This window comes from Peribacillus sp. NPDC056705 (genome assembly GCF_043656335.1).
In genome coordinates this window covers 1-57,671 of record NZ_JBHTYI010000005.1, presented here as the reverse complement: position 1 = coordinate 57,671, position 57,671 = coordinate 1, and the positions used below count along the sequence as shown (strand labels likewise).

The 57,671-nt window shown below is 40.4% G+C and carries 57 protein-coding genes, 1 pseudogene and 2 riboswitches (1 of these 60 running past the window's edge); of the genes and pseudogenes, 51 read left to right on the top strand and 7 right to left on the bottom strand.

Annotated features, from left to right (window positions below):
* The 7 genes from ACFRAK_RS08765 to ACFRAK_RS08735 all read left to right on the top strand — a co-directional run.
* Nucleotides 1-649: the 3' portion of a DegV family protein gene (locus ACFRAK_RS08765; RefSeq protein ID WP_260288169.1), read on the top strand. 197 nt of this gene lie to the left of the window's left edge; only the last 649 of its 846 coding nucleotides appear in the window; the start codon falls outside the window, past its left edge; its stop codon occupies nt 647-649.
* A gap of 54 nt (nt 650-703) precedes the next feature.
* Nucleotides 704-1,348, top strand: coding sequence for an HD domain-containing protein (locus ACFRAK_RS08760; RefSeq protein ID WP_387597250.1), 645 nt, complete (start codon nt 704-706; stop codon nt 1,346-1,348).
* A complete protein-coding gene (locus tag ACFRAK_RS08755; RefSeq protein ID WP_387597247.1) occupies nt 1,345-3,222 on the top strand; it encodes an ABC-F family ATP-binding cassette domain-containing protein in 1,878 nt (625 codons plus the stop codon). The genes ACFRAK_RS08760 and ACFRAK_RS08755 overlap by 4 nt, the downstream gene beginning before the upstream one ends.
* Before the next feature lie 130 nt (nt 3,223-3,352).
* Entirely contained in the window at nt 3,353-4,489 is a 1,137-nt protein-coding gene (locus tag ACFRAK_RS08750) for a conserved virulence factor C family protein (protein WP_387597244.1), read from the top strand.
* Nucleotides 4,490-4,847: 358 nt separating this feature from the next.
* Nucleotides 4,848-6,518, top strand: a complete 1,671-nt coding sequence (gene ilvD / locus ACFRAK_RS08745) for a dihydroxy-acid dehydratase (RefSeq protein WP_260288177.1) — start codon at nt 4,848-4,850, stop codon at nt 6,516-6,518.
* A 174-nt stretch (nt 6,519-6,692) separates the two neighbouring features.
* The gene (locus tag ACFRAK_RS08740; RefSeq protein ID WP_387707505.1) at nt 6,693-7,130 is read left to right on the top strand and encodes a BrxA/BrxB family bacilliredoxin; all 438 of its coding nucleotides are present in this window, start codon (nt 6,693-6,695) and stop codon (nt 7,128-7,130) included.
* A gap of 67 nt (nt 7,131-7,197) precedes the next feature.
* Nucleotides 7,198-7,989 carry a class I SAM-dependent methyltransferase gene (locus ACFRAK_RS08735; RefSeq protein ID WP_387597238.1) on the top strand — a complete coding sequence of 264 codons (792 nt, stop codon included), beginning with the start codon at nt 7,198-7,200 and terminating at the stop codon, nt 7,987-7,989.
* Here ACFRAK_RS08735 and ggt read toward each other — a convergent pair.
* Nucleotides 7,977-9,665: a gamma-glutamyltransferase gene (gene ggt, locus ACFRAK_RS08730; protein ID WP_394571618.1), complete on the bottom strand. Its 1,689-nt coding sequence runs from the start codon at nt 9,663-9,665 to the stop codon at nt 7,977-7,979. The genes ACFRAK_RS08735 and ggt overlap by 13 nt on opposite strands.
* A gap of 436 nt (nt 9,666-10,101) precedes the next feature.
* Here ggt and ACFRAK_RS08725 point away from each other — a divergent pair, with 436 nt between their 5' ends.
* The gene (locus ACFRAK_RS08725) at nt 10,102-10,719 is read left to right on the top strand and encodes a YpjP family protein (RefSeq protein WP_394571617.1); all 618 of its coding nucleotides are present in this window, start codon (nt 10,102-10,104) and stop codon (nt 10,717-10,719) included.
* Nucleotides 10,720-10,923: 204 nt separating this feature from the next.
* Complete coding sequence (locus ACFRAK_RS08720) at nt 10,924-11,691, top strand: TerC family protein (protein ID WP_387597229.1); 768 nt, start codon at nt 10,924-10,926, stop codon at nt 11,689-11,691.
* Between the two features lie 34 nt (nt 11,692-11,725).
* Here ACFRAK_RS08720 and ACFRAK_RS08715 read toward each other — a convergent pair whose 3' ends face one another.
* Complete coding sequence (locus ACFRAK_RS08715) at nt 11,726-11,968, bottom strand: hypothetical protein (protein WP_387597226.1); 243 nt, start codon at nt 11,966-11,968, stop codon at nt 11,726-11,728.
* Between the two features lie 222 nt (nt 11,969-12,190).
* Here ACFRAK_RS08715 and ACFRAK_RS08710 point away from each other — a divergent pair, with 222 nt between their 5' ends.
* The 12 genes and pseudogenes from ACFRAK_RS08710 to ACFRAK_RS08655 all read left to right on the top strand — a co-directional run bounded on the left by ACFRAK_RS08710 (nt 12,191) and on the right by ACFRAK_RS08655 (nt 22,362).
* Complete coding sequence (locus ACFRAK_RS08710; protein ID WP_387597223.1) at nt 12,191-12,901, top strand: anthrax toxin lethal factor-related metalloendopeptidase; 711 nt, start codon at nt 12,191-12,193, stop codon at nt 12,899-12,901.
* Nucleotides 12,902-12,958: 57 nt separating this feature from the next.
* A complete protein-coding gene (locus ACFRAK_RS08705; RefSeq protein ID WP_387597221.1) occupies nt 12,959-13,753 on the top strand; it encodes a thymidylate synthase in 795 nt (264 codons plus the stop codon).
* Nucleotides 13,750-14,235 (top strand): dihydrofolate reductase, encoded by a 486-nt coding sequence (locus ACFRAK_RS08700; protein ID WP_387597217.1) that lies wholly within the window; start codon nt 13,750-13,752, stop codon nt 14,233-14,235. Before ACFRAK_RS08705 ends, ACFRAK_RS08700 begins: the two co-directional genes overlap by 4 nt.
* A gap of 151 nt (nt 14,236-14,386) precedes the next feature.
* Nucleotides 14,387-15,655 (top strand): threonine ammonia-lyase IlvA, encoded by a 1,269-nt coding sequence (gene ilvA, locus ACFRAK_RS08695; RefSeq protein WP_394571614.1) that lies wholly within the window; start codon nt 14,387-14,389, stop codon nt 15,653-15,655.
* A 194-nt stretch (nt 15,656-15,849) separates the two neighbouring features.
* Nucleotides 15,850-16,041 (top strand): twin-arginine translocase TatA/TatE family subunit, encoded by a 192-nt coding sequence (gene tatA, locus ACFRAK_RS08690; RefSeq protein WP_192205184.1) that lies wholly within the window; start codon nt 15,850-15,852, stop codon nt 16,039-16,041.
* Nucleotides 16,042-16,126: 85 nt separating this feature from the next.
* The gene (tatC, locus tag ACFRAK_RS08685) at nt 16,127-16,873 is read left to right on the top strand and encodes a twin-arginine translocase subunit TatC (protein ID WP_387597213.1); all 747 of its coding nucleotides are present in this window, start codon (nt 16,127-16,129) and stop codon (nt 16,871-16,873) included.
* A gap of 360 nt (nt 16,874-17,233) precedes the next feature.
* A complete protein-coding gene (locus ACFRAK_RS08680) occupies nt 17,234-17,497 on the top strand; it encodes a DUF2535 family protein (RefSeq protein ID WP_306804680.1) in 264 nt (87 codons plus the stop codon).
* Between the two features lie 225 nt (nt 17,498-17,722).
* Nucleotides 17,723-18,565 carry a DegV family protein gene (locus ACFRAK_RS08675; RefSeq protein WP_394571612.1) on the top strand — a complete coding sequence of 281 codons (843 nt, stop codon included), beginning with the start codon at nt 17,723-17,725 and terminating at the stop codon, nt 18,563-18,565.
* A gap of 152 nt (nt 18,566-18,717) precedes the next feature.
* Nucleotides 18,718-19,308, top strand: coding sequence for an SCO family protein (locus ACFRAK_RS08670; protein WP_387708265.1), 591 nt, complete (start codon nt 18,718-18,720; stop codon nt 19,306-19,308).
* A 297-nt stretch (nt 19,309-19,605) separates the two neighbouring features.
* Nucleotides 19,606-20,448, top strand: coding sequence for an SGNH/GDSL hydrolase family protein (locus ACFRAK_RS08665; RefSeq protein ID WP_387597205.1), 843 nt, complete (start codon nt 19,606-19,608; stop codon nt 20,446-20,448).
* Complete coding sequence (locus ACFRAK_RS08660; RefSeq protein ID WP_387597202.1) at nt 20,445-21,029, top strand: YpmS family protein; 585 nt, start codon at nt 20,445-20,447, stop codon at nt 21,027-21,029. Before ACFRAK_RS08665 ends, ACFRAK_RS08660 begins: the two co-directional genes overlap by 4 nt.
* Before the next feature lie 269 nt (nt 21,030-21,298).
* Nucleotides 21,299-22,362: pseudogene (locus tag ACFRAK_RS08655) on the top strand (helix-turn-helix domain-containing protein).
* A 456-nt stretch (nt 22,363-22,818) separates the two neighbouring features.
* Here ACFRAK_RS08655 and ACFRAK_RS08650 read toward each other — a convergent pair.
* Nucleotides 22,819-23,568: a DUF4397 domain-containing protein gene (locus ACFRAK_RS08650; protein WP_394571611.1), complete on the bottom strand. Its 750-nt coding sequence runs from the start codon at nt 23,566-23,568 to the stop codon at nt 22,819-22,821.
* 238 nt (nt 23,569-23,806) lie between these two features.
* Here ACFRAK_RS08650 and msrA point away from each other — a divergent pair, with 238 nt between their 5' ends.
* Together msrA and msrB are read left to right on the top strand one after the other, a co-directional pair.
* A complete protein-coding gene (msrA, locus tag ACFRAK_RS08645; protein WP_387708751.1) occupies nt 23,807-24,298 on the top strand; it encodes a peptide-methionine (S)-S-oxide reductase MsrA in 492 nt (163 codons plus the stop codon).
* A complete protein-coding gene (msrB, locus tag ACFRAK_RS08640) occupies nt 24,288-24,716 on the top strand; it encodes a peptide-methionine (R)-S-oxide reductase MsrB (RefSeq protein WP_260288149.1) in 429 nt (142 codons plus the stop codon). Before msrA ends, msrB begins: the two co-directional genes overlap by 11 nt.
* Nucleotides 24,717-24,771: 55 nt before the next feature.
* Here msrB and ACFRAK_RS08635 read toward each other — a convergent pair whose 3' ends face one another.
* Nucleotides 24,772-25,860, bottom strand: coding sequence for an SGNH/GDSL hydrolase family protein (locus ACFRAK_RS08635; RefSeq protein ID WP_387604165.1), 1,089 nt, complete (start codon nt 25,858-25,860; stop codon nt 24,772-24,774).
* Nucleotides 25,861-26,166: 306 nt separating this feature from the next.
* Between ACFRAK_RS08635 and ACFRAK_RS08630 the strand changes: the two genes are divergently transcribed.
* The 23 genes from ACFRAK_RS08630 (at nt 26,167) to ACFRAK_RS08520 (ending at nt 49,015) form a co-directional block, all read left to right on the top strand.
* Nucleotides 26,167-26,343: a YjcZ family sporulation protein gene (locus ACFRAK_RS08630; RefSeq protein WP_387604167.1), complete on the top strand. Its 177-nt coding sequence runs from the start codon at nt 26,167-26,169 to the stop codon at nt 26,341-26,343.
* 320 nt (nt 26,344-26,663) lie between these two features.
* Nucleotides 26,664-27,638 (top strand): S66 peptidase family protein, encoded by a 975-nt coding sequence (locus tag ACFRAK_RS08625; protein WP_394571608.1) that lies wholly within the window; start codon nt 26,664-26,666, stop codon nt 27,636-27,638.
* Between the two features lie 221 nt (nt 27,639-27,859).
* Nucleotides 27,860-28,189: a hypothetical protein gene (locus tag ACFRAK_RS08620; protein ID WP_076366028.1), complete on the top strand. Its 330-nt coding sequence runs from the start codon at nt 27,860-27,862 to the stop codon at nt 28,187-28,189.
* Between the two features lie 181 nt (nt 28,190-28,370).
* A complete protein-coding gene (locus ACFRAK_RS08615; protein ID WP_387604171.1) occupies nt 28,371-29,735 on the top strand; it encodes an aspartate aminotransferase family protein in 1,365 nt (454 codons plus the stop codon).
* A 23-nt stretch (nt 29,736-29,758) separates the two neighbouring features.
* Complete coding sequence (locus ACFRAK_RS08610; RefSeq protein WP_387604349.1) at nt 29,759-30,448, top strand: CoA transferase subunit A; 690 nt, start codon at nt 29,759-29,761, stop codon at nt 30,446-30,448.
* The gene (locus tag ACFRAK_RS08605) at nt 30,415-31,080 is read left to right on the top strand and encodes a 3-oxoacid CoA-transferase subunit B (RefSeq protein ID WP_387604173.1); all 666 of its coding nucleotides are present in this window, start codon (nt 30,415-30,417) and stop codon (nt 31,078-31,080) included. The genes ACFRAK_RS08610 and ACFRAK_RS08605 overlap by 34 nt, the downstream gene beginning before the upstream one ends.
* Before the next feature lie 9 nt (nt 31,081-31,089).
* A complete protein-coding gene (locus tag ACFRAK_RS08600) occupies nt 31,090-32,361 on the top strand; it encodes a peptidase (protein WP_394571606.1) in 1,272 nt (423 codons plus the stop codon).
* Nucleotides 32,362-32,439: 78 nt separating this feature from the next.
* On the top strand, nt 32,440-33,288 hold the full coding sequence (gene ablB, locus ACFRAK_RS08595; protein ID WP_387604177.1) for a putative beta-lysine N-acetyltransferase: 849 nt from the start codon (nt 32,440-32,442) through the stop codon (nt 33,286-33,288).
* 83 nt (nt 33,289-33,371) lie between these two features.
* Nucleotides 33,372-34,751, top strand: coding sequence for a sigma-54 interaction domain-containing protein (locus ACFRAK_RS08590; protein WP_387604179.1), 1,380 nt, complete (start codon nt 33,372-33,374; stop codon nt 34,749-34,751).
* Between the two features lie 118 nt (nt 34,752-34,869).
* Complete coding sequence (gene kamA / locus ACFRAK_RS08585) at nt 34,870-36,273, top strand: lysine 2,3-aminomutase (RefSeq protein WP_387604181.1); 1,404 nt, start codon at nt 34,870-34,872, stop codon at nt 36,271-36,273.
* A gap of 1 nt (nt 36,274) precedes the next feature.
* Nucleotides 36,275-36,556 (top strand): YokU family protein, encoded by a 282-nt coding sequence (locus ACFRAK_RS08580; protein WP_260288137.1) that lies wholly within the window; start codon nt 36,275-36,277, stop codon nt 36,554-36,556.
* 328 nt (nt 36,557-36,884) lie between these two features.
* A complete protein-coding gene (gene qoxA / locus ACFRAK_RS08575) occupies nt 36,885-37,826 on the top strand; it encodes a cytochrome aa3 quinol oxidase subunit II (protein ID WP_394571605.1) in 942 nt (313 codons plus the stop codon).
* 50 nt (nt 37,827-37,876) lie between these two features.
* Nucleotides 37,877-39,832, top strand: a complete 1,956-nt coding sequence (qoxB, locus tag ACFRAK_RS08570) for a cytochrome aa3 quinol oxidase subunit I (protein ID WP_387604185.1) — start codon at nt 37,877-37,879, stop codon at nt 39,830-39,832.
* Entirely contained in the window at nt 39,823-40,419 is a 597-nt protein-coding gene (gene qoxC, locus ACFRAK_RS08565) for a cytochrome aa3 quinol oxidase subunit III (RefSeq protein ID WP_098369342.1), read from the top strand. Before qoxB ends, qoxC begins: the two co-directional genes overlap by 10 nt.
* Nucleotides 40,420-40,421: 2 nt before the next feature.
* On the top strand, nt 40,422-40,706 hold the full coding sequence (gene qoxD / locus ACFRAK_RS08560) for a cytochrome aa3 quinol oxidase subunit IV (protein ID WP_192205165.1): 285 nt from the start codon (nt 40,422-40,424) through the stop codon (nt 40,704-40,706).
* 319 nt (nt 40,707-41,025) lie between these two features.
* The gene (locus ACFRAK_RS08555) at nt 41,026-41,175 is read left to right on the top strand and encodes a hypothetical protein (RefSeq protein ID WP_394571604.1); all 150 of its coding nucleotides are present in this window, start codon (nt 41,026-41,028) and stop codon (nt 41,173-41,175) included.
* Nucleotides 41,176-42,127: 952 nt separating this feature from the next.
* Nucleotides 42,128-42,370, top strand: coding sequence for a YozE family protein (locus tag ACFRAK_RS08550; RefSeq protein ID WP_260288131.1), 243 nt, complete (start codon nt 42,128-42,130; stop codon nt 42,368-42,370).
* Between the two features lie 14 nt (nt 42,371-42,384).
* Entirely contained in the window at nt 42,385-44,151 is a 1,767-nt protein-coding gene (locus tag ACFRAK_RS08545; protein ID WP_387604189.1) for an ATP-binding protein, read from the top strand.
* Nucleotides 44,152-44,286: 135 nt separating this feature from the next.
* The gene (locus ACFRAK_RS08540) at nt 44,287-44,994 is read left to right on the top strand and encodes a hypothetical protein (protein WP_387604191.1); all 708 of its coding nucleotides are present in this window, start codon (nt 44,287-44,289) and stop codon (nt 44,992-44,994) included.
* A gap of 175 nt (nt 44,995-45,169) precedes the next feature.
* Nucleotides 45,170-45,340 (top strand): YozD family protein, encoded by a 171-nt coding sequence (locus tag ACFRAK_RS08535; protein ID WP_192205160.1) that lies wholly within the window; start codon nt 45,170-45,172, stop codon nt 45,338-45,340.
* 233 nt (nt 45,341-45,573) lie between these two features.
* Nucleotides 45,574-46,278 carry a purine-nucleoside phosphorylase gene (gene deoD, locus ACFRAK_RS08530; protein ID WP_076366058.1) on the top strand — a complete coding sequence of 235 codons (705 nt, stop codon included), beginning with the start codon at nt 45,574-45,576 and terminating at the stop codon, nt 46,276-46,278.
* Nucleotides 46,279-46,552: 274 nt separating this feature from the next.
* Nucleotides 46,553-48,010, top strand: a complete 1,458-nt coding sequence (locus ACFRAK_RS08525) for a lmo1851 family serine protease (RefSeq protein ID WP_387707967.1) — start codon at nt 46,553-46,555, stop codon at nt 48,008-48,010.
* 117 nt (nt 48,011-48,127) lie between these two features.
* Entirely contained in the window at nt 48,128-49,015 is an 888-nt protein-coding gene (locus ACFRAK_RS08520) for an LCP family protein (protein WP_394571601.1), read from the top strand.
* A gap of 156 nt (nt 49,016-49,171) precedes the next feature.
* Here the strand turns inward: ACFRAK_RS08520 and mtnA are convergent, their stop codons facing one another.
* The 3 genes from mtnA to ACFRAK_RS08505 form a co-directional block, all read right to left on the bottom strand.
* Nucleotides 49,172-50,218, bottom strand: a complete 1,047-nt coding sequence (gene mtnA, locus ACFRAK_RS08515) for an S-methyl-5-thioribose-1-phosphate isomerase (RefSeq protein ID WP_260288124.1) — start codon at nt 50,216-50,218, stop codon at nt 49,172-49,174.
* A gap of 14 nt (nt 50,219-50,232) precedes the next feature.
* Nucleotides 50,233-51,435: an S-methyl-5-thioribose kinase gene (gene mtnK, locus ACFRAK_RS08510; protein ID WP_394571600.1), complete on the bottom strand. Its 1,203-nt coding sequence runs from the start codon at nt 51,433-51,435 to the stop codon at nt 50,233-50,235.
* A gap of 78 nt (nt 51,436-51,513) precedes the next feature.
* Nucleotides 51,514-51,667: riboswitch (SAM riboswitch) on the bottom strand.
* 71 nt (nt 51,668-51,738) lie between these two features.
* Complete coding sequence (locus ACFRAK_RS08505) at nt 51,739-52,521, bottom strand: carbon-nitrogen family hydrolase (protein WP_387604202.1); 783 nt, start codon at nt 52,519-52,521, stop codon at nt 51,739-51,741.
* 99 nt (nt 52,522-52,620) lie between these two features.
* On the opposite strand from ACFRAK_RS08505, the gene ACFRAK_RS08500 reads away from it, so the two are divergent.
* From ACFRAK_RS08500 to ACFRAK_RS08480, 5 genes are all read left to right on the top strand, one after another.
* Complete coding sequence (locus ACFRAK_RS08500; RefSeq protein WP_387604204.1) at nt 52,621-53,793, top strand: pyridoxal phosphate-dependent aminotransferase; 1,173 nt, start codon at nt 52,621-52,623, stop codon at nt 53,791-53,793.
* 134 nt (nt 53,794-53,927) lie between these two features.
* A riboswitch (SAM riboswitch) is annotated at nt 53,928-54,079 on the top strand.
* Between the two features lie 105 nt (nt 54,080-54,184).
* Nucleotides 54,185-55,417: a 2,3-diketo-5-methylthiopentyl-1-phosphate enolase gene (gene mtnW, locus ACFRAK_RS08495; protein WP_387604206.1), complete on the top strand. Its 1,233-nt coding sequence runs from the start codon at nt 54,185-54,187 to the stop codon at nt 55,415-55,417.
* A 5-nt stretch (nt 55,418-55,422) separates the two neighbouring features.
* Entirely contained in the window at nt 55,423-56,082 is a 660-nt protein-coding gene (locus ACFRAK_RS08490; protein ID WP_260288120.1) for a 2-hydroxy-3-keto-5-methylthiopentenyl-1-phosphate phosphatase, read from the top strand.
* Nucleotides 56,079-56,708 (top strand): methylthioribulose 1-phosphate dehydratase, encoded by a 630-nt coding sequence (locus ACFRAK_RS08485; RefSeq protein WP_394571598.1) that lies wholly within the window; start codon nt 56,079-56,081, stop codon nt 56,706-56,708. Before ACFRAK_RS08490 ends, ACFRAK_RS08485 begins: the two co-directional genes overlap by 4 nt.
* Before the next feature lie 24 nt (nt 56,709-56,732).
* The gene (locus tag ACFRAK_RS08480; protein WP_387604210.1) at nt 56,733-57,266 is read left to right on the top strand and encodes a cupin domain-containing protein; all 534 of its coding nucleotides are present in this window, start codon (nt 56,733-56,735) and stop codon (nt 57,264-57,266) included.
* Nucleotides 57,267-57,671 lie beyond the last annotated feature (405 nt).

The window sequence follows — 57,671 nt, the reverse complement described above, 5'->3', positions numbered from 1 at the left end:
GGTCGGCAGATTCCAAGAGTTATATATGGAGCTTGAAAAACGCTATGATCGAATCATAGCCGTACATCTTTCAAGTGAATTGAGCGGGACCGTTTCCGCGAGCAGGCAAGCTGCACAAATGGTTTCGATCCCTGTTGACGTTTTTGATACTTTACTTATTTCCTTTCCAATGCTATTAATCTTGAAAAGGCTCATGCATTATATGGATAATGGAGATTCCATCAATGAGGCTTTCGTCAAAACGAGAATGTATGCGGACAACCATGAAACCTATGTATTAATTGGTTCTTTAGATCAGCTGCATCGCAGCGGCAGGTTAACGAACGCACAGTATATTCTTGGAAACCTATTGAGCTTTAAGCCCATCATTTCAATCGAAAATGGTGTGCTTCATACTAAATCTAAACCTCGGAACCTTAAAAAAGCGGAAAAACAGATCTTCACTGATTTTCGCAGATCAGTCGAAGCAGGAAAAGTGAAAGAATGCACCATATTATATGGTGCAGTGTCTGAGCAGGCACAAAGATGGAAAAAGATGATTACACAAGAATTTCCTCATGTGTCGATCCATGTATCCCCTCTTGGCAGTGCCATCGGGGTGCATACCGGTGAACAGACGATTGGGATCAGTTGGTTCAATGAAGATTAAAGCACACCATTTTTTGAGAACCATGGTAAAATAGAAGGGACATGGAGTGGTGATATGAAACAAACGATGATTGAACTGACGGAGAAGTATGTATATGACCAATTGAATTCCGATGCCAGCGGCCATGATTGGTTCCATATCGATCGTGTTCGTAAGCTGGCTTTACATATTGCAAAAGAAGAACGAAAAGGAAATGAGTTTATCATTGAAATGGCTGCTTTGCTTCATGATATCCCGGATGATAAACTAAACCATGAAGCCGATGAAGGCTGGAAAAAGCTTGACGTTTGGTTTGATGAAATTAAGTTGGATATTGATAGTGTTGATGCCGTCAAACAGATCATCAATACTATTTCATATAGTGCAGGGCAGTTGAAGCTTCCTTCGATTGAGGCTGAAATTGTTCAGGATGCTGACCGCTTGGATGCAATTGGTGCCATTGGCATAGCCAGGACATTTGCATATGGCGGAAAAAAGGGACAACTTATGTATGATCCTTCATTGCCGATAAGGGAAAACATGACCAAGAAGGAATACAGGGGTGGCAAAAGCTCAACCATTCATCATTTTCATGAAAAATTATTGCGTTTGCAAGATATGCTCAATACTTGTACAGCCAAGAAGATTGCAAGTGAAAGGCATGAATATATGGTTGGGTTTTTAGAGGAATTTAATAAGGAATGGGATGTACGATTATGAAAGTTTTTAGCATGGAACATGTAATGAAAACCCAAGGGGAAAAGCTGCTTTTTAAAGATGTCTCTTTTTCCATTACCGAAGGGGAAAAAATCGGGATCGTTGGCATAAACGGCACCGGCAAATCGACATTATTGAATATCATCGCAGGCTTGGAAGACAGTGATTTAGGAACGAAGGATCATCCGAATGATTACACGATTTCCTATCTATCCCAAGATCCGCATTTTGATGAGAAATTGACGATCATGGAATATATGTATGAAAGTTCAACTCCTGTATTTTCGTTGATTAAGGAGTATGAAAAGACGCTCGTTCAACTACAGGTAGATCCACAGAATAGCGTAATTCAGGACCGTTTGTTAAAGCAGCAACAGGATATGGACACGCTTGGTGCCTGGGATACAAGTGCCAATGCCAGAACAATACTTACCAAACTTGGTCTTCCTGATCACTCAAGGAAATTGGGGGAACTGTCAGGTGGCCAAAAAAAACGTGCGGCGCTGGCAAAAACCTTGATTGAGACCCCTGATTTATTGATTTTGGATGAGCCGACGAACCATCTCGATTTTGAAAGCATCACTTGGCTTGAAGAATATTTGGGGAAATATCAAAAGTCCGTTTTATTTGTGACCCATGATCGATATTTCCTTGATCGCGTGTCCAATAAGATTTGGGAAATTGCCCAAACGCAGCTTTTCGAATACAAAGGAAATTATGCGGATTATTTAGAATCAAAGGCCATTCGTGAAGAGAACGAAACGGCTGAAAGATCGAAAAAGGAAAGTCTATTCAAAAAAGAACTGGCCTGGATCCGTAAAGGCGCAAAGGCACGTACAACGAAACAAAAGGCCAGGATCCAACGCTTCGAAACATTGGAATCAGGTGTAAAGGATAAGCAGAAAACCGAGAACCTGGAAATGGAATTAAGCGGTGCCCGCCTTGGGAAAAAGGTCCTCGAGATGCAGGATGTTTCTAAATCCTTCGGTGATAAAACCATCATCAACCATTTTTCCTTCCTCTTCAAACCGGGTGATCGAATTGGGATCGTCGGTAATAATGGCAGTGGAAAATCAACCTTGTTAAATATCCTGGCTGGACGGGAATCGATAGATGAAGGAAACCTGGAAAAAGGGCAAACCGTGAAAATAGGGTACTATACGCAAGAAAGCGTCGATATGGATGAGAATTTGCGCATGATCGAGTATATTCGGGAAACGGCAGATTCAATCGCCCTTAAAGATGGTAGTTTCATATCGGCTGCACAGATGCTTGAAAGGTTCTTGTTTCCAATGGGTTCTCATGGGACGCCTATTCGCAAGCTTTCCGGTGGGGAGAAAAGGCGTTTATATCTTCTTAACATTTTGATGTCGGCACCTAATGTCCTGCTTTTGGATGAACCGACGAATGATCTGGACACGCAAACCTTGACCGTTCTGGAGGATTATTTAGAAACGTTTTCAGGTGTAGTCATTACTGTTTCGCATGATAGGTATTTCCTGGATAAGACGTGCCATCAGCTTCTTGTTTTCAAGAATAAAGCTGAAATTGATTTCTATTACGGCAGTTATTCAGAGTTCTTGGAAGAAAAGACTGAAGAGGCCGTGCCGGTAAAAGCACCAGAACCTCAGATGAACCGGACCGAAAAGAAAAAGAAAAAACTAACTTATGCGGAAAGTAAGGAATGGGAAGAGATAGAAGGGAACATGGAAAGGGTCGAGTTGCGCCTGAAAGACATAACATCAGAAATGTCTGCAGCGGGAAGCGACTTTGAAAAAGTCCGCCTGCTACTTGAAGAAGAAAAGGAACTAACGGATAAATTAGACCATTTGATGGAAAGATGGACGTATTTAGCGGAAAAATTGGAAGAGGAATGAGCGGGATGACCGGTCCAAGGGAACAAACCTGGACCGGTCTTTTTTTGGCCAATCTCAATTGCATGAGAATCTGTTGCCGATGTGATAATATCTAGTACATGGAAACGTCTTGTTAAAGGAGAGAAATGCATTGAAAATTAAGTCTATAGAACCTACACCAAGTCCGAATACAATGAAAATCAATTTAACTGAAGAGCTATTAGCTGGTAAAAGCAATAATTATAAGAAAGATCAAGCTGACCAAGCACCCCAGCTGATTAGAGATTTATTTACGATCGAGGGAGTGAAAGGGGTATATCATGTTGCGGACTTCTTAGCCGTTGAGCGAAATGCGAAATATGATTGGAAAGATATCTTGGTCCAAATCCGTCAGGTTTTCGGGGAAAAAACCGAAGAACAAAATCAACAAACGGCATTAAATGAACATTACGGTGAAGTAACAGTTGCCATTCAACAATTCAAGGGCATTCCGATGCAAATTAAAGCAAGTGATAGCCAACACGAAAAACGTTTTGCCTTACCGGATTATTTCTTAAAGGGCATTTCAGCGGCTCAAAAAGAAGATGACAATGTAGTCCTGCTTCGAAAATGGAAGGATTATGGCGTAAGATATGGTGATATGGAAGATATCGTGAAGGAAGTATCCGATGAGTTGATTGCAGCTTACCCGGAAGAACGAATTAATCGGCTGGTAGCCGCTGCAAAAGAACGGGTGGATGCGAAGGAAGCAATTTTGAAACGACCAAAAATTAAACTGACTGCAGAAATGCTGAATGACGAAAGCTGGGAAAAGCGATACCAGGCTTTAGAACAAATGGAAGATCCAACGGTTGATGATATACCCGTATTGGACATGGCACTCTCCGATGGCAAGGTCTCGATTCGACGGCTCGCGGTAGTATACTTGGGTATGATCGAAGATAGAAAAGTGCTTCCGAGCTTGTATAAAGCCTTGAAAGATAAAAGTGCAGCCGTAAGACGTACGGCTGGGGATTGTTTATCCGATCTTGGCTTTGAAGAAGCGATGGGAGAAATGTCTCAATCACTTTCTGATAAAAATAAATTGGTTAGATGGAGGGCGGCGATGTTTTTATATGAAGTGGGAAATGAAACGACCCTCCCTTATCTTAAACAAGCGGAACAGGACCCTGAATTCGAAGTGGCCCTGCAGGTCAAGATGGCCATTGACCGTATAGAAAATGGGGAAGAAGCAAAAGGTTCGGTTTGGAAGCAAATGACTGAATCAAGACAAGCGAATGACAAGTGAGATTTAATGGGGAATAACTTAATGGAACCTGTAAAGGTTACAGGCAAAAGGCATGCGGATGATTTAATCCGCATGCCTTTTTATTATTGAAGCGGATCTTCAAGTCACTTGACAATCTTTCCCCTAGGTCGAAATCCAAAACATTCAAAATGGCTAATATTTCGTTATACAGCAGTTATTCTGACATAAATTTGATCGCTATTATTTTAGAAAAATGATTTTTGTAGATATTTTGTATTGAATGGTTGCATTTGGATGTAAATATGTTAGAATTTTTAGAGTATACTAAAAATTATATTATATTGAATCATTAAACATTTAGTGGAAATTGGGGGTACAACAAATGTCTACATCAAATATGAGAAGTGACATGATTACAAAAGGAGTCGATCGAGCTCCGCATAGAAGTCTGCTGCGGGCAGCAGGGGTTAAAGAAGAAGATTTCGGTAAACCGTTCATCGCGGTTTGTAATTCTTACATCGACATCGTTCCAGGTCATGTCCACCTTCAGGAATTCGGAAAAATAGTGAAGGAAGCGATTCGCGAGGCTGGCGGTGTTCCTTTCGAATTTAATACGATTGGGGTGGATGATGGAATTGCAATGGGTCATATTGGTATGCGCTATTCTTTGCCAAGTCGTGAAATCATCGCGGATTCCGTGGAAACTGTTGTATCAGCACATTGGTTTGACGGGATGGTTTGCATTCCAAACTGTGACAAGATAACGCCGGGAATGATGATGGCAGCACTTCGTGTCAATATTCCAACAATATTCGTAAGTGGCGGACCCATGAAAGCAGGTAAAGACAAAAACGGTAAATCTCTTTCACTGACATCCGTGTTTGAAGGTGTGGGCGCTTATCAAGCAGGTAATATCAATGAAGAAGATTTGCAGGAAATCGAGCAAGTTGCTTGCCCTACTTGCGGTTCTTGTTCAGGAATGTTCACGGCGAACTCCATGAACTGCCTGGCGGAAGGCTTAGGACTTGCACTTCCGGGAAATGGAACAATTTTGGCGGTAGCCGAAGAACGTAAGGAATTCGTTAAGAAATCCGCTAAACAGTTGATGGAGTTAATCAAACAGGATATCAAGCCTCGTGATATCGTAACGATTGATGCTATTGATAATGCCTTTGCCTTGGATATGGCGATGGGCGGTTCGACCAACACCGTTCTTCATACACTTGCATTGGCGCATGAAGCAGGTTTTGAATATCCAATGGAACGCATAAATGAAATAGCTAACCGAGTACCGCATCTAGCGAAAATCGCACCGGCATCCGATTATCATATTGAAGATGTACATAATGCCGGTGGTGTAAGTGCCGTCATTAATGAGTTACTCAAAAAACCAGGTGCCTTTAATGGGGACTGCCTTTCTGTCTCAGGCAAAACGCTCCGTGAAAATGTTGCCGGTTGTGAAATATTGGACAAGGACGTCATCCATCCGTTAGATAATCCGCATTCTGAGCGTGGCGGGCTTGCGGTATTATTTGGTAACCTTGCTCCACAAGGCTCCATCGTAAAAGTAGGGGCGGTTGACGAATCAGTTGGTGGCTACCACAGGGGTCCTGCCATTTGTTTCGATTCCCAGGAAGATGCACTTTCAGGAATCATTACTGGAAAAGTAAAAGAGGGGAATGTAGTGGTCATTCGTTACGAAGGACCTAAAGGAGGGCCGGGTATGCCGGAAATGTTGGCACCCACTTCTCAAATCGTCGGGAGGGGACTTGGAGCGAAAGTCGGTTTGATCACCGACGGCCGTTTTTCAGGCGCATCTCGAGGCATCAGCATTGGTCATATATCCCCCGAAGCAGCTGAGGGAGGCCCGATTGCCTTTGTTGAAGATGGAGATATCATCGAATTGGATTTGAATAATCGTAAAATAGAATTGGAAATTTCCGATGAAGAATTCGAAAAACGCAAAGCCAAATGGAAAGGCTTCGAATCAAAAGTCAGGACAGGCTATTTAGCACGTTACTCCAAGCTTGTAACGAATGCCAGCTCAGGCGGCGTGATGAAAGTTTAAGTTAAAAGGAAGATTAAAACAACATGGAGGCAGAATGAAAGTGGATTCTGTCACCATGTTTTTTTTTGAAGAACAATGAAATTTTACAAAGCTTTAAGCGTCATTTTTGCATATGCGCTCAAGAATATAGTATGATTAAACTAATTGAAGAATTGTAACCAAGGAGGTTTTTTTATGTCGATGGCATATGATGAATATATGAAACAAATGGTGAAACCAATGCGCGCGGAACTGGTGCAAGCAGGTTTTGATGAGCTGGAATCCGCTGAAGCGGTTGAAAGCTTTATGGAATCGGTAGATGGTACGACACTTGTGGTCGTGAATTCAGTCTGCGGCTGTGCAGCCGGGTTAGCCCGTCCAGCTGCTACTCAAGCCGTACTCCAAGCAGACAATAAGCCAGATCATTTGGTAACTGTATTTGCCGGTCAAGATAAGGAAGCGACAGCTAAAATGCGGGAATACTTCGATGGAATAGAACCTTCTTCACCATCCATGGCTCTTTTAAAGGGCAAAGAGGTCGTACATTTCATTCCACGCCATGATATAGAAGGACAGCCAATGGAAGCTATCATGGAAAATTTATTGGCAGCGTTCAGTCAAATAAATAAGTGATGAAGCGGAATGCCCTGGAAACAGGGCATTCTTTTCAAATTTTAGAGAGTATGAAGGGGTAGGATACATGTTTGTCACAACAGTAGGAAGAGCCGGTAAAGAAACGATGATATTAGCCAAAAGGTTAGCTGAAGAATTAAAAATCCCCTTTATCGCCAGAAGAAAAAGATCGGTCAGAGATATCCAAGCGGAACAGAATGAAGATGATTGCCTTGTTTTTGGTAATAAGCGGATGGAGTTATATCGATACCAGGAAAAAGAACCATTCTTTTTTCACCCGAACCTGGCGATGATCCGTATAAAAAGAATAATGCACGGCGAGAGTGACCCATTTCTCGTTGCCGGAGATATAAATGAAGGGAACGCTGTGCTTGATTGTACAATGGGCTTGGGCTCGGATGCGATAGTCTCAAGTTTCGCAGTGGGTGAACATGGACAGGTTGTCGCTTTGGAAGGAAATCAATATTTGGCATTGCTCGTGGGACATGGGATGAAGACATGGGAGAATGCAGAAGAAAAGATGGTTTCTGCGATGCGAAGAGTTGAGGTCATGCACGGTGATCATTACGAAATATTGAAAACATTGCCGGATAATCATTTTGACGTCGTATATTTCGATCCCATGTTTGAAGAAACGATTCAGGAATCGAATGGAATCAGGGGACTTACTCATTTTGCGGTAGGTAAGGAGTTATCGGTGGAAATAATGGATGAAGCCAAGCGGGTTGCGCGCAAGAGAGTCGTGTTGAAAGACCATTTTCGCAGCTCCCGCTTTGAGGAATTTGGATTTGAGGTAATAAAGAGAAAAACATCCAAATTCCATTTTGGCTTCATTCAATCCAGTGATTACGATTTATAATCTGTTTCATCAAGACCAATGGCACAGCCTTCTCGGCTTGAATCGGCAGCACCATAGTTCGAGCCATCAGGGTTGATTTGAATCGCTTGGACATTCCCTATAGAGTGGGGAACTTCATTAAAGGCGAAGCCCATCGCTTCCAAGTGGCCTTTGCTAGTCATATCCATTCCAGGTTCCCATTCAATATGAGGGCCCATTGGAGTGAAAATTCTAGGTTCCTCGATGGCTGCTTTCAAATCCATTTTTAAATCGAGTACATTAATGATCGTTTGTACGACTGAACTGATGATGGTCGGTCCACCTGGTGAACCTAACGTCAAGATCGGATCGCCATCTTTAAAGATGATGGTCGGGCTTTTACAGCTGACGGGGCGTTTATTGGGCTGCACTTCATTCATGCCGCCTGGAATGGAATCGAAATCAGTCAGTTCGTTATTCAGCATGAAACCATAATCGGAAACCATGATCCCTGATCCGAATGGATGTTCCACTGTAGAAGTGCATGCTGCGATATTCCCCCATCTGTCACGGACAGTGAAGTGTGTCGTTTCACTGATATCTTCTTCATTAGGCTGCGGAACGACTTCCATTTGTTTTACGGAATCATAAATCCAAGGGTTTCCAAAGTCAATGGAATTATTTCTTGTTTTGAAATTAATGAATGAGCGGCGTTTAGCTATATACTCATCATGCATGAGACCCGCCAATGGCAATTCGGCAAATTCAGGATCAGCGAGAAATGCCTTTTTATCTGTAAATGCCAGCCGCATCGCTTCTGCTATTAAATAATATTTTTCCCAAGAACGGACATCATATTGTTCTATATGGAAGCTCTCCAATATTTTCAGGATTTGGATGACCGTGAATCCACCAGCACTTGGGGCATTCGATGATGCAATTAGATAATCCTTATAAGTCCCATACATGGGAACATCGATGGTAGCTTTATAGTCCTTTAAATCAGAAAGCTCCATGAACCCTCCAAGTTCCTGTATGCAGGAAATGATGCCTTCTCCGATTTCACCTTCATAAAAAGCGGAAATGCCTTCACGCTGTAATATCCGATAGGTATTCGCGAGTTTTTCTTTTTTGAGCAGATCGCCATCTTGATACGCTTTTCCGTTTGGCATAAAGAACTTACGCGCTTCATCACCCAATCGATATTCAAAATTTTTAAGTGCATCGCAAAGAACCCAATTGACGGGAACTCCTTTTTCAGCAAATTCGATGGATGGCTCGATGAGGTCCGCTAATGGCTTGCTGCCATTTTCGGCGAGTGCTTCATCCATAGCTTTCAGGATTCCGGGAATGCCAACCGCTGTAGCTTTGATTGACCTTTCTTTAAAAGGGATGACCTCCCCTTTATCATCAAGAAACATGTCTCGATGCGCGGCTTTAGGTGCCCTTACATGGCCATCGTATATTTTCGTTTCTTTATCTTTAGCGTTATATACCATAAGGAAACCACTTCCGCCGATACCAGTCATCATGGGTTCCACAATATTTAGGGCAAATTGGATGGCAACAGCCGCATCGACAGCATTTCCACCTTCACGTAATATTTTTTCCCCGATGGAAGTGGCTACAGGATGGGCTGTAACGACCATTCCAGCGTTTCCTTTATCTGTTTCCCTTTTGTAATCCTTATCTTTAATGATTTCATTGTTGTTTTCCAAAATGATTCCTCCATTATTCAGTCCTTTTATCTGCCAAAAGGTTAGGCTTATGTTTGATTGAAAAGAAAACCTTGTCATTGAAGAAAAATGACAAGGAGATTTTTCGTAGGTATTCATTTATTCTTAATCAGCAAATGATAAATATACGAAAAATGCTAATGTGACAAGACATAAAGCCAACATGGCAGTCGAAGCCATATAAGACCCCTCCTTAAAAAGACTTGAATCTAATTAATTTCTCCAATAATCGTCAAAATCCTTCATTAAAAAGTAAAATTGTTGAAATTTACTAAAAAATTTCTGGTTCATGAAGTTTATATAGGTATTTATCCTTTTTTTTGATTTTCAAAACATAGGTAACTATATATTCGTAATTACCAAAAAATAAAAGTATACTAAATATAAAGACAATACAAAAAAGGAGGGGGAGTGTGAGTTGAAAGCAGCGGTTTGGTTCAGGAAAAGTCTCGTCATTTTAGTATCCGTTTTGACGTTTGGTCTTGTCACTCCTTCAGATCTGTCGTGGCTAGCGGAAGCCGATTCGTTAAAGGATACTAAAAAGGGATTTGTGGAAGAAGAGGGATTAGCCTATCTTCCTTCGCAGAATTCAACTGAAATTAAGGAAGAATTCAACCGGGAAGAATTTTTATCGGGCATTTTGAATAAGGCAGAGGAAAATGCATTCATGAAGTTTGGCGAAAAGATCAATCCTAAAATTGGCGATGAGTTCAGAATGGCCATCTTACCAAAAATGGAAGAAGCCATTACAGAAATGGCTGAACAATTTCCAGATGAAAAATTACAGCAATTAACCATCACTGAGCAGCCGAGTGCTGGCAGGGCCGAGAAGATATTTCATATTTATGATTCAATCAGCGGGAAGGATATCATCAGATTCCATGTCAGGCAGGAAAATCCTCCGCTGGAAGGATATTGGTTCGATTTTCACTATCATACCCATCATGATTCATTTGCCACCCATTATAATATCGGGAAAATATATTGGGATAAAAATACGCCGCCAGAGTGGACGAGTAAACAAAGGCTCTCATAGTGGTTGGTTTCGTTGATTTTATTTAATTGGAAGAGTATGATGAATTGTAAATGGATTACTAATAATCATCGAAATGATACGTTGTAAATGCAACGTATTTATTTTGTGTTTAAATAAAAGTAGAGTTTTTATCATAACGGGGAACAATGTAATTTTTAAAAGGTTTTCTAATTTTGCTGTTATAGTAGCAGAGGAGTCTTTATCATGTCAGAGTTGTTAAATAACATCACGCAGACGTATGCTCAATTTTTTGACTGGCATATGTGGGTGGAGGTTTTATCCGACCCGGTGAGCTGGGGATTGATTGGAACGCTCGTATTGATGGAAGGATTACTATCAGCGGATAACGCTCTTGTATTAGCTGTAATGGTCAGGCACCTTCCTGAAAAACAACGGAAAAAAGCCCTTTTTTATGGTTTATTAGGTGCTTACGCTTTTAGATTCTTTGCGATAGGAATCGGTGTATTCCTCATTAAGCTTTGGTGGGTGAAGGTGATTGGAGCCGCCTACCTTGGCTGGCTTTCGTTTAAATACTTTAGAAATAAAAAAAAGCAAGCTGGGATTGACGAAGATATCCAGGGAATGAGTAAAAACAGCATTCTGATACGTATGTTTGGTACATTATGGGGAACGGTTGCGGCAGTGGAATTGATGGATATAGCATTTTCCGTCGATAGTGTCTTGGCCGCATTCGGGGTGAGTGAAAAAGTTTGGGTCCTTTTGACAGGCGGTATGATTGGTGTCTTGATGATGCGGGGAGTGGCGGGGGTATTTCTAAAATTAATAGATAAGGTTCCTGAATTGGAAACTGCTGCATATGTCCTTATCGGATTCATTGCTATAAAAATGCTAATGGCCGTTGCAGGGATCGAAATCCCGGCTGCAATCTTTTTTGCCTTTATTTTGCTGATTTTCGGCACCACGATTGTATCTCATTTGAAGAAAGGGAAAAAGCTCAAGGAACATGGTTGAGCACAATTAAAAAAAGCTGACATCAAAAATGATGTCAGCTTTTTTTTAGGAAAATATCAAGTAAGTGAAGAAGGCCGATAAATGTAGTGAAGAAAAGCAAAGGCAATAAAAAGTTAAGCCAAAGAGAAGACATTAGCGGATGCAGCAGTATGCCAAAGAAAATGGAGAATAGAAAAAGGTCGAGAATGATGAACACTTTTAAACTGTAGATATCAAGGACTTCTTCTGCAAGTTCACGGTGTTCATCCAAAATGGCTTTTTTATTGTTGGATTCCATACGATCACCTTAAACCTTTTACGATTATATATTGTTGATATATGAAAAGACCTGGTCGATTGTTCATCTTCGAATGAATGTGCAAGCGAAATACCAAAAAAACATAGATTTTTTACACTAGGTCAATATGCTATACTAATATAATAGTATATAAGGTTTAGAGATTGTAAATTACTTATATTTTCTTAACGATAATGAGAAATGAAGAAAGGGGAGAAGAGTGTGAAAAGGAAGAAATGGTTATCCATATTTGCATTATTTGTCTTTTTACTCTCCATGCTCTCCTATACGTTAGCGAAGGATGAAGGGGTAAAATGGCGCAATTTAAACAAAGATAATCTTTTAAGACAAGCTGAACTTTTTAAGGGGAATAAAGAATTACAAAGGATATTTTTATTTCCGGAAGAGGAGTTCGATGAAAGGGAAGCACTCAAAATTGCTGGAACCATTAATAAACTGCCTCATTCCCTTTTGGTGAAAACTGCAGAAAGTGGTGTGAGGATCAAACTATTTGATGGTGATATAACAGAAAATCAATCTGCGGCCAAATTAAAGGGGAAAACTCCACGTGGTTATTTGAATAAAGAAACAACTTGGGATGATGTGCCTGGTATGGGCGGATCACATACGGTATTGGTTAAAATCGGAGCAAGTGACAAGGGCAACGGGCATGGCTCCGTTAATTTGGAACTGCATGAGCTAGGGCATTCAATTGATAATATAGTGTTTGGTGGAATCCGTAAAGACATGGATTATTTGAGGATTTGGGGTAAGGAAGTGGATGGACTGTTTCCGGGGATTACGTATTATTCCAATTATCCTGAGGAATACTTTGCAGAAACGTTTGCCATGTTTTATGTGAACAATGAACAAAATCAATTGCTTAGACAAAAAGCGCCCGAGACTTATAATTTTATTAAACAATTAGATTAAACATTGGGCAATAATACGTTAAAATAAGGAGAATGAAAGTAGAAAAGGTGGTTTATCATGAAGCAATATTTAGATTTATGTAAGCATGTACTCGAAAATGGAACGCAAAAAGGCGATCGTACGGGAACAGGGACGATCAGCACCTTTGGATATCAAATGAGATTCAATTTAAAAGATGGATTCCCTGTACTTACAACGAAAAAGGTTAGTTTAAAAGCGATTATCCATGAATTATTATGGTTTTTGAAGGGTGATACAAACGTTGGCTACCTTCAGGAAAACAGCGTGCGGATTTGGAATGAATGGGCTGATGAAAATGGGGAATTAGGTCCGATTTATGGTCATCAATGGCGTTCTTGGGGAACGGCCGATGGAAGGCAAATCGACCAAATCGGTGAATTGATCGAACAAATAAAAACGAATCCAAATTCAAGAAGATTGATAGTCAGTGCTTGGAATGTTGGGGAACTGGACGAAATGGCCTTGCCGCCTTGCCATGCTTTCTTTCAATTCTATGTCGCTGATGGAAAGCTTTCATGCCAGCTATACCAACGTTCAGCGGACGTCTTTTTAGGTGTTCCATTTAATATAGCCTCGTATGCGCTCTTAACGATGATGATCGCCCAGGTATGTGATCTGGAAGTTGGCGAATTTGTACATACTTTCGGGGATGTCCACATCTATTCTAACCACCTTGAACAAGTGGAACTGCAGTTGACCCGTGATCCCAAACCATTGCCAATCATGAAAATCAATCCAGATGTGAATAATATCTTTGATTTTAGCTTCGAGGACTTCGTTTTGGAAAATTACGAAGCCCATCCCCATATAAAAGGTGAGGTTAGCATATGATATCGTTGATAGTGGCAATGGATCAAAATCGTGTGATAGGTAAAAACAATGAACTGCCATGGCATTTACCGGCAGATTTGCAGTATTTTAAAAAAGTGACGATGGGCCATCCGATCGTAATGGGCCGAAAAACATTTGAATCGATCGGCAGGGTCCTGCCTGGTCGGGAAAATGTCATCGTTACCCGCAATCAGGGTTTTAAAGCGGAAGGCTGCGTAGTTTTACATGATATTGCACAAATCAAAACGTTTGCAGATAACCGTGATGAGGAAGTTTTCGTTATTGGCGGAGCCGAAATCTTCAAGGAAATCCTTCCTGTTACCGATCGCTTGTATATAACGGAAATTCATGAAACCTTTGAAGGTGATACTTTCTTTCCCGTGCTTGATGAAAATCAATGGGATAAGATCTCATCAAACCCAGGCAGCATCGATGAAAAAAATCGTTATGCACATGATTTTATTATTCTACAAAAAAAATAAAGTGTTAATCCGATTATGGGGAAATGACCATAATCGGATTTTTTTGGTATGGAATGAACAAAAGAAAGAATTTTTAGAAAAATCAATTACATTAATAACAGTAAAGTGCTATAATGATTGAATTCATTAAGGAAGGAAATGAGGGATTGTTATGAATCAGACTGCATCTAAGAATAGGGGGATTCAATTGGAAGATATTCTAATTGCCTATAGAGAACTGAAAGAAATCGTTTTGCATACTCCTTTACAAAAAAATCAGAGGCTCTCTGAAAAATATGATTGTAATGTTTATTTAAAACGTGAGGACCTACAACACGTACGTTCCTTTAAATTAAGAGGGGCTTACTATAAAATGAAAAGCCTGACTGAGGAAGAGACGAAGAATGGAGTCGTTTGTGCCAGTGCAGGAAACCATGCACAAGGAGTAGCTTTTTCCTGCAGCCAATTAGGTATCCATGGGAAAATTTATATGCCTGCTACAACTCCAAGGCAAAAAGTCGATCAAGTGCAGTTATTCGGCAGGGGTAATGTGGAAATCATCCTTGTCGGGGATACTTTCGATGATGCATTTGCCATGGCGATGGAATGCTGTGAAAAAGAAGAGCGTTCCTTTATCCATCCATTTGACGATGAAAAGGTAATCGCCGGGCAGGGGACAACGGCTGTAGAAATCCTGAATGATTGTGAAGATGGAATCGACTATGTATTTGCCGCTATGGGCGGTGGCGGTTTAATGGCCGGAGTATCTAGCTATTTCAAATCGGTTTCCCCAAATACGAAATGCATTGGTGTTGAGCCGCAAGGTGCTGCTTCGATGGAGTACTCTTTCAAGGAAGGAAAAGTTTCTGAACTTGAAAATATAGATACATTTGTTGACGGGGCAGCGGTCAAGTGTGTGGGACAGTTGACATATCAGCTTTGTAAGGAAAACCTGGAAGATATCGTTGTCGTTCCTTCGGGTCAAATCTGTACGACGATTCTCGATTTATATAATCAGCATGCGATTGTCGCTGAACCGGCAGGGGCTATATCTGTAGCTGCGTTGGATTTATACAAGGAACAAATCAAAGGCAAAACGGTTGTATGCATGGTCAGCGGAGGGAATAACGACATTGGGCGTATGCAGGAAATTAAGGAGAAATCCTTATTATATGAAGGGCTGCTTTATTATTTTATCGTGAATTTTCCACAACGTGCTGGAGCTTTAAGGGAATTCCTCGATGAAGTGTTAGGACCGAATGACGATATAAGCCGTTTTGAATATACGAAGAAAAATAATAAAGAAAGCGGTCCGGCCCTGGTTGGTGTAGAGCTGAAAGATAAAAATGATTATGAAGGGCTCATTCAGAGGATGAACAAGAAAGGATTCTCTTTCGTAGAGGTCAATAAAGACAGTAATTTATTTCACTTATTGATTTAATCATGGATTAAGTGTTAAATTAGGATAGAATAAAACCTATGTTTTTACATTTTATTCTGCCGGCTCAGGCGTATATGGGCAAACTGTCGATAATTGTTACCATTTTATGACGAATTGCCAGTTCCCTTTCAATTGGTTGGAAATGGTATTATAATCGGAGTAGGTCTAATTACAACACCAAAGGGGATGTATCCATGTCGAACATTGGAGTACCTGGTCTAATTCTCATCTTAATATTGGCTTTAATTATCTTTGGTCCGAAGAAACTTCCGGAAATTGGACGTGCTTTTGGACAAACACTTCGTGAGTTTAAAAAGTCCACGAGTGATTTAACAAAAGGTGATTATGAAGAAGATAAGAAGATACAACAAAAAAATCATGAATGATTAAATGCTGGGCGTAAGATGCAATCGTCTTGCGCCTTTATGCTGGAACAAAGATACGGATTTTCAGATGAAGGCGTGATCAACTTTGGAAGATAAAGAATTAAATATCATCGATCATCTCGATGAATTGAGAAAACGGCTCATCATTACTGCTGTTGCTTTTTTGATCTTTTTTATCGCCAGTTTTATTTATGTCGAGGAGATCTATAATTGGTTCGTGAAAGATCTTGATTTTGACCTGATGGTATTGGGACCGAGTGATATTATCTGGGTTTACTTTATGCTCTCAGGTGTTGTAGCCATTGCGGCAACCATACCTGTAATTGCTCTGCAAATCTGGTTATTCATCAAACCCGCTTTGATGCCAAATGAAGTAAGGGCGACCCTTGCTTATATTCCAGCACTTTTCCTGCTTTTTATCGGAGGGCTGGCTTTCGGTTATTTTGTCATCTTCCCGACCATTCTTCAATTTTTGATTGAACTGGGCGATGGGATGTTCATAACCAGTTTTACAGCGGATAAGTACTTTTCGTTCGTATTTAATATGACGATACCTTTTGCTGTTTTATTCGAGCTTCCTGTCGTTACCATGTTTTTGACTTCCCTTGGCATAATAAATCCTTATGTGCTTCAAAAGTTAAGGAAGTATGCATACTTTGTACTGGTTGTCATAGCGATATCGATTACGCCGCCTGACTTTATGTCAGACTTTATGGTGATGATTCCCTTGCTGTTATTATACGAAATCAGTATTTCGTTATCAAAACTCGTCTATAAACGAAGGGTGAAACGCGAAAGCTTGCGGGAAGACACCTACGAGGAAGGTTTATAAGAGGAAGCCCATAATGGCATTTTGCCTTTATGGGCCTTTTTTTAGGCTCTTTCGAAAAGATTGTTGTTTTTAAAACGAAACGATGTAAGGTTGATTGGAGCGGAAGTGCGAGACTCCTGCGGGAGCAGCGGGACAGGTGAGACCCCACAGACGTTCACGCCGAGGAGGCTCACCGCCCGCCCCGGGGAAAGCGAGCATCTGGAGGGGAAATCAACCACACCGCATTACTTGGTAAATAGCAAAAAAGTATGCGAAAACAGCCTTTTTTTATGAAAGTCAATCTGATTTCTCTGTTTTTTTACACATTTGAATATTTATACTTTTGGTTTTATTGTGTATAATGTAAGCAATCGGTTAAAAATGAGGATTGATATTTTGATGTTCAAATGCTTGGAATTCAAAGATTGTTTTGGACATAAGGTCACAATTTCAGAAATACCTGTCTTACTGCCTAGTGATCCGAATTTTTTTATGTTGACCGTGCGTTTGGAAGTGTTTGTTAAAAAGGTTTTTGCCAATAAAGATCATAAAGAAAATTACTCATTTAAGCATTATTTAGCATCCGTACTCAAATGGCCCGTCTATAACAAGCTTTTTTTTGGAAGTTTACTTAATAATGCTTAATGCGGACTATTCCATAGCTAACTTCTCCGTTAAAAGAGATGACACAATGCCATGCAATATCGAATAAATCGGCATGTGTTCAGGTTAGCTCATGGAACGGTCTTTTTTTGTGTATTCATTTCAATAGAAAAGTATCACTTCATTTGAAAAGGATGACCTTTGGTTTGAATGCGTACTTTGAATAGGTATAATACAATAGATATGTTAATTTAGGGATGTGTAATGATGAATAAAGTAAAGATAGTAACAGATTCGACAGTAGATATGACACCAGAGGAACTGAACTTTTATGGTATAACAATGGTCCCATTATCCATCTTTATAGATGGGGAGACCTTTTTGGATAAGGTTGAAATTGAACAAGAAGAATTCCTGAGAAGGATGAACCAGTCAAAAGAACTGCCAAAAAGCTCACAACCAGCCGTAGGTACATTTGTGGAGGTATATGATGAACTCGGAAAAGACGGCAGCGAGATTATTTCCATACATATGACAGGTGGCATGAGCGGCACAGTTCGCTCAGCGGAAAGCGCAGCTAGCATGTCTGAAGCGAAGGTTACCGTTCTTGACTCGAAATTCATTTCTAAAGCGATGTCATTTCAGGTGATAGAGGCAGCGAAGATGGCGAAGGAAGGGAAATCCGTAGCCGAGATAATTGAACGATTGGAACATATTAAAAAGCAGTCAAGTTTAATCATTGTCATAGAAACTCTTGATAACCTCGTTAAGGGTGGAAGGATTGGCAAAGTTTCTGCTTTTATCGGTTCATTGCTGCACATAAAGCCGATTGCACTTCTGGATGATGGTGTACTGAATCCTGTATCCAAAGCCAGGAGCCAGTCACAGGTCGTGAAGTTCATCATCAAGAAATTCAAAGAAGACACACAAGGAAAAAAAATTAGTGGCATTGGTTTTGTACATGCGAATGGACTTGAAATAGCGGATAAGGTTCGACAGGCCATTGCAGACTTAACAGGATATCAAGATATAAAGATAGAAGCAACAACGGCCGTCGTCAGTACTCATACAGGTGAAGGCGCCATGGCAATCATGTATTATTGGGACTAATATGGATGAAACATATGAAACTGCGTATGGCGGAGGTTTTGTCACTTTACAATTGTCTTTAATTCGTAGAAATAGTTGCTGTTCTCATTAAGATTGGTCTGTTAGAATAAATGAAGTAACAGAATATTTTATACATAAAGGACGGGGTAGGGATGAGAAAGCTGCATTTGCTTATGGCAGCTATGGTAGCATCAATTCTTTTGCTGTTGGCAGCATGCGGTTCGAATGGTGTACCTGATGCTAAAAATTGGGACCTTGAAGATTTCAGTTACATTGATCAGGAGGGTAAACCTTTCTCAAAAAGCGATCTAAAAGGAAAGGTTTGGGTAGCGGATTTTATATTCACAAACTGCGAGACTGTCTGCCTCCCCATGACTTCTAATATGACGAAGCTGCAGCAGCAATTGAAGGATGAAGGTATTACGGATGTTGAGTTCGTATCATTTTCCGTGGACCCGGAAATTGACAAACCTGATGTTTTAAAAAGGTATGGCGACCAATTTAATGTGGATTACGGAAATTGGCACTTTCTGACCGGTTATGGTCAGGAAGAAATCGAGCAATTTGCATTGGATAACTTTAAAACGATCGTCAAAAAACCTGAAGCAGAAGATCAGGTGATTCATGGGACCAGCTTTTTTCTAATTGATCAAGAAGGAAAGATCATCATGGATTATACGGGTCTCCAAGATATTCCCTTTGATGAAATCATTAAGCATATTAAAATTTTACAGAATTATTGAACAGGTTAAATGACCTGTTCTTTCTGTTTTTCATCCATCATTTTACAATGACCTCATTAGGGCTTAAGCGATGGTGAAAATATGGGGATTTGTTTTTGAAGAAACAGCGGATGTGAAGAATGATTTTGCATGCTCAGTACATGCTAATTTTTAAAGGACTAGCTTTAATTCACTGCATTTTTCATATGGTATAGTAAGGAAGGCTCAAGCTAAAAGTACAATGAAAAAGAAGGTATATATTGTTTGCAATCATTCGTTTTCTGCATGATATAATATATGGGTAGGAAGGTGAGGGTCATGAGGTACAGAATCACCTGTCTTTTCATATGCCTAGTTTGGATCTCGGGCTGCGGCCAAAGTGAAACAGCGTCACATCAGCCATCTGTTCAGCAGAAAAGCATAGTTGAGCTGAGTAAAAAGGAAACCATTCCTGCCAGCTTTTTTCCGGACCCTGTGAAAATCGTATCGATTGGCGATTCCTTGACTCAAGGTGTCGGCGATAGTAAAGATAATGGCGGGTATCTGCCTTATTTACAAAATAAGCTGGAAAAAGAACCATCGATTACTTCCGTTGAGATGATTAATCATGGCATACGTGGAAATAGGACCGACCAACTATTGAAAAGACTGGATAAAGCTAGGATTAAAGAAGACATAAAGCAAGCTGATTCGGTTGTCGTCACAATCGGTGGAAATGATATCATGAAGGTCTTTAAGCAGAATTTCTCGGACTTGGAGCTGAATCAGTTTGATTCGGCAAAAATAGGGTATGAAAAAAGATTAAGGCAGATACTTGATAAGGTTCGTTCCGAAAATGATCATGCGCAAATTTATCTTGTGGGCGTCTATAATCCATTTTCCAAATGGTTCGCAGATTTTTATGAACTTGATATGATCATGAATGATTGGAATGAAAGCGGGAAAGAGATTATCGAAGAATATGATTCAGCTTATTTTATTGATATAGCAGACATTTTCGAGAATTCCGAAGAAGATTTGCTGTATGCCGAGGATTATTTTCACCCAAATGACCGCGGCTATGAATTAATCGCGACAAGAATCTATAATGATATGGATATTACCACTATCGGAAAGGACACATTGGAAGCGAGTGCCAAAGGAGATGATGACCAAGAATGACAAATGTCAAATGGAAGACTTTGTTTATTTCCCTATTAGCCTTAAACATCCTGGTCATCCTGTTTGTAACGATTTTAGTTAATTTGCCGACTAAAGATAAACAGCTGATACCGAAAGTAAGCCATGAAGAAGATATCCAATTTCAAGTTCACACGAATCGGGAAGATTTGACAAGATTAATCAACCAGTATTTGGATAAAGAGGGGCTGACGGGATCCATTCACTATGAAGTGTATTTGACGGATGAAGTCGAGTTATATGGAACGATGCCATTTTTCAACCGTGAAGTGGAAATGAAATTGACTTTTGAACCAATTGCCCAAAAAAATGGGGATTTGATCTTAAAGCAAAAATCAATTGCAGTCGGAAAAATGAACCTTCCTGTTTCATATGTAATGAATTTAATAAATGAGCGTTATAACATGCCGGATTGGGTTAGCATCAGTCCCAATGACGAAAGTATTTATGTGTCATTACAGGATATGGAACTGAAAAGTGATATTAGGGTGAAGGCGAAAGAATTCGACCTTAAAAATGATGACATTTCATTTTTATTGACCATCCCATCATCTTTACAGTGATAGCGACTAAATGTAAGAAAGACCAGGTTAGATGTGTTAAGTATTTGATGATAAAAGGACCACGCATTTTAGATATGCCTAAAATGTGTGGTTCTTTTTTTACGCCCCCTTTGGTTGAAAAAACCTTAAACCTTGATTATTTAGATGACTTATCAATTTCTGAGATAAAGTAAGAGATAAGAGAAGACTTTTAAAGTTTATTTTAATCACAAGAAATATCAAATAAATGAAATGGGTCCCACTTATAATTACAGTTAGAGGTGAATTATATGAATATACAAATTATGATTGATTGGATTGAAAACCATATAAAATATAAATTTTCCTTAGATGAACTTGCCGATGATCTGGGATACTCGCCTTATTATTGCTCGTTTAAATTCCACCAAATGACAGGTATAAGTATTAGGCGCTATGTGCTCCTTAGAAGGCTTTACACAAATGATTTATAATTGGTAAGAGAATAATTGATACTGCTTTTGATTATGATTATTCTTCGCAAGAAGCATAAAGTAGAGGGTTTAAAACTGTTTTTGGCATTAGTCCTAGATAATTTCAACTTAACAGGATGCCTGTTCAATCATTCAATAAGCTCACTATTCATAAAAATAAAGGGTGGTGCAGAATGGATTTTTCGAGAAAAATCGAGGTTGATCAAATACACGGCCAACAAAGAGAGTTGTTTGACGAATATGTACTCAATATATTGAATGGCCAAGCTATGTATGATGAGTTTAAAGATAAAAAACTAATGAGGAATACAGACTATGCCCCATTTAACGAAGCTATGTGTGTAAATACAACTACTAAGAACATTTTTAATGAGGAATTCATAAAAACAAGAGCGATAGGACACCATGAATTAGTTGAAAATTATATCGACAAGGTAATTAATCCATTAAATAATCTATTTAACAAAGATTATGTATGCATCGTTTTGTGGTTTGGTGAAGATATGTTTTGCCAAATGAATCTTCTTACAATCCTTGCTTACCTTGAACAGGCCGATTATAGCGGTAGAGTGTTCTTGAACAGTTTTAGAGAGGATGAATTTAAAGTAAGGCAAACTGAACTTAGATTAGGCAACTATTTAACGGTATATGAAGATGTATTATTAAATCATACAAAAACATCAATTGAAGTATTGCCAGTAATGTATCAGGCAATAGACATATATTTAGAAATGTTAAATGAAGATAATCCAGTTACAAATTATATATCTAAAAATAAAGGCCTGCCAGAACCACAATTGATTAACAAGTTATTTATCCACTTCCCAACAATAGGATATGGCGATTTACAGTATAAAACACTTATTAGTAAAATTAAATAACAGCCCTCTACTAGAAGGAACGAATATCTGTTCTTATGAATCATCAAGTCCATTAAATACAGGGGACTTAGAGATTCGATTGAAATGTCAAATATTGGTTGTGGGCAAAGGTGAGTTACCTTACTATTTCCTTATGGCTGTTTTCGCATACTTTGTTGCTATTTACCAAGTAAAGCGGTGTGGTTGATTTCCCCTCCAGATGCTCGCTTTCCGCGGGGCGGGCGGTGATGAGCCTCCTTGGCGTAAACGCCTGTGGGGTCTCACTTGTCCCGCTGCTCCCGCAGGAGTCTCGCACTTGCGCTACAATCAACCTTAAATCGTTTCGTTTTAAAAAAACAATCTTTACGAAAAGAGCCTTCCATATGGAATATGAAAAAAGGATGATTAGCCCTTATAAACTAACTATCCTATGTTTTGTTATCTAAGTATTTCGATGCACCTTGTTTTTTTATCCATTTATGGAGAGAGCATTAGGGATTCTAGTGAAGATGATTCCCGACCCGATCCGATTATATAAATGGAGGAGGGTGTATTATCTTGGAAAGCCTTGTTTGGCAAAGGGAGTGCGATCTCTTTTGTTCCCGATATCCTCACTTCGAAGTCTATTATCATTGGATGAATATTAAGATATTCGCTTGCTTTCCTGAAATGGAGTTGATCAAAAACGACATCTCCATCTTTGACGGCAATATCCACCGAGAGTAAATCATGTGAAAGCTGGATGAATCGAACCTTCGCTTCATTCGGAGGAACAAATGGATTATCCTCGAAAGGTAACATTTTCAACAATTCATTAGCCTGTGGAGGCGCTAGAGCAATGGTATAGGAGCTCCCGCTTTCGAGGGCCAATTTACGGCTTAAAAGAGGTAAGGTGCTTTGGCCGCTGCGGTATATATCCAATTGATGCTTGCCAGGAGGCAGTGGTAAATAACCATTGTTCTCTTTATATGAGAAACTTTTGAGGATAAGCATTTCATTTGCATAAACATCAAATGAGGAAGCTGTCGGGACAGCATGTAAAAAGCGAACTTGTGCCGGCAGTGTGATATCCAGTTGTTCAAATCCCAATTGTTGTGTTGCTTTTTCGAGATTTTTCAAATGCTTATGGTAATAATAATCTTGGAATTGCGGATCGCTGTTTTTATTATAGGACGATAGTAAACCATATGTTACCGATTTTTGTGAATATGATTGTTTATCGCTCATTTCCAACACCTCTCATTTTTCCATTATGTTTTTAACATATGTAATTATGCATGGGCATGTGTCTCCTTTTTAAAAGGGAATGGACCATTTTCGTAAAAAGGTTCGATCGGCATATTATTTTACAGGGTAAAATAAAAGCGTTAAAATGCATTCAATGGATGGTTTGTAAAAAAAGGAGGATTTTCATTTGACAAAGCAATTAGAGAAAGCAACATTCGCAGGTGGATGTTTCTGGTGCATGGTGAAGCCGTTCGATGAACAGCCTGGCATCGAATCCGTTATCTCTGGCTATACAGGCGGGACTACGAAAAATCCCACATACAAAGAAGTTTGTTCTGAAACCACGGGACATTATGAAGCCGTTCAGATCACCTTTGATCCAAGCGTATATCCATATGAGAAGATTATCGAGTTGTTTTGGCAGCAAATTGACCCGACAGATGCTGGCGGGCAATTTTATGACCGGGGAAGTTCCTATCAAACGGCGATTTTTTATCATGACGAAAACCAACGTGAAATTGCAGAAGCATCCAAAGCCAAGCTGCAGGAGAGCGGGAAATTTTCTGGACCGATCGTAACTCCGATAATATCAGCCAAAACATTCTATCCAGCTGAGACATATCACCAGCATTATTATAAAAAGCAACCTGAGCATTATGAAAGATATTCGATCGGCTCAGGACGGAAAGCATTCATACAACATCACTGGGGGGAAAAAAATGAAAAGTAAAGAAGAATTAAAAAAGAAACTCACTCCGATTCAATATGAAGTTACACAAAATTCTGGAACGGAACCCGCCTTTAACAATGAATATTGGAATATGAAGGAGGAAGGATTATATGTGGATATCGTTTCAGGTAATCCTCTTTTCACTTCAAAGGAAAAGTTCGATTCAGGCTGCGGTTGGCCAAGCTTCACTAAACCGCTTAAAGAAGAGGAAGTGGTGGAAAACCTCGATACGAGTTATGGCATGAGAAGGATCGAAGTTCGCTCAAAAACGGCCGATTCCCATCTGGGTCATGTTTTCAATGATGGACCGGGACCGTCGGGTTTACGTTATTGCATCAATTCTGCTTCATTAAGGTTCATCCCGCTCCAAGACCTTGAAAGAGAAGGATACGGAGAATACAAAAAGCTTTTTGATTGATTGGAAAACCCCCTATCAGAAATGGATAGGGGGTTATTTTAATATTGGGTGGGATTCAATCCGTGATGATTGATGCGATCCGGACAAATGGAATGGTGGTAAGTTCCATTGCCTTAGTCCTGCCAGTCACCTCAAACCGGACAGTATGTGAACCGGGATGAAGCCCATTCGTGACAAATAAATATCTTTCACGAGCAAATGGCCACCACGTATTCAAAGTGGTGATTTCATTTCCATCGATCCATACATTCACTTCCCCGCCATCAGGACTTCTAAGCAGTTTCACACCAAGCATACTCCCTTTGAAGGTATATTCAATCACACTGCCCTTTTCACTGCTAGTGAAATAGCCGCCCCTTGGACGGAACCCGCTCATTTTTCCATAGTGGTCAATTTCCGATAATTCAAATTCAGAACGGGCATGCAGCTTAGATGGAAGGCCTGCTACAGCCTTTTCTCGTTTGATGTTATCAAGGAACCGTTCATAAATTGCATCAGCATATAATTTATAACCAAGCCCATTTGGATGAATCAAATCTCTGGTAAGCTGTTTTTCCGTATATCCTGAATTTTTGAATACTGGTCGCATATCCACATTCGTTGCACCGTAGTGTTTGGATAAAAGTCCGATGGCTGAAGCAAATTCCTCATATTTCAAGGAACTCTCTGTTATTGTGAATAATTCAGCATTAGGGTGGAGGCGTTTTGCCTTCCTCATTAACGCTTCATATGTCATGGTAAAATCATCGACATTCATATATTTGCGGTCATTTTCACCAAAAACGAAGAAAATCAGATCTTTATGATCATGCTCCCTTCTTTGCGAGAGCTTGAATAGCCCTTCAAAAGCAGTGGATCCGCTTTGGACTACATAGTCACCGTGTAAAGGTATATCATTGACATCATTCATCTTATTTTCCAACTGTTTGAACCAGGTTAGATTAGGATTTTCAGCTCCGGACCCTCTTCCGATACTGTCACCAATGACAAGATACTGAATGGGCTGGCCTGATTGGAATTTTTGATAAACATTTATCGAATCATCTGATCCATATGTTTTTGGGACTTTTTGAAGGATATAGCTGATTAGAAGGATCGTGGCAATTGCAGCGAAAGGGATGAAGGGTTTTGCGTTCGTTTTCAATTATGTTCCCCCGTATTGCCTTTTATGTATCCATGTAGGTATGGTGATAGCTTAAAAAGGCTAAGAATTGTTTTTTCCTTATTATATCCCAATTTTGAAGTAACACAATAAATATAAAACGTTTTTTTGACATTTTTCATGGTTAATCGTGGTATTTCAGACATTGAATGATTAGCGGTGAAGATGGTGCTGATTGAAGTTTTTTTAAAAATCCAGAAAAATAGGCAAATGCACAGACCGAGGCGGGCGTATTGACATATGGTAAGGTGTAAAGAGAAATCAGAATTCTAAAAGGAGTGAAACTTTATGTACGGATATGGTGGAAATGTTGCAGGACCAGGGTACGGTTATGGTGGAGGTGGATACGGCGGCGGTGGATACGGATATGGCGGCGGCGGTTGCTGCGGATTTGGATCAGGCTTCGCATTAATCGTTGTCTTGTTCATTCTATTGATCATCATCGGCGCTTCATTCTGCTGCTAAGGCAATAACCCAAAGACCAGTTGATAGCTGGTCTTTTCTTTATGTAAGGAAATTGGTGGGGTACGGTGGGTCTTTTAGATTCAAGGTCTCTGACTGAAAAAACATGTAATCCAAATGAGGCAGGAGATGCATAACCATTTCTTTCTTCAATCCTGATTATGGCACGTCGGAATGACGAGAGAATCTCATTAAGGAGGGAAATCAGGTTAATCAGGAAGTAAAATGAGTTGTGTGAATGCCATTAAGGGTCTTGGTTTTTCTTTGTTCACCATTTCTGCTAAAATAACGACAGAATGTAATTAATTTAGGGGGATAAAGATATGAAGCCTTCCCGTTTAAAAGCAGGGGATGAAATACGCGTAATCGCTCCTTCAAGAAGCTTGGCGATTGTCAAAGGAGAACAACGCAGATTGGCAGAAGAAAGATTGACTGAACTTGGTTTTAAAGTGACATATGGTGAAACGGTTTTGTTCCATGATGACTTTTTCTCGAATTCGATCGAAGACCGGATCGAGGATTTGCATGATGCGTTCAGGGATCCGAATGTGAAGGGGATTTTTACAGCCATCGGGGGATATAATGCTAACCAATTGTTACGGTATATCGACTATGATTTGATTAAGGAAAATCCAAAAGTGTTGATGGGGTATAGTGATATAACCGCAATTTTATTGGCCATATATAATAAAACAGGCTTAACTACATATTCAGGTCCACATTTCTCGACGTTCGGGATGAAGGCTGGTCTGGAATATACGATGGAATATTTTAAAAAGGCTGTAATTGAAAGTGAAGGATTTTATCTTGATCCAAGTGAAACGTGGAGTGATGATTCATGGCATTTAGAACAGGATGAGCGCACCTTCCACCCGAATGCTGGATACATGGTCATTCAAGAAGGTGAAGCTGCTGGGACAATCATTGGGGGAAATCTTTGTACACTCAATCTATTACAAGGTACTGAATACATGCCATCTTTAAAGGACAGTATTCTTTTCATAGAAGATGACGAAGAAAGCCACCCATTCAGTTTTGACCGGGATTTACAATCCTTGCTCCATCAGCCAGGTGCAAGTGGGATTAAAGGAATCGTCATCGGCCGTTTCCAAAAGGATTCAGGAATGACGGAATATGCGTTGCAGGAAATCATCGCCGCCAAAAAGGAGATAAATGGCATACCTGTGATCGCTAATGCCAACTTTGGTCATGTTCATCCATTTGTAACGGTGCCGGTTGGTTCAGGGGCAGTAATGAAGGTGAAGAACGGAAAAGCGACGATCCAAATCCATCCATGACACAGTGTGAAGACGCCGTTCAAAAGTGGACGGTGTTTTAATCTGTTCGGGATATGCATGAAAATATTTTGCATTAGGGTGTATATTAGGAATCTTTCCTCTTGTCAGCCCTGGAAATAGTCCTATTTTACAAGCATTATTAGGGAATATGAGTCTAATAGTTCAAATTCTATATTTTTCTGATATAATACTAAGAGATTTAAAATAGAAAAGGTGATTATGTGTTATTAACAATTCCAGCATCCATTCGTTTAGAGGGGGCTTTGGCCGAGTATAATAAAAAAGGCCGTGTGAGCCATACATGTTTCGTTTGTAACGAAGATACTTCTAATGGGGATGCAAGTAACTTGAACTATTATAAGTTAGGAACTAAAAAAGTTTGTCATTCCTGCATGAAAAATGTTTTGCGTCATCCGTCTTTAAAAGAGTATGAATATGTGCATACTTCAGTTATCGATAAAACTGCTTTTTATAAAAATGTGCTGGCTGTTTTAAAGGATGAAAGTTTTTTGGAGTCAATTCGTGAAGAAAAACTAAATAGCGCATTGTAAGAAAAAAGTGTATCTCTCGCGGATACACTTTTTTTGTCGCCATTTTTGGACGATCATCCATGAAAGCAAGAAATTTATCCGTTAACATGCTTAGGCCAATTTCTTTAGCAAGATTGCTTTCATCTGGACATACACTTTACTATATTGCATTTGTTTTTAAAAAGAAGGAGTGTGTGGGCTTATGGAGCAGTCTTCATTGATCAAACCGGTCCTGGGAGGAGCCTACCCGACTATCAGTCATGGTCAGGGAGTGTTTTTATACGACAAAGATGGAAAGGAGTACCTTGATGCTTCTTCCGGTGCAGTTACAGCCAATATTGGCCATGGAGTCCAGGAAATCATTGAAGCGATGATAAAACAGGCCAAACAGGTTTCATTTGTGTATCGTTCCCAATTTACCAGCGATGCTGCAGAGAAACTTGCCGGAAAAATTGCGGAATTGACCAAAGGGGAACTGACATACAGTTTTTTTGTAAACAGCGGCTCCGAAGCGACTGAAACGGCATTGAAAATTGCCATCCAGCATTGGCAGGAAAAAGGGAAGCCCAAAAAACAAAAAATCATATCGAGATGGATGAGCTACCATGGCATCACGATGGGAGCTCTTTCAATGTCTGGACATCCGATTCGCCGGGAAAGATTTGCTCCTATGCTTGAATCATATCCTTCTGTATCTCCTCCATATTGTTACCGATGTCCACTTCAACTTGATCCACATACGTGTGGAATGTCCTGTGCTTCGGAATTGGAAGCATCAATCCGGCGTATTGGCAGTGAAAATATAGCGGCTTTCATTGCAGAACCTGTTATCGGCGCAGCCGGAGGGGCCATTGTTCCTCCTGATGGTTATTTTCGAAAACTAAAGAAAATCTGCGAAGAGAATGATATTTTATTCATTGCGGATGAAGTAATGACCGGATTTGGACGCACCGGTAAGATGCTTGCTTCTGAATATTGGAATGTGGAGCCTGATATCGTAACATTTGGTAAAGGTATGAGCGGAGGGTATACACCGATTGCGGCCGCAGTAATGACCAAAAACGTGATGGAGCCCATAATGAAAGGGTCGAAGTTAATTATAGGAGGCCATACTCTAAGTGCAAATCCGTTATCGTGTGCGGTGTCTTTGGCCGTTTTAGAATATGTCGAAAGAAATGAACTTGTCGAAAAATCAGCCGACAGAGGGAATTACCTGATTAGGGGCCTGAAAAAGTTGGCAGGGAAGTATTCCTTTATCGGTGATATACGCGGGAGAGGTTTATTGATTGGCATCGAATTTGTCCAGGATAAAGCAACGAAGGCCCCATATCCGAAAGAGGCAGACGTGACTAATGAAATCATTGAATTGGGAATGAGGAATGGAATACTTCTTTATCCCGCAGCTGCAGGCCTTGACGGTGTAACAGGATCAGCGATCATCATCTCCCCGCCGTTAACGATATCGGAAGAGGAGTGCGCTGAACTGTTAATGAGGGTCGATATAACTTTTAGGCAATTTAATGAATCGATAGGTAAACGGCCATTACAACAAGGAAGTGAGTCATAGTGGTGGAAAATCCATTCCAGAAGATTTGTCGTTTGGAGGATGTCCGCCATCACTTTAAAGATAAACAGTCCATCCTGTTTGGGGGGTTCGGCGGCATAGGGACACCTCCGGGATTGATTAACCTGATTTTGGAATCAGGTATTAAGGATTTAACCTTGATTGGGAACGATACAGGTTTCCCCGATATCGGAATCGGAAAACTGGTCACCCAACGCCGTGCGAAAAAAATCATCGTTTCCCATATCGGTTCGAATCCAAATGCAGGACTATTAATGAACAATGGAGAACTCGAAGTGGAGTTCTCTCCGCAAGGGACACTTGTCGAACGCATCCGGGCCGGAGGGATGGGACTCGGCGGGATATTGACTGATATTGGAATTGACGCCGATATAGTCCGGGACGGCAAGCAAACCGTAAAGATAGGTAAGAAAAATTATCTGGTGGAACCGGCATTAACTGCGGATATCGCCATTGTTTACGCAGAAATGGCAGATGCTTATGGAAATCTTATATTTGATAAAAGTGCCAGGAACACGAATCCAATCGTTGCTGCGGCCGGTCAAATCACTATAGTCGAAGCCATGCAAATCGTTCCGCTTGGCACTTTGGATCCAGAGGACATCATTGTACCCGGTGCCTTTGTGGATTATATCATTCCATCAAAAGGAGTCGATTGGAAATGGGTTTGGCAACCGGAGATAGAAACAGAATAGCGAAACGGGCAGCAGCAGAAATAAGCGATGGGATGCTTGTCAATTTGGGAATTGGCATTCCATCACTTGTACCGAATCATCTTTTGAATGATCATAAAGTTATGTTTCATGCAGAAAATGGCCTTGTGGGAATTGGCAGTACTCCTGAAATGGGGAAGGAAGATCCGCATCTTTGCAATGCCGGGGGATTGCCGATCACCATTAGAGCCGGTGCTTCTTACTGCGACAGTACTGTTGCATTTGGGATGATACGGCGAGGCAGGGTGGATATCACGATTCTAGGAGCCCTTCAAGTAAGTCAAGCGGGGGACCTCGCTAATTGGATTGTCCCGGGAAAGCGGGTGCCAGGCATGGGCGGTGCAATGGAACTGGCTGCGAAGGCAAAAAAGGTCATTGTCTTGATGGAACATAACGATAAAGCGGGTATGTCTAAATTAGTCAAAAAATGTACGTTGCCGTTAACTGCCAAGAAATGCGTACATATGATCATCACCGAATTAGGCGTGTTTTCCGTAACTTCGAAGGGCCTTCTATTAACTGATGTATTTGATACGTCCAGCATTCAGGAAATCAGGAATCGGACCGAAGCCTCGTTTACCGTCTCTGAATACATCCATATTTTAAAAGAATGAGAGAGGAGAATGGATATGTATGAGGAAAAAATAAGAACATGGTTAAAGGAACATCGGATGAATGGGGTTCAGCTTTTGCAAAAACTGGTTCAGGAACCGAGCAAAAGGGGGCAAGAAGGAAGTGCACAAGCAATAGTGGTCGAGAAGTGCAGACAACTTGGACTAGAAATTGATCTTTGGGAAATCGGGGATGAACACTTAAGAAAACATCCCCATTTTTATTGCGACCGCAGGGACTTTAAAGGAAATCCGAACCTTGTGGCTATTAAAAGAGGAACAGGAAATGGGAAATCCCTTATTTTAAACGGGCATATTGATGTAGTTCCTGAAGGAGATCATGCAGCATGGCACGATGAACCATATAGCGGCAAGTTGATAGGCGGGAAAGTTTTCGGGCGGGGAACGACGGATATGAAAGGCGGCAATGTATCTTTATTGCTCGCAATCGAAGCGATCGTCGAATCTGGAATCCAATTGAAGGGAGATGTGATATTCCAGAGTGTAATTGAAGAAGAAAGCGGTGGTGCCGGCACACTTGCGGCAGTCATACGGGGGTACAATGCTGATGGCGCAATCATTCCGGAGCCTACAAATATGAAACTATTCCCTTTACAACAAGGTTCGATGTGGTTTCGACTGAGAATAAAAGGCAAGTCTGCACATGGAGGCACAAGGTATGAAGGAGTCAGTGCAATAGATAAAGCGGTTGGAGTAATGAATGAAATCAAGTTGCTTGAACAAGAACGAAATGAGTCACTCCGTCATTCACTCTATAAAAATGTCCCTATCCCGATTCCAATCAACATTGGTAGCATTCAAAGCGGGAACTGGCCTTCCTCCGTGCCGGATACAGCCGTTCTAGAAGGTAGATTCGGCATCGCCCCGACAGAAACCATGGAAGCGGCACAAAAGTCGCTGAAGGAGCGGATAGATGCTTTAAACCGGACTGATGCATGGTTCAAAGAAAAACCTATTGAATTAGAATGGTTTGGGGCCAGATGGCTGCCTGGCAATCTCGAAATAAATCACCCGCTTATGAAGACAATTGGCACATACTATGAAAAAGTGGTAGGGGAAGAACCGCTTGTCGAAGCATCCCCTTGGGCGACGGATGGAGGGTATCTTTCATCTGTTGGCACTACCCCAGTAGTCGTGTTTGGACCAGGGGAAACAAAGATGGCCCATGATTCGAACGAATATATAGAGGTGGATAAAATGATGGAGGTAGCGGAAATCATCGCATTGACCATTATTGAATGGTGTGGGGTGGAACAGGAATAATCATTTTTCCCAAGGTCTGATTCCAGGAAGGGTCAGACCTTTCGCAACAATTTTCGAAGCTGTGAAAGGAGCGGACAAATGGAGGCTAAAATCATTGAAAAAAGAATTCAAAAGCCAAGGTGCACCATACATATTACGATCGACCATTTTAATAAGCGAATCAGGGTTGATGATTATCTAGGTCATTTTCAAGATTGTTTGGAGGAATCTTTGAAGGTGGCTAAAGGCGTATCAGCAGAAAAAATCATCTTCAAATCACGCAGGGAAAACGTTATGGCATTGCTTGCTCAAGGCTTTCTATATGAAGGTAGCATCGATAAATTCTTCTTGGGAAGCGATTGTTTCTTCCTTGTTAAATATAACCGGAATGAAAGGCGCAACAGTGCAGAATGGGAGAAGGAAGATCAAATCCTTACCGGTGTTCAGAGTCTATCGACAAAATCCGGTCTGGATGATCCGCCGCCAGCCTATCAAGGCCGTAAAGCAGAAGTTACCGATGCACTTCAGCTGGCCCAATTGTATGGTAAGGTTTTCGAAGTCTATCCCACACCGATGAATGATCCAGTATACGTAGAAAAGTGCATGGAAATGGGAACGGTTTTTTATGTTTTTGTCCATGAAGGGAGGATCGTCAGTGCTGCTTCCGCAGAAATTAATTCCTTTTACCATAATGCAGAAATCACCGATTGTGCGACATTGCCGGAACATCGGCAGTACGGCTTGATGAAACACTTGATTTCCGCGCTTGAAGACTATCTTATTTCACATGGCATTTATTGTATCTATTCGATTGCCAGGTCGCTATCATTCGGCATGAATGCTGCATTGCATCAGCATGGTTACTCGTACCGCGGGCGTTTGGCTAATAATTGTTATATCTTCGATAAACTGGAAGATATGAACCTTTGGGTGAAAAATTTAACTTGAATGCTCATTTTTAGGCGGTTGATGACAAGTTTTTGGCATTTCCTCATATACATTTAGCAAGAAGGGCTTTTAGGGGGGATATTTTGCCAAGTGAATTTTTTAATACAAGTGAAGTGTTGGAAGCAATATTAGAAACCATTGATGAAGGCATTCATGTGATAGATCCAAAAGGAATGACCATCTTTTATAACGGAGTGGCAGCCAATCATGATGGGATGAAAAGAAGTGAGGTCATTGGGAAACCGTTGCTTGAAGCCTTTCCTTCTTTGAATCACAAATCATCGACCTTACTCCGGGTCATTAAATCTGAAAAACCAATCTACAACTATAGTCAATCGTATGTAAATGCACATGGACGAATCATAGAGACGCTAAATACGACGCTCCCCATATATGTTGATGGGTTTATGATAGGTGCAATAGAAATTGCCAAGGATTATTCAAGCTTGAAGCAATTATCTGAAAGGTTAGCTGATCTGGAAAGCTCGCTCAAGACGATCAAAAGTCCTGAAAGGAAAACGCCTGCAAACGGCGGATTGTATTCTTTTACGGAAATCCTGACAAAAGATAATGGGTTTAAAGGTTTGATATCACAAGGTAAAAAGGCTGCCCGCTCCTCCTCATCGGTATTGGTTTATGGGGAAAGCGGTGTAGGAAAAGAGCTTTTTGTTCAAAGCATCCACCAAGATTCGAGCCGCAGTAAAGAACCTTTCATCGCGCAAAATTGTGCTGCCCTACCAGAAAGTTTATTGGAGTCGCTTCTATTCGGTACGGCAAAAGGAAGCTACACTGGTGCTATTGAACGTCAGGGATTGTTTGAATTAGCCAACGGCGGAACTTTGTTTTTGGATGAATTGCAATCGATGCCGATTGACTTGCAGGCAAAGCTTCTGCGTGTACTAGAAGATGGGTTCATCAGGAGGATAGGCGGCACAAAGAGTGTACAGGTGGATGTCAGGATCATGGCTGCGATGAATATGGATCCGAAAAAGGAGGTATCGGAAAACAGGCTAAGGCCGGATTTGTTTTACCGATTGAACGTATTGAGCTACGAGTTGCCTCCGTTAAGGGAGCGGATTGATGATATAGAGCTTCTTTCTCAACATTTCATATCCATATTTAACAGTAAATTAGGACTGTCGATAAAAGGCATGGATGAGAAGACTGAGGCTTTTTTTCGTAAATATCATTGGCCTGGAAACGTAAGGGAGCTTAAACATACGATAGAGTTCATGATGAACCATACGGAGAATGATGTTTTGAATCTTGAAGATTTGCCCCAATTTTTAAAAAAGCCCACCCCATCAGAAAAAATCCTTCCGCTTCGTGAGGCCATGATTGAGATGGAAACAAAATTGATTACCGAGGCGCTGCTTCAAACGAACGGTAACGTTTTCCAGGCATCGAAACTATTGCAAATTCCAAGACAGACCTTGCAATATAAAATAAAAAAGCATATTTGAATGGAAAAAACCGGATGCACCCAGCAGTCCGGTTTTTTTTATGGGCATTTGAATTTTTGGGTCATTTTGGCACCCTTCTTGCATTTAATACTACTATCATAACTCAGGAGGTATTACCATGTTATTTGACTTATATAAGCCAGATCGAAATTGGAAAGATATAGAGCTTTGGAAAGATGTAACCGAAGAACAATGGAACAACTGGCTGTGGCAGCTTACGAATACGATCCGGACTGTTGATGATTTGAAAAAAGTGATAAACCTGACTCCGGATGAAGAGGAAGGTGTGAGGATCTCCACAAAAACCATTCCATTGAATATCACCCCATACTATGCTTCGTTAATGAATAAAGATGACCCAAGGTGTCCAATCAGAATGCAATCGGTCCCAATCTCGGAAGAAATGCATAAAACCAAATATGACATGGAAGACCCCCTTCATGAGGATGAGGACTCCCCAGTACCGGGACTGACCCATAGATATCCGGATCGCGTTCTTTTTTTGGTGACGAATCAATGCTCCATGTATTGCCGTTATTGTACGCGAAGACGCTTTTCAGGCCAAATTGGCATGGGCGTGCCCAAAAAACAATTGGACGCTGCAATCGGTTATATACGTGACACGCCGGCAGTTCGGGATGTCCTTATTTCCGGCGGGGACGGATTATTGATCAATGACACGATCCTTGAATATATCCTCAAAAACTTAAGGGAAATTCCCCATGTTGAAATAATCAGGATAGGTACGCGGGCTCCGGTTGTTTTTCCTCAAAGAATCACTGAAAATTTATGTGCCATTTTAAAAAAATATCATCCGGTTTGGCTGAATACTCATTTCAATACCTCGATAGAAATTACCGAAGAGTCAAAGAAAGCATGTGAGATGCTTACCGATGCAGGTGTACCTGTGGGCAACCAGGCAGTTATTTTAGCGGGGATAAATGACAGTGTCGCAATCATGAAAAAGCTGATGCATGATCTTGTTAAGATCCGTGTCCGCCCTTACTATATATATCAGTGCGATCTCTCGGAGGGCATCGGCCATTTCAGGGCGCCCATTTCAAAAGGGATTGAAATCATCGAGGGGCTCCGAGGCCATACATCAGGGTATGCTGTACCTACCTTCGTCGTCGATGCTCCAGGAGGGGGAGGGAAGATCACACTGCAGCCGAATTATATCCTTTCACAATCTCCAACAAAAACGGTGCTGCGCAATTTTGAAGGTGTGATAACCACATATCCTGAACCTGAGAAATATACACCAGGACTTGCCGATGATTATTTCAAAGGGGTATATCCTGATATGGAAGGAAAACAGTCAGATATAGGTGTATCGGGTTTAATGAATGACAAACAATTCAATTTAGTGCCTGAAGGGCTGAGGCGAATGAATAGACGGGAAAATTACGTGACCAACCCAGAGCATGCTTCATTGAAAAACCAACGTGAAAAGCGAGATCTGTTAAAAGAAAAGAAATTCCAGGCACAACAGAAAAAGGGCACTCAAAAGGGGGATGAATAGCATGGAGACGTGTCCATGGTGTGAGAAAGGGAAGCTTGCATCAGTAAAGGGGACTGTGTATTGGGAACTGCCGGATGGTACGAGGGCAGTTGAAATTACGGAAACCCCTTCCTCCCATTGTGAGAGTTGCGATGCCTTTTTTCAAAGTGATGAAATAGTGAAGGAAATTGAAAATCAACTATTTTTAATTGATTCGAAACAGCTAGGGAAACAGACGACGTATGACGAGTTATTGAAGATGAAGCGGGTGTTAAAGCGGAATTATTTTGATTTTGGGAAATAACAAAATGATTAAAAGTAGCCTCATCAACATTTTTGGTGAGGTTTTTCTGTGCGCCCGGAGGTGAGGTCCGCCATGTTAAATTTTCATCTTCGCTACCCTTACTTCTTTGACCACTAGGATTAAAAAAATCCATGCAGTATCTCCTCACATATTCAAATTCCTTTTCAAAGCAAGTAGGTATTTAGATAACCAGTTTCTCTGAACATTCCCCAAATGAATTCATACATATTCATCCCCCCTCTAAAAAGTGATTGTGAGAAATTACCACTATTAATAAACATTTTTTGGGATAACTTAGAAATAAAATCTTAAAAGAAAGGATAAATATATGAAAACAAAATGGGTTTCATTAGCCATTCTTTCTACCATAGTCAATGTGCTTTCAGGCTGTGAATCATTAGCGGTCTTAGATCCTAAAGGACCTCAAGCCCAAACGCAAGCCAATGTGATTTGGCTATCAATTGCGATCATGGCGGTTATTGTTATTGTTGTTTGTGCTATTTTAGTCTTTGTGTTAACGAAATACCGTGATTCTAAACTACCTAAAGAATATGAACCACCCTACATTGAAGGGAATCACGTTGTTGAAACGATTATTGTTGGGGTGCCGATTTTAATCGTCATTTTCTTCTCCGTAGTTACTGTAATTTCCAACAATAAAGTGGAAGCCACTCCGGAAGGGTACAAAGGACAAGATCCATTAGTTATTTACGCTTCGTCATCTGACTGGAAGTGGCATTTTAGTTATCCAGAAAACGATATCGAGACAGTAAACTACTTGTATATTCCAACAAATCGACCACTTGAATTTAAACTTTATTCATTCGGGCCTATCACGAGTTTCTGGATTCCACAACTTGGCGGTCAAAAATATGCCATGTCTAACATGGTGACCACATTACACTTAGCAGCGGACGAATCAGGGGAAATGATGGGACGAAATGCAAACTTTAGTGGGAAAGGATTCGCTGAAAATACGTTCCACGTCGAAGCGATGTCTCAAGATAAGTTTGATGAATGGGTAAAAGAAGTTAAAGAAACTGCGAAACCTATTACTGAAATAAGATTCAATGAATTATTAAAACCGGGTCATGAGGGACAGTTAACGTTTACTGGCAATCATTTAGACTTCTCACCAGCTCCAGAAGGTGAAAATGCTGGACATCATCATGGTTCAAGTGACTCTAACGCGGATTCAAAAGGTGAACATATGGAGCATGATCATAAGTCAAGTAATAGTAAAGAAAAATCAGCACACAATCATGAATAATTTCTTTGTCTATCTCAAGAAAAATATTTTCAGGAAGGAAACACAAAAGTATGGGTTTTTTCTCTAGATTTCTTATACCTAATCCTAGTCCCGTCATTTACTCATCAATGGTGGCCATTGGTGTTACTGTTCTCTTGATCATTGTTGGTTTAACCCACTTTAAAAAATGGTTTTATTTATGGAGTGGCTGGCTTACAACAGTCGATCATAAAAGAATAGGTATTATGTATCTAATATCTGCTTTGTTGATGCTATTTCGTGGTGGGGTAGATGCTGTGATGATGCGTGCGCAACTTGCCGTACCGGATAACAAATTATTAGATTCACAGCACTATAATGAAATTTTTTCAACACACGGGGTTGTGATGATTATCTTTATGGCGATGCCGTACATTATGGCCTTAATGAATTTCGTGGTGCCATTACAAATTGGAGCGCGAGATGTAGCATTCCCACGTCTAAATGCCATAAGTTTCTGGTTATTTTTTATGGGTGCGATGCTATTCAACATCTCTTTTGTAATTGGTGGTTCGCCTGATGCAGGGTGGTCATCTTATTTCCCGCTTGCAGGAAATGAATTTAGCCCGCATGTTGGAACGAATTATTATATGATTGGCATTCAGATAGCCGGAATAGGTACATTAATGACGGGGATTAACTTTTTGACGACTATTCTTAAAATGAGAGCACCCGGTATGACATTAATGAAAATGCCAATGTTTACATGGTCTTCTTTAGTCACAAGCGTTATTATCATTTTCGCATTCCCTGTATTAACAGTGGCGCTGATCATGGGAACAATGGATCGATTATTCGCAACCAAGTTTTTCACAATGACTGATGGCGGTATGGATATGCTTTGGGCAAACCTATTCTGGGTTTGGGGACATCCCGAGGTATATATCTTAATCTTGCCTGCATTTGGTCTTTTTAGTGAGATTATCCCGACCTTTTCACGACGTAACCTATATGGCTATCGATCAATGGTTGCTTCAATGGTATTTATCTCTATATATTCATTCTTCGTTTGGACGCACCATTTCTTTACAATGGGGCAAGCAGCATATGTTAATAGTATTTTCTCGATTACAACGATGGTAATTGCGATTCCAACTGGAATCAAGATCTTTAACTGGTTGTTCACGATGTGGAAAGGTAGAATCAGATTTACCGTACCTATGCTTTATTCAATAGGTTTCATACCTCTTTTCACAATCGGTGGAGTTACCGGGGTTATGCTTGCGATGTCAGCGGCGGATTATCAATACCATAATACAATGTTTTTAGTAGCTCACTTCCACAATGTCATTATTCCGGGTGTAGTATTTGCTGTGCTTGGTGCCGGAACTTACTACTGGCCGAAAATGTTTGGTTTCATGCTGAATGAAAGGATTGGGAAATGGGCGTTCTGGTTTCTAACCATTGGTTTTTGCTTAGCATTCTTCCCTATGTATATCACTGGTTTAGATGGTCAGGCACGCCGTATATACACATACTCTGAATCGACTGGATTTGGACCATTGAATATGATTTCGTTTATCGGGGCAGCTTTTATGGCAATCAGTTTTGTATTAATCGTATATACGATTTACTATAGCATTCGCCATGCTCCAAAAGATGTTGGTGATGATCCTTGGGATGCACGTTCCCTTGAATGGGCTACTCATAATCCAGTACCAGAATATAACTTTGCTATTATTCCACAAGTGAATTCAAGGGAAACGTTTTGGGATGCTAAATATAAAGGTCATGAATTATTCAAGGGTGAGTATGAAAAAATTCATATGCCCAATAACAGCGGCGTACCGTTTATCATGTCCTGTATCTTCTTTGTCTTTGGATTTGCGTTAGTATTCAGCATATGGTTTCTTGCGATTATTGGGTTAATCGGTATCTTTGTTTGCATGGCTCATCGTTCATTCGAAATAGATCATGGTCATTACATTTCTGTAGAAGAAATTAAAGAGACAGAAGCAAAATTTAGGGGTGTTAATAAATGGAAATAGATCACTCGCAACCTCTTGAATATAGTACGGAACAAAATCGTCTGAATATTTTAGGCTTCTGGATTTTTCTTGGAGCCGAAATTATGCTTTTTGCAACACTCTTTGCATCATATTTTACATTAGTTGATCGTACGGGTAACGGTCCTACTGGAGCAGAAATTTTTGAAATCACTCCAGTACTTGCTGAAACATTTTTGCTCTTAACAAGCAGTTTTGTCATCGGGCTTGGAATTCATGCCATGCGACTTGGCAACAAGAAAGCCATGTTGACATTCTTCGTAATCACTCTTCTTCTTGGATTAGGATTCTTAGGATTTGAAATTACTGAGTTCATTACCTATTATCGCGAAGGAGCTACACTGCAAACTAGTGCATTTACATCGATGCTCTTTACAACATTAGGGACACATGGAGCACATGTTACATTAGGGCTTTTCTGGGGGTTATTTATTATCCTTCAAGTGAAAAAACGCGGGTTGACACCTGAAACAGCCAATAAATCCTTCATTTTCTCTCTTTACTGGCATTTCTTAGATATCGTTTGGATCTTCATCTTCACCTTTATCTACATGAAAGGAATGACATAAACATGAAGGAATTATTCCCGGCTAAACAAATATGGGGTTTTGTATTTTCATTGATTTTGACATTTGTAGCTCTTTTGGTTTACTTCTTCAATATGTCAAAAGCAACAGGCATGACGATTTTTATATTGACAGCATTCATACAAGCAGCTGTTCAACTTGTTGTATTTATGCATGCTCGTGAAACTGATGATAGCAAATCAATTTTTATGACACTATATTGCGCCATATTACTGGCTCTAATAACTGTCTTCGGTACAATACTGTGTATGGTCTGGGGTTTTTATTGATATGAAACAGCTCGGGAATCAGTAGGCATATGATGAGTAATTGAAGTTGAAGTAGGAACAATGAGCGATGAATAGGGAAAAGCTTATAATGCCCTATCGCAATATAACTGCTGATAAATTCCAATTTTAAAAAGCGACCTTCATTTAAGGGGTACGGATTTTGTCATTCCCTTTTAAGATTATTTCCAACCCCAATGAGAATTCAGTCTTAGCTATTGGATCTCCATGTTTTAACATTCTCACTATTGATATTAAATAATATACTTTACTCTAATGGATTTATTGTTTTGTCAGAAGTACCTCTTATGGAATCTAACTAATGAGTGGTAAAAGTAAAATGATTCTTTCATTTTCTAACGGAGAAATCGATTCTTTAGTGACAGATACAAGCGAATTGCTAGGGGAAATAGCCACTGATAGTGCGGATTCAGATGGCCATCCAGTGAAAAAATGTTTAATAAACCATTAAGGAAAAGTACTGGCAGGGTGTTTGATGGGTGGGAAGAGTACCAAAAAGAAATTTCCTATTTCTCCTGATGCAATGAAAGCTTATCAAGAACTTCATCGTGAAAATCCTACTCGTGAGTTATATGTTCTTCATACTAATCGTAAGAATGGGTAGGTGTAAGGCGATAGTGAAAAGACTGGATTTTTTACAGCAAATAAAAGCAAAAAATAATAAAACTAACAATAGAGTTCAATTGAAAGGAAGTAGAGGTGATTATTCTTTACTTGCTTTTTCATTTATTTTTGATTATTAAAGTGAGCTAGCAAAATAACTAAGTAGTCAGTGGAACAACCATGTGTCCACTGGCTTCTTTTCGACATGTTTTCTTTAGAAAAGACTACAATAAAAATGACGTCCTTACCTTTGTATAGTGAGCTAATGAACATGAAAGACTGTTGAAACGTAATTACTTTAACTTAGCTGCAGGGTGCATTCACGTTTCCATAAATAAAAATATCCCCTCATTTTAGACAGAACAGTGAAAACCACTATTCCTTTCTTAGTTGAAGGCGATTTTTCCCTTTTGCAAAATGAAAGCCTGCTGGTAAATTGGATAATGAGGTTTTGGAGAAATTCCCCCATCCAAGCGGCATGACAGAACATGCTTAGTGTATTTGTTAAGGGACGGGGCATTAGGTTAAACAAGATTGAAGCACTTCGTTTCCTTTATCGAATCATGAAGAACTAAGTCCTTAAAGTAAAAAAATTCTTTAAAAGGATGTAATCAATATGGAATGAGTACGATATCTAAGTGTAATTCCGTAATATAACGAATGCATTTTGTGTTGAAAAATCATGAACTTCTTAAAATGAGGAAGAAAAAACCAAATTGATTTTTAAAAAAGTGGACGGAAGCGAAAGTTTCCGATATATTAAAGCAGAAATCATAGTTATTTTAGGGGGGCTCGACATAATGAGACCATTTTATTTATATTTAATGAAATTTCGACAACCGAAGGAAATGGATGCTATCACTAAATTTGCCAATCATGCCTATGAGGATCATGGTTTCCCAAAACAATCGACAGATTATAATGAACTGAGCAGTTATTTAGAATTGAATGCAGACTATCTCGAAAGTATGTCCGTATTCGATCAAGCTTGGGAACAGTATGTCCAAATAGAAGAAGGGCTCTTATTGGGAGATCAGGAATAGGGAGGATCGGAAGGATGTTTAAAAGCCTTCAAACCCGAATTTTGCTTTTTTCTTTACTTATTGCAAGTGTGCCTCTTCTGATATTGGGAATCATATCCTATGGATCACAACGTTCCCTTCTGGAGAAGGAAGCAAGAAATGCCCTGAATGCAGGTTCACTGAATATGGTAAATGAAACATATAGCTATTTGAACGAACGGGTCAGTGATGTGAAGTTTATGAGTGCAAATTCGGTAATCATCAATCCTGGCCATTCAAGAGAAGAGGAGTCAGATGAACTAAGAAAGTTTATTGATGCAAAAGGAAATTATTACGGTGTTTTGCATTTGGATATGGAAGGCAATGTCATTGCAGATACATCTAATAAAATGATCGGGGACAACCTCGCGAAGAGAATATGGTTCAAAGAGGCCATAGAAGGTCATGAATTCCTTTCAGACGTTTATAAAACCAGGGCATTCTCAGAACCCATAATGGTTCTAAGTGCGCCAGTATATGATGATGCAGGGAAAATGATCGGAGTCGTATCTCCAGCTTTCCGATTAAAAGGGCTTTGGGAGATGATGGAGAAAAAGGCTAATGAAATCAGCGATAAATATCCAGTGAACTTTTTCATGATCAATCAAGAAGGCATCTTGATTTCGAAAAAAGACCCGCATGGCCTCATGCAGGGTTCTGCCTTGAAAGAATTGGGATTAACGAAAGGGAAGCTGATGGAAGCTTCGTTGTCGGATGATTTGTACAGTTCGGAGAATGGTGAAAAAATATATTCCATCCAGCCTGTCCATACGATTGCAGAAACGGAGAATAAATGGTTTGTTGTTGTGGGTGCTGATAAGAAACAGGTGTTTCAACCTTTGAATGACCTATTAACACGGTACCTGACAATCTACAGCATCGTTTTAGTTTCTATCATTCTGGCTGTCTATTTACTAACAAAGACCATCGTACGGCCAGTTCAAGAACTTGTAGAAGCGACAGAGGATTTCATTGGAGGAAAGGAATTCATCATTTCCGACAAAAGAAGCTTCGAGGAAATGGAAAAATTGAACCTTGCCTTTCTAAGAATGATGGAAACGATAGAAGATCGTGAGAAGGAAATCGTCCGAACGGAAAAATTGAAATATGTTGGCCAGCTTGCTGCCGGTGTCGCCCATGAAATCAGGAACCCGTTGACGACAATAAAGGGCTTTTTCCAATTATTGAAGAGCCAGGATCATGATACAACATTAATAGAAAAATATAGTGATGTCATGCTTCATGAAGTGGATCGGGTCAATGTATTCGTGACACAACTTCTTGATTTGGCAAAACCGCATCAACTGGAATGGGAGAAATTCGATTTAAAGGATTTCCTTGAAGAAATTTTAGATACATATACTCCCTCAAATCCGAGTTATCATGTAAGAATAATTAATGAAGTGGCACAATCCATCTTTGTTTATTCGGACAGAAACCGGTTAAGGCAGGTTCTCTTGAATGTCTTGAATAATTCTTGTGAAGCCATCGAAGCAAGGGGGCAGATTGAACTGCAACAGACTTCCGTGTCCCAATATGTGAAATTAGTGATCAGCGATGATGGAAAAGGCATCAGTCCCGAGGATTTAAAAAATATCGGTATGCCCTTTTACACCACCAAACCGGATGGGAATGGATTAGGTGTGGCGACGTGTATTCAGATAATGGAGGAATTAAAAGGTAAACTCCAAATGGAGAGCGTCCGCGACGAAGGAACGAAAGTGACCCTCATCATCCCCACTACGAACCGTCTCATTAAATGAGGCGGTTTTTGGTTGGTTGCAGTGCCCTTGAAGCTAATTGAGCAAAATGCCCTCCCATTTCCATTAACCTCCATGTTTGTTTGTGCATATAATTTACTAATCAAACGATAAGGACCATATTGGGGGATGTCTCTTATGGGCAAAAAAAAACAGCCGAAATTCAAATTAGGCGATACAGTCGTAATAACAATGTATGGGACAGTCGGGAATATAACCGATGTGAAATTTCTCGATGGTGCTTATGTGTATGAAGTGAACTATAGTGAAGGCCTATATATCGAAAAAACATTGCAATCGATAGATGAATATGAAGGAGAAATCCTTTATCCAAAAGAACAGATCGATATTGAATATAAATTTTTATTAGGTGACTTGGTCCAAGTGGATGGATATGAACAGGATTATTTCAAGATTATCGGCTATCGAACGGAAATTTGGCGCTATAAGGAAAATGCCTGGGAGGATGTAATCTATGAGTTATCAAGAATCTCAGATGGTGAATGGCTTGAAGCGCATGAAGAAGAACTGACTTTGATAGCCGATGCTAAACGTGCAGATGGAATTATAAAAAAGTTGGGTCTGCTACTTCCTAAAAAGAAAAATGAGCTTGCTATCATTGCTAAACAAAACAACCCTGGTAAAGGTGAGCGAGATATGACAATGACAAAAAATGAAAAAAAGGAAATGATTGATGGACTGTTGGATTTATATAATGATTATTGTAAGCTCTACGAACATTTTGGCGATGATGAATACCGCCATATTATGAAGATTGCCCTTGCGAAAATTGAAAAAGCGGCAGAGGAAATTTATCCAGATCATAAAAAGAAGCAAACGAAGTGAAAGGTATCCCCAACTTTTAATGGGCAATTTCCAAATTCCCTATAGAAGCTTCCATTCAAATTGAACAGAAATGGACGATATTTTTAGGCACTTCATATGATTTTCCATTATGGGTTGCCTTATTGGTATATTTGTCTCTACACATTCATAGACCTTTAAATAAGGGGGCGATGATTTGCGAGAAATTGAGGTTTTTATTGATACAGAAGAGATAGCGGAATTCTTTTTTCAAGAATTGATAAGACGGGGCTATCTTCCATCAGAAGCTGAAGTTGAAGATCTTGCTGACATCACATTCGAATATCTTCTAGAAAAATGTATAATTGATGAAGAAGTCGATGAGTAACCGGTCATAAGACGGTTAGCAGCTTCCTTTCCCTTAATTTTATTAACGATTAAAAAAAGACGGCGGACCTCCGCCGTTTTGTTTGCGGTTTAGAGTAAGGGTGCCATAAGTCATTTCGTGATTTCCAGTTTTTCAAGTTCTAGGATAAGGTTCAATTTTCCTAACTTGTGGTTGATATGGTATAGTAGTTTTTGAATATCATTTCAACCACAAGTTAAGGAGGACATAGTCGTATGAGCGTACATATTGGTGCAAAAGAAAATGAAATTGCGGAAACGGTCTTACTGCCAGGGGACCCATTGCGTGCAAAATATATTGCTGAAACATTTTTAGAGGATGCTAAACTTTATAATGAAGTTCGAAACATGTTTGGATATACAGGGACATATAAAGGGAAACGAATTTCAGTACAAGGTACTGGCATGGGTGTTCCATCCATTTCCATTTACGTGAATGAATTGATGAATAGCTATAATGTCCAGAAGCTGATTCGTGTGGGAACTGCAGGAGCGATTCAAAAAGATGTAAAAGTCAGGGATGTGATCCTTGCCATGAGTGCTTCGACTGATTCCCAAATGAACCGCATGACTTTCGGAGGGGTGGACTTTGCCCCAACCGCAGATTTCGAATTATTAAGAAAAGCTTATGACGCCGGCACGGCTAAGGGCTTGCAATTGAAGGTCGGTAATGTATTTACGGCCGATCAGTTTTATAACGATAATAGTGAATTGGAAAAATGGGCAAAATACCAAATACTTGCAATAGAAATGGAATCAGCTGCCCTATACACGCTTGCCGCTAAATTTGGCCGCCAAGCTTTATCTGTATTAACCATTTCCGATCACATTTTAACCGGTGAGGAAACGACGTCGGATGAGCGCCAGTCAACTTTTAACGAAATGGTTGAGGTGGCATTGGAAGCAGCTATCAAGGATTGATAAGTCAGGCGGGTTACCAGGAATAAGTGATGCCGTAAAATGACGGTTGGGATACAGGCTCAATTATTCCTTGGTATCCGTATTTTTATTATGTCGGGAACTGGCTGTTGCCCTTGGAGCTTTCAGTATATTAACGTTTGCGAAGCGGTGAAAAAATACATATGGTCATAAATTGTTATTTTTGATAACTATTATTTTTCGATTGGCATGAAAGCTGATAAAATAGGAATGAAATCGTTATATCGTCATGAAGAATGAAAGTGGTGAGGCTTCAGTGGAAGAAGAAAATCAAAAACAGCCAAAAGAGGCAGGGAAATTCATTAAAATAAAGAAGTTTACATTCATAATGGGAATTTTCTTAGTCATATTTCTAACTGCAGGGATTACTACAATAGCCTTGACCTTTGGAGATGAAAAAGTAGAGTCATTAGCACCGGATAAACATTCGGAATTTGAAAAGCTGTATTCTACATACGATACGATAAAAGACAACTATTATGAAGAGATTGATCAAGATAAGCTGGTTGACGGGGCAATAAATGGAATGATCAAATCATTGGATGATCCCTATTCTGCTTATATGGATAAAAAGGAAGCATCGAGTTTCCATGAGAGCATCTCTTCATCTTTTGAAGGAATCGGTGCCGAGATTCAGGAGCAGGATGGACAAATCATGGTCGTCTCACCGATAAAAGGGTCCCCAGCAGAAAAAGCAGGGGTAAAACCGAATGATATCATTTTAAGTGTGAACGGTAAAAGCGTTGAAGGACTAAGCTCTTCTGAAGCTGTCTTGAAAATCAGGGGCAAAAAGGGAACGAAAGTGAATTTATCAATCTCAAGAGCTGGTGAGCCGGAACCGATGGAGCTCACCATTAAACGGGATACAATTCCGATTGAAACGGTATATGCGGAAATGCTTGATGATGGAGTTGCAAAAATTCAAGTGACCAGTTTTTCCGAACATACAGTCCAAGAGCTGAAAACGGCGCTTGAAGAAATGTCGAAGAAGGATATGAAGGGTCTCGTATTGGATTTGCGCGGAAACCCTGGGGGACTTCTTGACCAAGCAATAGAAATGGCGAGCCTGTTCATACCTAATGGGAAAGTGGTCCTTCAAGTTGAGGAGCGTAGCGGGAAAAAAGATGTCTATAAATCGAAGAATGATGGAGAACTGAAAATCCCGGTAGTCGTGTTGATTGATGACGGAAGTGCCAGTGCTTCTGAAATCGTTGCAGCGGCAGTCAGTGAGTCTGCGGACATTCCATTGATCGGTGTCAAGTCATTTGGGAAAGGGACAGTTCAGACTGCCCAAGACTTTGAGGATGGATCTAACTTTAAATATACGGCAGCTAAATGGTTGACTCCTGAAGGCAATTGGATTCATAAAAAAGGGATCAAGCCGGATATTAATGTAAAGCTTCCTGATTATGCCAGCCTTCCGTACATTTCACCTGATAAGGAATTGAAAGCATCCGATTCTTCGAGTGAAGTGAAAGCTGCTGAAGAGATGCTGAAGGTAGCAGGCCATGATCCAGGAAAAATAGATGGATTTTTTGATGAAGCAACCACGAATGCGGTCATAGCGTTCCAGAAGGAACAAAAAATTAAAGAAACTGGGACAATTAAAGATGATACTACCGTGAAATTAATGCAGGTCATCCGCGAGAAGATCCTTAAAAACGACACACAAGTGAAAAAGGCAGTAGAAGTATTAAAGAAAGAAATTAAATAAATGATTATGCCCGAAAAGCCTGTCAGCGATTATCGTTGGCAGGCTTTTTTGTCGTTAAATGCATAAAATTCCAGTATTAGACAGATGATAGGGGTAATTTTCCGATGAGGTGAGGCAATGAAAGAAAAGGTATTATTCATATACCTATTGATCTTGATTCTGGCAGGCTGCACCTATGCCCCTTTACCCAAACAAAATGGAAATGCAGGTTCGGATAAAAAACTAACCAAAGAAGACGACCAGGAAAGCGTGAAAACATTTCTGTTAATTGGTGTTGATACAAGGGGAGAGCAAAAATCTCGATCAGATGTGCTTATCCTGGCAAAATACTTTCCTGAGCAGGAGAAACTGAAGCTGGCTTCCATCATGCGTGATAGTTATGTGAAAATGCCCGGGAATAAGTCAGGATATAACAAAATAAATGCAGCTTATTATTATGGTGGAAGGGAACTGCTTAAGAAAACCATAAAGGAGAACTTCGATATCAAGGTCGATCATGTAGCGGTAATCGACTTCCAGGGATTTGTGAAAATGGTCGATTTACTAGCCCCTGAGGGGGTAGCGGTGAATGTAGATCAGGAAATCATTGATGATATGAGCATTCAAGCAAGTGTTGGCAAAAATGTTTTACATGGTGAGGAAATATTGAAATATGTCCGTTTTAGGCATGACGATGAAAGTGATTTTGGAAGGGTGGAGCGTCAACAAGAAGTCATGATTCAATTAAAAACAGCTTTCGTAAATCAAATCTCATCCTTCGAAGGGATGGCAGCCCTTCCTAGTATCATCGAACAAGGACTCTCGTACCTGGATACAGATATTGGTCTGAAAACATTAATGGAAATGGGTCCAAAAGCCTTCTTCCATACACCGGACACCGTCGAAACCTTAAGGGTTCCAGTGGAAGGGAGCTTTAAAGATGAAATATATCCCCAGTCCGGAGCGGTTTTGCAAATAGATTTCACTAAAAATAAAAAGGCACTTCAGGAGTTCTTTTCAAAATAATAAGAACTATTATGAACAACCTTATATTAAGTGAATATGTTCGAATTCACTTGAATTATTGTATTATAGACCTCGTAAGAATATTCATAATCATCTATAAAAAACGAGAGGGATAAAAATCCTTCTCGTTTTTTATCACCAATAAAGGAACCTGGATCAATTAACAAAATGCGGAATGTTTTTATTGAAATCCGGTGTTATGATGCCGTTTTCGGTAATGATGCTCGTAATAAGATGATTTGGTGTAACGTCAAAGGCTGGATTGAAAGTCTTCACGTTTTCCGGAGCGATCCTTACACCTTGAATGGAGGTGATTTCCGCTTCATTCCGTTCTTCGATCGGGATGGATGTGCCTGATTCGATGGAAAGGTCGAATGTGCTTGATGGTGCGGCCACATAAAAGGGGATGCCAAAGTGCTTGGCTAATATGGCCAATCCCAATGTCCCGATTTTATTGGCTGTATCTCCATTAGCCGCAATCCTGTCTGCCCCGACGATAATTCCATTTATTCGTTTCTGGTGAATCGTATGTGCAGCCATATTATCTGAAATTAAGGTGACATCAACCCCCGCTTGCATCAATTCCCAAGCCGTCAAACGCGCACCTTGCAGGACAGGCCTGGTTTCACATGCGTATACTTTTAACGGAAAGTCCCTTTCTTTAGCCAGGTGGAAAGGAGCCAAGGCTGTGCCATACCGAGCTGTGGCAATTCCCCCAGCATTGCAATGGGTTAGTATGGAATCTCCTCTAGTGAATAAGGATAAACCATGTTCCCCGATTTTCCTGCACATTTCTTCATCTTCAGCAAAGATGGCTTTAGCCTCCGATACAAGTGCTTCCTTTGCAGCTGAAATGCTTTGCGCAGCATGCAAGGTGTTCTCCATCCTCCTTAACGCCCAAAAAAGGTTTACTGCAGTTGGCCTTGAAGAGGCGAGTTTTTCAATATGCCTCGTTACATTTCTCTTGAAATCCCCTAATTCAGCGGTTGTTTCCTGTTTGGCACCAAGTGCAACACCAAATGCTGCCGTCAGTCCAATTGCTGGCGCACCGCGAACTTTTAATGTCAAAATGCTGTCATATACATCATTAACTGAATGAAGTTCAATAAATTCAGTTATGGAAGGTAGGGCTTGTTGATTTAATAATGTAATATGGGTATCATCCCAGTGTACCGAATAGGGTAAGGGTGCTAGTGTAGTCATGTGCAGGGCTCCTTTTAAATGGTTGAATAAGATGGCAGTGTACGTTGCTTCAACGCTTCAATGACAGCTGGAACATCTAATTCCTCCCGTTTTTTAATTAAAAATGCACCAATTTCCAACGTTGCCGTTTTGGCAGCAATCCTTATCTCTTTATTTTCAATGACGTTTAAATCGGCAACATGGGAAAGGCCAATGGTTCGCCGAATCAGTTCACAGGCGGCAAAACCGAAGGCATCTTTTTTGAATTTTGTCAGTAAGTAAGGCAGATAACCTTTCACATGGCGGAATGGGCTTTTATTTTGACCTTCCCATAAGTCGGTATAAGTTTCTTCAAAGGCATTCCAAAATTCATGAAGGTGTGTGAAAATCTCTTCCTTTCCAGCGCCATTGCGTGTGACTGCCTGGAAGAGAAGGTTGGCGGTGTATTGACCAAGGTCAAAACCAACGGGTCCATAAAAAGCGAATTCCGGATCAATAACCTTTGTTTCAGTTTCACTTGCAAATATACTTCCAGTATGTAAATCTCCATGAAGTAAGGCTTCCTGCTCGGTTTCAAAGCTTTGTTTCAGCTTAGCGACCTCAAGTATCACTTCTTGATCATTCCAGATAATTTTGGCGGCATCAGTCAATTCCACCTCGAAGTCTCCTGGGAGTTCCTCAAAAAATGGATCTGTGAAAATAAAGACCTCAGTGATTTTGCAGAGTTCTGGATTCGTGAAATGTCGGGCCACTTCCTTTTTCGCAGATGGTTCTAGATGATAATCGGATGTATAAAATGCCGTCTTAGCAACAAACTCACCAATATGCTGTGAAAGCAATGGATATGAATCGCCATCGATCAATCCTGTTCTAACGATTTTCAAGTGCGATAAATCCTCCATGACCGTGATGGCAAGCTGTTCATCCGAATAATAGACTTGCGGTACGAATTCAGGGCAATAACTTTTGAAATGAATCAGCGCATTCGCTTCAATGGCAGCCCTTTTCAATGTCAGCGGCCAGCTTTCACCAAGTACCTTGGCATAAGGGACCGCTTGTTTGATGATTATTCCTTTATTTGTGTGCATGTCTGTAACATGAAAAACATAATTTAAGTTTCCATCGCCGATTTCTTTACACTTTAAACTTGCATCCGCATTGACCAACCCAAGTTTTTTTGCAAGGGTTATAGCTGTTTCGTTTGTCAATCTCTTAAAATTTGAATGGTTTTGAGTCATTCTTTTTCCCTCCAGAATCAAAATAAGAATAAAAAAGCCTCTTTCATATAGAAAGAGGCAGAAGTTTTGGCTTCGGACCTCTTATCTTCCAGAAAATGAATTCTGGTGGAATTAGCACCGTGCTCTGTGGATTTTATAATCCGGCGGTGAATCCGCCCCATTTCACAATGGTATTACAGTCGGTTGCTGGGCTTCATAGGGCCTTTATCCCTCAGCCTGCTCTTGATAAGAGTAAATGTTTTCTGAAATTTTAATCTTCGGGAAAATAATAACAACCTTTTGAATAGTTTGTCAATGGGTAAATTAATAAAAATCAGGGCGGCGATCTTCGAATACAGGTATTTTGTTTCGGGCTTCCGTAACTTTATTGAAATCCAAGGTGCCTGTCAAGAGTTCGTTTCCTTCTCCGGCTTCACTAATGAGATTCCCCCATGGATCAATAATCAAGGAATGACCAGCAAATGTATTATTGACATCCGAACCTGAACGATTAACGGCTACAACATAGGCTTGGTTCTCGATGGCACGGCTAATCAATAAGGCTCTCCAGTGATCGAGTCTCGGCTTTGGCCATTCCGCCGTTACGAATAGAACTTCGGCGCCTTGAACGGTATGGGCACGCTGCCATTCAGGGAAACGGATGTCATAACAAATGAATCCAGCACATATTTTTTCATCAAGAGTAAATAAACCATCTTTTTCTCCTGGCTGCAGGAAATGATGTTCATCCATTAACTGAAATAAGTGAAGCTTATCATATTCTTTAATGAGATTCCCATGTTTATCGATGATGATCATCGTGTTATAGATTCCCTTGCTTGTCTTTTTCGCGATGGAACCGCCTATGATGTGAATTTGGTGTTTTTGTGCCTGTGTTTTTAAAAATTCAATCGTTTTTTCTGCCTCGTGATCAGCAATCTCATTTAACCTGGTCAAGTCGTATCCTGTTGTCCAAAGCTCCGGTAAAATGACGATATCGGGTTCTGACCGTGTTGCTTTTTCCAACCATTGTTCTGCAACCTGAAAATTGATATCCGGTTGACCAAAGGCTATATCCATTTGAATACAAGCTATTTTCCATTTCATCGATTAAAACCTCCACATGTAAAAAATGCTTTACAAGACTATGATAAACATATATCATTTGTGACTAGAATTTCAAGAAATTTCAGAGAAGGTGTATAAATGTTGCAATTCGAAAAATCCGGCCAGCTTCAGGACCTGCCCAAGCAGTTTTTTGCTTCACTAGTCGCAAAAGTCAATGCAATAACGGAGCAAGGACATGATGTCATTAATTTAGGCCAGGGAAACCCTGATCAGCCGACGCCAGAACATATCGTGAAAAGTTTGCAGTCGGCTGCTGAAAAAACGATTAATCATAAATATTCGCCATTCCGGGGACATCAATATTTAAAAGATGCTGCCGCCGTCTTTTATGAACGAGAATACGGTGTCAAGCTGGATCCGAATAGCGAAGTGGCGATTCTCTTCGGGGGGAAGGCAGGTCTTGTCGAACTGCCGCAGTGTTTATTGAATCCAGGTGATACGATCCTTGTTCCAGATCCCGGCTATCCCGATTATCTTTCCGGAGTTGTTTTAGCCCGGGCAAAGACCGAACTCATGCCTCTGACAGAAGAAAATGGTTTTCTTCCGAAATATGATGAAATACATAAAGAAGTACTTGATAAAGCCAAAATGATGTTCTTGAACTATCCGAATAATCCCACAGGTGCTTCTGCAACTGATAGTTTCTTTGATGAAACCGTCTCCTTCGCAAAAGAGCATTCCATTTGTGTGGTCCACGATTTCGCTTATGGCGCGATCGGATTCGACGGAAAAAAACCGATAAGCTTTCTCCAATCGGAGGGAGCGAAGGATGTAGGAATAGAAATATACACACTATCGAAAACATACAATATGGCAGGATGGAGAGTAGGCTTCGCAGTGGGGAATAAGAGTGTAATAGAAGCTCTTGAACTATTGCAAGACCATCTTTATGTGAGTCTTTTCCCGGCGATACAAGAAGCTGCGGCAAGTGCTTTGCTTGATTCGCAGAGCTGTGTAGAGCAGTTAGTGCAGATGTACGAAGGACGAAGGAATGTTTTCATTGAGGGATTGAGGGCAATCGGCTGGGATGTCAAAGCGCCTGCGGCATCGTTTTTTGCCTGGCTCAAGGTACCTAAAGGTTTTACGTCAGAGAGTTTTGCAGACTATTTATTAGCGCATGCCCACGTAGCTGTTGCCGCAGGGAATGGATTCGGTGAATTTGGCGAAGGTTACGTCAGGGTAGGGCTGCTGACCTCGGAAGAACGGCTTGAAGAGGCTGTGGAACGAATACGTACATTAAACTTATTTTAACGATGGATTGAGGTATCCGACTTATTTCACCGTTAAAATAGTTAAAACTTATTGACAAAGTAGGGATTACCTGTCAGAATACAAAATAAATTCTTAATCTTTCGATACTTGAATGCAATTTATATATCAGCGTTTTCTTATTTTGAGCAGGTGGAGGGACTAGCCCTATGAAGCCCAGCAACCGACCGTAATTCCATTGTAAAATGGGGCGGAATTCTTCGCCGGATTTCCTGAAATCCGCAAGGCACGGTGCTAATTCTTGCAGCCAATGGCTGGGAGATAAGAAGATGGCTTTTTAAAGCCTCTTCTTTATGAAGGGGCTTTTGCCATTTTGAGCCAATTTCAGTTTAATGACATCGGGAGTTTACTAACGTGTTATAGGAGTGATCAGATGAGCGAGATAGTCGCTACTTATTCAATTCATGACTTCACTGGAAATCATGAGAAAAAAGCAGAGAGCATTGCCCTAGGTTTGACTGTCGGGACATGGACGGACCTGCCACATTTAGTCCAGAAACAACTGGAAAAACATAAGGGGCGCGTTGTATCGGTGACACCACTTTTGGAAGAAGAGAGGGCAAACAGCTACTTTAATCGTAAAGTATACCGTTCGCTTATTAAAATTGCCTATCCGGCAGGGAATTTTTCCCTTGATTTACCTGCAATCCTCACGACTGTCTTCGGCAAACTTTCATTGGACGGAGAAATAAAACTCATAGACCTGGATTTTGTCGGTGATATTCAAAACTCTTTTCCCGGACCGCAATTTGGCATTGGAGGCATAAGGGAAAAGATTGGCGTATTTAACCGTCCCCTGGTGATGAGCATCTTTAAAGGTGTATTAGGAAGAGACCTGGCATTCCATAATGAGCAACTGAGGCAACAAGCATTAGGGGGCGTCGACTTAGTTAAAGATGATGAGATCCTCTTCGATCAGGAACTGACTCCATTTTTCGATAGAATAAAAACGGGAAAAAGAATATTGAATGAAGTCCATGAAACCACTGGCCACCGTACTTTATATGCAGTCAATCTATCAGGGAAAACATTTGAATTACTGGATAAGGCAGAGCAGGCGGCTGAAGCAGGGGCAGATGCTTTATTGTTCAACGTTCATACATATGGTTTGGATGTATTGCAGGCCCTGAGTGAACATGATCGTATCAAGTTGCCGATCATGGCGCACCCCGCCTATAGCGGGGCATTGGCAGCTTCATCATTTTACGGGATCGGCTATCCATTATTACTTGGTAAATTAGTAAGGTTATCAGGAGCGGATTTATCTTTGTTCCCATCCCCTTATGGAAATGTCGCACTGGAAAAAAAGGAGACCTTGGCGATTGCTGAAGCTCTGACAAAGGATGAACTTTCATGGAAAAAAGCCTTCCCTGTTCCTTCTGCAGGCATTCATCCGGGCATGGTTCCGGACCTGATCAAGGATTTTGGGCTAGATAGCGTGATTAATGCTGGAGGGGGAGTTCACGGGCACCCTGACGGAGCAGAAGGCGGGGCCAAGGCTTTCCGTTCTGCTGTGGAAGCCGTTCTAGCAGGAAAGGATCTATCTGAAGCGGCTGCTGAGGAAGAAACACTAAAAAAAGCTCTTGTGTTATGGGGAGGCCTATAAGAATAATGAAACCGATCATCTTTTGTGACTTTGACGGAACGATCACCAATACGGATAATATCATTTCCATCATGAAAAAATTTGCTCCTCCGGAATGGGAAGCGTTGAAAGACGATGTCCTTCAGCAAAAAATCAGTATATCTTCAGGAGTTGGGGAGATGTTTTCACTGCTTGATAGTGGCTTGAAGGATGATATCATCCAATATGTAAGAAATACGGCCGGCATTCGTCCTGGGTTTTATGAATTCGTTGAGTATACGAAACAAGCCAACATCCCTTTATATATAGTAAGCGGGGGAATGGATTTTTTCATTGCACCGCTTTTAAATGATATCTTGCCAACAGAGTCCGTTTATTGCAACCATGCATTTTTTGATAAGGAAAAGATTTATATTGAGTGGCCGCATGATTGTGATGATCAATGTAATAATGATTGCGGTTGCTGCAAGCCATCCATTATGAGGGAAATAGCGGGTGCGGAAAGTTTTAAATTCGTTATTGGAGATTCAGTAACGGATTTTGAAGCGGCCAAACAGGCCGATTTTGTCATAGCCCGTGACATACTGCTTGAAAAATGCGAAAGGGAAGGAATTCCACATCAAGGATTTGAAACATTTTTTGATGTAATTGACATTTTAAAGCGGCAGGAGGCGGTTAAAGCGTGAACAATCATTCTAAAGAATGGCGGGAGTTGGCAAATATTAAAGCTGAACTGGCCGAAAGGGATTGGTTTATGGGAACGAGCGGGAACTTGTCCATCCGCGAGCCCAAAAGCGCTTTCTTCTATATTACGGCAAGCGGTAAGGATAAAAGGAAGCAAACGGATTCGGACTTTTTACTGGTGGATTTAAAAGGAAAACCAGTTGAAGAAACGAACCTAAGACCATCGGCCGAAACTTTACTTCATACAGTCATTTACCGGAAAACCAATGCGAACTGTGTACTCCATGTCCATACTGTTGAAAATAATGTGATATCAGAATTGTACGGAGATGAAGGCCAGGTTTCCTTCCGTAACCATGAAATCATTAAAGCGACCGATCGATGGGAGGAAGATTCGGAGCTTCGGATTCCAATCATATATAATCACGCTGACATTCCGCTGTTATCTGATAAGTTCAAGCCACATGTCGAAGCAGACTCTGGCGCCGTGCTGATTCGCAATCATGGCATTACGGTTTGGGGTAAAAGCGGACTCGAAGCAAAAAGAATACTTGAAGCTTGCGAATTTTTATTTCAATACCAACTATTGCTTAATCAACAAAAGGCGTTTGCAGTTTCTTTAAGATAAACACTCATAGAGGAGGAATGAATGATGGCGACGATCAGATTCCATGAAACAAACGAGGTTATTGAAAAAGGTGAACAGGTAAAAGGATTTTTAGAAACACAAGGGGTTATTTATGAACAATGGGACATTTCTAAATTACCGGCCCATCTTGTGGAAAAATACGATCTAACAGATGCTGATAAGGAGGAAATCCTTGTAACATTCCAATCAGAGATAGCGGAAATCTCTGAAAGAAGAGGTTATAAAGCGCATGATATCATCACATTATCAGATGCAAATCCGAACTTGGATCAAATGCTTGAAAACTTTAAGCAGGAACATCACCATGAAGATGATGAAGTGCGATTCATAGCAGGCGGTACTAGTATCTTCGCCATAGAAGGCAATGATAAACAGTGGTTTGATGTACGTCTTAATCCAGGAGATCTTATTAGTGTACCAGAATCAACAAGACATTATTTCACGCTCGCAGAAGATCGGAAAACTGTTGCTGTCCGTATTTTCGTTACAGCGGCAGGATGGGTGCCGATTTACGAAAAAGACGAAGTTCAAGCATAATCATTGTTGCAAAACCAGCTTACGGGCTGGTTTCTGTTTGTAGACAAAAGGGAAGTCGGAATGGTCCTCACCTAACCTTGATTTTTTTAAAAATCATGATTAATCCTTTGTGTTTTTTCTATTTTACAGGAAAGAAATCTCGCAAGATTAAAGAAATTTGCGACACTCCTGCCGAATAACTGGCTAGCCGAGATTCCACAGGGGCTTGCGCCGATGAGGCCTGTCAGACAGTCGGCGGAAAGGTAGCGGATTTCTGAAATCGACTGAACTTTTTAAATAAAACACTGTAGCCAAACTGAGTTTTCATAGAGTTGATCTGACCCAATAAAGTTAGACATATAGTTTAAGCAGCTTCTAAGACTTGAGTTCGGTATTCTATCGGACTCAGGTCGTTTAATTTTCTCT

Bases quoted from the DNA above. Each gene is read 5' to 3' on its own strand.
- ACFRAK_RS08760 (WP_387597250.1), top strand. From the start codon at position 704: ATGAAACAAACGATGATTGAACTGACGGAGAAGTATGTATATGACCAA.
- ACFRAK_RS08755 (WP_387597247.1), top strand. From the start codon at position 1,345: ATGAAAGTTTTTAGCATGGAACATGTAATGAAAACCCAAGGGGAAAAG.
- ilvD (WP_260288177.1), top strand. From the start codon at position 4,848: ATGAGAAGTGACATGATTACAAAAGGAGTCGATCGAGCTCCGCATAGA.
- ACFRAK_RS08740 (WP_387707505.1), top strand. From the start codon at position 6,693: ATGTCGATGGCATATGATGAATATATGAAACAAATGGTGAAACCAATG.
- ACFRAK_RS08735 (WP_387597238.1), top strand. From the start codon at position 7,198: ATGTTTGTCACAACAGTAGGAAGAGCCGGTAAAGAAACGATGATATTA.
- ACFRAK_RS08720 (WP_387597229.1), top strand. From the start codon at position 10,924: ATGTCAGAGTTGTTAAATAACATCACGCAGACGTATGCTCAATTTTTT.
- ACFRAK_RS08715 (WP_387597226.1), bottom strand. From the start codon at position 11,968: ATGGAATCCAACAATAAAAAAGCCATTTTGGATGAACACCGTGAACTT.
- ACFRAK_RS08705 (WP_387597221.1), top strand. From the start codon at position 12,959: ATGAAGCAATATTTAGATTTATGTAAGCATGTACTCGAAAATGGAACG.
- ACFRAK_RS08700 (WP_387597217.1), top strand. From the start codon at position 13,750: ATGATATCGTTGATAGTGGCAATGGATCAAAATCGTGTGATAGGTAAA.
- ilvA (WP_394571614.1), top strand. From the start codon at position 14,387: ATGAATCAGACTGCATCTAAGAATAGGGGGATTCAATTGGAAGATATT.
- tatA (WP_192205184.1), top strand. From the start codon at position 15,850: ATGTCGAACATTGGAGTACCTGGTCTAATTCTCATCTTAATATTGGCT.
- ACFRAK_RS08680 (WP_306804680.1), top strand. From the start codon at position 17,234: ATGAGGATTGATATTTTGATGTTCAAATGCTTGGAATTCAAAGATTGT.
- ACFRAK_RS08675 (WP_394571612.1), top strand. From the start codon at position 17,723: ATGAATAAAGTAAAGATAGTAACAGATTCGACAGTAGATATGACACCA.
- ACFRAK_RS08670 (WP_387708265.1), top strand. From the start codon at position 18,718: ATGAGAAAGCTGCATTTGCTTATGGCAGCTATGGTAGCATCAATTCTT.
- ACFRAK_RS08665 (WP_387597205.1), top strand. From the start codon at position 19,606: ATGAGGTACAGAATCACCTGTCTTTTCATATGCCTAGTTTGGATCTCG.
- ACFRAK_RS08660 (WP_387597202.1), top strand. From the start codon at position 20,445: ATGACAAATGTCAAATGGAAGACTTTGTTTATTTCCCTATTAGCCTTA.
- ACFRAK_RS08650 (WP_394571611.1), bottom strand. From the start codon at position 23,568: ATGAGCGATAAACAATCATATTCACAAAAATCGGTAACATATGGTTTA.
- msrA (WP_387708751.1), top strand. From the start codon at position 23,807: ATGGTGAAGCCGTTCGATGAACAGCCTGGCATCGAATCCGTTATCTCT.
- msrB (WP_260288149.1), top strand. From the start codon at position 24,288: ATGAAAAGTAAAGAAGAATTAAAAAAGAAACTCACTCCGATTCAATAT.
- ACFRAK_RS08630 (WP_387604167.1), top strand. From the start codon at position 26,167: ATGTACGGATATGGTGGAAATGTTGCAGGACCAGGGTACGGTTATGGT.
- ACFRAK_RS08625 (WP_394571608.1), top strand. From the start codon at position 26,664: ATGAAGCCTTCCCGTTTAAAAGCAGGGGATGAAATACGCGTAATCGCT.
- ACFRAK_RS08615 (WP_387604171.1), top strand. From the start codon at position 28,371: ATGGAGCAGTCTTCATTGATCAAACCGGTCCTGGGAGGAGCCTACCCG.
- ACFRAK_RS08605 (WP_387604173.1), top strand. From the start codon at position 30,415: ATGGGTTTGGCAACCGGAGATAGAAACAGAATAGCGAAACGGGCAGCA.
- ACFRAK_RS08600 (WP_394571606.1), top strand. From the start codon at position 31,090: ATGGATATGTATGAGGAAAAAATAAGAACATGGTTAAAGGAACATCGG.
- ablB (WP_387604177.1), top strand. From the start codon at position 32,440: ATGGAGGCTAAAATCATTGAAAAAAGAATTCAAAAGCCAAGGTGCACC.
- kamA (WP_387604181.1), top strand. From the start codon at position 34,870: ATGTTATTTGACTTATATAAGCCAGATCGAAATTGGAAAGATATAGAG.
- ACFRAK_RS08580 (WP_260288137.1), top strand. From the start codon at position 36,275: ATGGAGACGTGTCCATGGTGTGAGAAAGGGAAGCTTGCATCAGTAAAG.
- qoxA (WP_394571605.1), top strand. From the start codon at position 36,885: ATGAAAACAAAATGGGTTTCATTAGCCATTCTTTCTACCATAGTCAAT.
- qoxB (WP_387604185.1), top strand. From the start codon at position 37,877: ATGGGTTTTTTCTCTAGATTTCTTATACCTAATCCTAGTCCCGTCATT.
- qoxC (WP_098369342.1), top strand. From the start codon at position 39,823: ATGGAAATAGATCACTCGCAACCTCTTGAATATAGTACGGAACAAAAT.
- qoxD (WP_192205165.1), top strand. From the start codon at position 40,422: ATGAAGGAATTATTCCCGGCTAAACAAATATGGGGTTTTGTATTTTCA.
- ACFRAK_RS08555 (WP_394571604.1), top strand. From the start codon at position 41,026: ATGAGTGGTAAAAGTAAAATGATTCTTTCATTTTCTAACGGAGAAATC.
- ACFRAK_RS08550 (WP_260288131.1), top strand. From the start codon at position 42,128: ATGAGACCATTTTATTTATATTTAATGAAATTTCGACAACCGAAGGAA.
- ACFRAK_RS08545 (WP_387604189.1), top strand. From the start codon at position 42,385: ATGTTTAAAAGCCTTCAAACCCGAATTTTGCTTTTTTCTTTACTTATT.
- ACFRAK_RS08540 (WP_387604191.1), top strand. From the start codon at position 44,287: ATGGGCAAAAAAAAACAGCCGAAATTCAAATTAGGCGATACAGTCGTA.
- deoD (WP_076366058.1), top strand. From the start codon at position 45,574: ATGAGCGTACATATTGGTGCAAAAGAAAATGAAATTGCGGAAACGGTC.
- ACFRAK_RS08520 (WP_394571601.1), top strand. From the start codon at position 48,128: ATGAAAGAAAAGGTATTATTCATATACCTATTGATCTTGATTCTGGCA.
- mtnA (WP_260288124.1), bottom strand. From the start codon at position 50,218: ATGACTACACTAGCACCCTTACCCTATTCGGTACACTGGGATGATACC.
- mtnK (WP_394571600.1), bottom strand. From the start codon at position 51,435: ATGACTCAAAACCATTCAAATTTTAAGAGATTGACAAACGAAACAGCT.
- ACFRAK_RS08505 (WP_387604202.1), bottom strand. From the start codon at position 52,521: ATGAAATGGAAAATAGCTTGTATTCAAATGGATATAGCCTTTGGTCAA.
- ACFRAK_RS08500 (WP_387604204.1), top strand. From the start codon at position 52,621: ATGTTGCAATTCGAAAAATCCGGCCAGCTTCAGGACCTGCCCAAGCAG.
- mtnW (WP_387604206.1), top strand. From the start codon at position 54,185: ATGAGCGAGATAGTCGCTACTTATTCAATTCATGACTTCACTGGAAAT.
- ACFRAK_RS08490 (WP_260288120.1), top strand. From the start codon at position 55,423: ATGAAACCGATCATCTTTTGTGACTTTGACGGAACGATCACCAATACG.
- ACFRAK_RS08480 (WP_387604210.1), top strand. From the start codon at position 56,733: ATGGCGACGATCAGATTCCATGAAACAAACGAGGTTATTGAAAAAGGT.